Here is a 55,456-nt window from a genome sequence, read left to right on the forward strand (position 1 = left end):
TCCGCAGGTCCTGCTCGGCTCGGTCGGCCGGCAGCCGCTCGGCCGGGTCCTTGCGCAGCAGCCCCTCGATGACGGGGGCCAGCGGACCGGCCCGGTGCGGTGGCGGCAGCTCCTCGTCGACGATCGCGCGCAGGGTGCTGAGCGGGGTGTCCTGGCGGAACGGTGAGTTGCCCTCGACCGCCGCGTACAGCAGCACGCCGAGCGACCACAGGTCGGACTCCGGACCGGGCGTGCGGCCCAGCGCCCGCTCCGGCGCCAGGAACTCCGGCGAGCCGATCACCTCCCCGGTCATCGTCAGCGCCGAACTGCCCTCGACCTGCGCGATGCCGAAGTCGGTGAGCACCACCCGGTCGTCGTTCGACAGCAGCACATTGGCGGGCTTCACATCCCGGTGCAGCACCCCGGCCTCGTGCGCGGCACGCAGCGCGGCGAGCACCTCCGCACCGATGTGCGCGGCGCGCTGCGGATCCAACGGGCCCTCGGCGTCCAGGAGTTCGGCAAGCGAGATACCGCGGACCAGCTCCATGACGATCCACGGCCGGCCGTCCTGCGTCGCCACGTCGTACACCGTGACGACATTGCGGTTGGCGACCCGCGCGGCCGCCCACGCCTCGCGCTCCAGCCGGGCGTACATCCGCTCCACGTCCGCGGCCGGCAGCCCGGCGGGCGCACGCACCTCCTTGACGGCGACCTCGCGGTGCAGCACCTCGTCCCGGGCGCGCCACACGGTTCCCATGCCGCCCTCGCCGAGGGGGGACAGGAGACGGTAGCGGCCCGCGATCAGACGTTCACTGCCCGATTCTTCGGACACGGGCGTCCCCCATTCGCATCCGCGCGTTTTCTCCACTCCGTGTGCTTTCTCCACAAACGTAGCTCAGCCGAGTGCGGATGCGGCCCCCTTGAGCACCAGACCCACCCCGAGAGCCACGACGAGGAACGCCGAGCCCAGCGGCGCGGTCCTGCGGACGAGGGCCGCCATCGGGTGGGTCGTCCAGCGGGGACGCCTGTCCAGCACACGGTTCATCCCGGTGCCCAGCTTGACGACGGCGAACCCCGCCGCGGTCAGGGTGAGGGCGAGCCCGACGCCGTACGCGACGACCAGCAGCAGTCCGAACCAGGCCTGACCGAGCGCCGCCGCGCCGACGAGCACGACGACCGCGGAGGGACTGGGCACGAGGCCACCGGCGAAGCCCAGCAGGATCGTGCCGCGCAGGGTGGGGGCGACGGAGTGGGTGTGGGTGAAGCCGCCGTGGGTGTGCTCGACGGTGTGTGAGTGGGGGTGGGTGTGACTGTGGTCTTGGTCGTGATCGTGCCTGTGGGGGTGGTCGTGATCGTGCCTGTGGGGGTGGTCGTGATCGTGGTCGTGGCTGTGGGCGTGGTCGTGATCGTGGTCGTGCTCGTGTGCATGGCCGGGCGAGTGCGTGTGGGTGTGGCTTGCGACTGCCGTCGAGACCGCTTCGGTGTGGGCGGCGACCAGGACCAGGGCGCGTTCCTCGGGCTCGGCGGTCTCGTGCGGGTGCGTATGCCCGCCGGGGCCGTGCGGGTGCGGATGGTCGTGGTCGTGCGTATGCCCGTGGTCGTGGGGGTGTCCGGGGTCGCGGTTGCGCCAGGCCCGGCGTACGAGTGTGGCGCCCGCGCAGGTCACCATGACGCCGCTTGCGATGCCCAGCCAGATGATCACGGAGGGGGCCGCCGCCGAGCCGGCCGTGACCAGGAGGCCGAGGGCGACGACGCCCAGGGTGTGGGTGACCGTGACCGAGGCGGCCAGGGGCATGACGTCCTTGAGGCGGGCGCGACCGCCGCGAGCGGCTGCCGTCGCGGCCATCAGGGTCTTGCCGTGGCCCGGGGCGAGCGCGTGCATCGCGCCCAGGACGACCGCGATGAGCAGGGAGAGCGCGGCGAAGCCGAAGGTGAGGTGGTGGCGGGCGACCAGGTTGTTCAGGGCCTGCGTCCAGCGGTCCGCGCCGCGCGGCAGCACGGAGGCGGCCGGGGCGTCCTGCCGCTCCTCGACCAGGGCCGGTCCGCCGGGGCGCACGCGCAGGGAGGCGGTCGAGGTGTCGGCGGGGGAGGAGAGCAAATCCTTGGGGTAGCTGGTGAGTTCGTGGGAGACCGATGTCCTCGGTACGTCCGTCGAGGTCAGGGTCATACGGTCGCCGCGGGCGGTGATCTCCCGCCAGCCGGGCCCGGAGGTGGCGCCCTCGCTGTGGAAGCCGAGCGTCACGGTGTCGCCCTTGGGGAGCGGCGCGGTCAGCCGGCACTCCACCCGGAGCGTGTTCAGCCCGGCCTGCCCCGGCCGCAGCTGCGCCGTGCTGCTTCCCACGGTCAGGGCGGTGGCCCGCCCGTCGACGGTGACCTTGCTGCCCTCGGCCGCCGTCGCGCACCGCTCCTTCGCCCACTCGCTCATGCCGAGCCGCTTGATGTCGGGCTTGGCCTGGGTGGCCGGGATCTCGGCGAGGTCCTCGACGTGGTCGACGCGGAGCTTGCCGGGCGCGGCGACCAGGCCGTCGTAGCGGTTGACGGTGAAGTTGCCGAGGGGGTGCGCGCTCGCGCCGGTGGAAGGTACCAGCGCGAGCGCGCAGGCCGCCGTGAGGACGGCCCCGGTGGAGGCCAGCAATCGACGGGGGTTCACTTCGCCGCCTCCAGGTCTGCGAGTGCCTTACGGGCTTCACGGGCGCCCAGCGGGGAGAAACCGGGGTTGAGGTCCAACGCGGCCTTCAGGGAGTCACGGGCGCCCTTGGCATGGCCGGTGGCGCGTTCGATCACGCCGCGGTGGTAGAGGAACGAGGCGTTGCGGTAGCCGGTGGCCGTCGCCTGCCGGGCGTACGGGAGGGCCTCCGCGTCCTTGCCGTTGACATGCAGTGCCCAGGCCAGGGCGTCCGCGGTGTGCACGGTGTGGCGGCGGGCCCACTCGGCGCGGGCGGCGCGCAGGGCCGCGGCCTTGTCGCCGTGGTCGGCCGCCGCGAGGGCGGTGTCCAGGTCGGCGTTGACGCCGTTGGCGCGGGCCAGCGCGATCCAGGCATCGACCAGGGCGTACTGGTCGCGGGCCTTCGCCTCGTCGCCGGCGGCGCCGCGGTCCTCGTACATCTCGCCGAGTTCCACGAGGGGCTGGGGCAGCGGGTAGCGGGCGACGAGCTGCTCCATGTCCCTGAGCCCGGTCGCCTTGTCGCCGCTCGCGTACTCGGCGCGGGCCCGGCCCTCCAGCGCCGGCAGGTAGTTGTCGTCGGCGGCGAGGGCGCGGGCGTAGTAGCTGACGGCCGTCTTGTAGTCGCCCTGGTTCCAGGCGAGTTGGCCCAGCTGGAAGGCGACGTAGGAGATGTCGCCCTTGGTGCTCGCGGTGCCGAGGGCCTGCTCCAGGACCCGGCGGGCCGTCTTCACGTCCCCGCGCAGCTCGTGCACATACGCGTACCGGGTGAAGACGGGGATGCCCGGGCGCCGCGAGTCCGCCGTGTCGGCAGCCTTCGACGCGTCGGCGTAGCGGCCGAGTTCGACGAGTGCGTCGATACGGGAGGAGAGGGCGCTTTGGCTGTAGGGGTTGTCCTTCAGTACCTGGTCGGCGTACTGCAGAGCGTCCTTGAAGTCGTGCCGGGCCGCGGCGAGGGCGGCCCGGCCGATGATGGCCTGCTCGTTGCCGGGCTTCACCTCGAGGGAGCGCTTCAGCGCCTTGTCGGCCTGCGGGTAACGGGAGGGGTCACCCTTGGTGCGGGCCTGCTCGACATACGCCAGCCCAAGGCTCGCCCAGCTCCCGAAGTCCCTGGGCTGGGCCTTGAGATGGGCCTGCAGGGAGAGGATGCTCGCGTCGATGTCCCCGCTGTTCAGCAACGCGGGCGACAGCGCGCCGGGCGCGTCGGCGACGGCCGTGGTACCACCGTCCCGGATGGCGCCGTAGGCAATGGACCCGCCGGTCAGCGCGACGGCCAACAGGGCGGCGATTCCGGCCAGCTGCCCGATGTGCCAACGCCGTCCGGCGGCCGCGACGCGACGCACGGCGGCGACTCGTTCGTCGGTCGAAGCCGTGGGCGCGACCGGCCCAGACGAGCCTGCAGACGAGTCACGATCATCCGTGGCGCTCTCCGCGAAGCCTTCGTTGTCGTCAGTGTCCGGGGCCATGCCCTCTCCTCGTCGGTGTGTGGGCCGAAGCCCGCGGACCGGGCGGTGCCGCTCCGAAGAAGCCGCCCGGTCCGCCGGTCATGGTGCGGACTAGTACGCGCGGCTCCGCATCCGGCGCCACCACATGAGACCCGCGCCGATCAGCGCGATACCGGCAGCTCCGCCACCGGCGGAAGCCGCGATCAGCGTGGTGTTGTTCATGCCGCCGGCCGACGCGGGCTGCAGGGCGTCGCCGAGCTGGCTCTTGACGTCGCTGCCGCTGGAGACGCCCTTGGCGGTCGCACCGCGCGAACCGGAGGTCGGGTTGGCCAGGTACGGGAAGTACTTGCCGAAGCCCTTGTCGTTCTTGTCGACCGCGTCGCCCAGGTCGTTCTTGGAGCCGACCAGTTCGCCCTCCATGACCTGGAGCGCCTCGTCGATCACGTCGTCGGTGAGCCGGCGCCCGTTCGGGAAGCCCGCGTTGTCACCGTCGAGGACACCGAGCCGCTTCGGGTAGGCGGTGGGCTTGATGGAGGTGTTGAGGCGCAGTTCCTCCGCCGGCTTCACATATGGCGGCTGGTTGAGGCCCTTGACGCCCTTCAGGAACACGTCGACGAGGTCGTTGCGGGGCTCCGAGGGCGCCTTGATCTTGTAGATCGCCTCGATGAGCTTCGGCAGCTCCGGGTTGGTCACGTTCTTCAGGAACTGCGCGTCGTACGCGGGCGAGGACGCGTTGAACTTGTCCTTGTCCTTGATCGGGTTGACGACCTCGTTGACCAGCGGGTTGCCCAGGCGTGAGACCTGCTCGTAGTAGCCCTGGGCGTTCCTGCGCTGCACGGTCGACCAGATGCCGACGACCGGCTGCTTCTTCGACTCCGTGATCATGTCGGTCGGAACCTGCAGGGCGATGGAGTTGACGTTGTAGCCCTTGAGGGTGTCCCGCCCGACCTCGGAGAGGTTCCCGCCGTACAGCAGGTCGAAGACGCGCAGGTCGGCGAAGAACGGGTCGTCCGCCTGGCCGGCGAAGGTCTGCGCGCCGTTGGGAAGCTTGTAGATCGCCTGCTCGCGCAGCTTGTTGTAGTCCGGCATCGACGCCTTGCCCACGTCCGACGGCGCCACCGGAACGTCGTCGGCGAGCTTCGAGCGGTACACGGCCTTGCCGTGCCTCAGCTTGACGACCTCGATGTCGTACGTCTGCGTGATGTTCAGGTCCGGGTCGGCCAGGTTGCTGACCACGCCTGTGTTGTACAGGAACGACTTCTTGTTCTTCGTCTGCGTCTTGAACGTGTAGCGCAGCAGCAGATCGTCCTGCGCGTCACCGTTGTTGTCGATGTGGAGGTCGTACTGGGCGTCGTCGGCGAACTGGTAGAAGTTCGGGCCGCCCGCCGGCTCCTCGAAGGGGATGAAGTTGGCGATGAGCGTCGTCGTGTCCGGCTTGTCCGGGCTGACGAACGCATACAGGTCCGTGTTGTCGTACTGGGGCTGCCCCGAGATCAGCGGGGCCTCCCGGTGGCTGGAGGCGGAGGCCGCCCCCGGTTCCAGCGTGGCCACGCCGGCGGCCGCGAGCCCGCCGGCGGCCAGCGCACCAGCTATGAGGGTCGCAATGCTCCTGCGTCCCGCGCCGCTCCTGGAGTCAGTTGTCATGCCGTCCGTCCTCAGTCCCAACTTGCCTGACGAACGCTGATTCGGAGCGGTCGCCGGAGTGGATTGGTGGAATCTCAAACGTCTTTACGGCAAACCCCTGATCTTGTTTCAGCCGAACCGCGAAACTTCTTTGGTGCGGCGCCGACCCGCGTTTCGGGGGCGCTGATCCGTACCCCATCCGGAGGTGCGTTCGTTGCGAATGCCTGGTGTGACGGGACGGGGCCCATGCGGGCGGGGAAAGGGGGACCGAGTGGAGGCGGACGAGCTTCTGGTACTCGTGGCAGGCGGCGACCAGAAGGCATTCGAGGAGCTGTACGGCCTGGTGTCCGGTCCGGTGTTCGGACTGGTCCGCCGGGTGGTACGCGACCCCGCGCAGTCGGAGGAGGTGGCGCAGGAGGTGCTGCTCGAACTCTGGCGCTCCGCCGCGCGGTTCGATCCCGGCCGCGGTAGCGCCCTGTCCTGGATCCTGACCCTCGCCCACCGTCGCGCCGTCGACCGGGTGCGCAGTGCCCGCGCGGCCGTCGACCGTGAACAGCGCGAGGCGCGCCGGGCCCACCACCCCGCCTTCGACCAGGTCACCGAGGAGGTCGAGGCGGGCCTCGAACGCGAGTGGGTACGCCGCTGCCTGGACCGCCTCACCACCCTGCAGCGCCAGTCCGTCACCCTCGCCTACTACGAGGGCTACACGTACCGTGAAGTGGCCGAGCGGCTCTCGCTGCCGCTGGGCACGGTCAAGACCCGGATGCGCGACGGACTCACCCAGCTGCGCAAGTGCCTGGGAGGTGTCGCATGAGTCTTCTCGCCCGACTGCTCGGCCGCGGGGATCTGCACTCGCTCGCGGCCCCCTATGCGCTCGACGCACTGGAGCCCGCTGAGCGGGTGCGCTTCGAGCGGCACCTGAAGAACTGCGAGCGCTGCGCTGCCGAGGTGCGCGCCCTGTCCGAGGACGCCGTCCGCCTCGCCTGGTCCACGGCGGCCCCGCCGCCGGCCGCGATGCGCGACCGGGTGCTGGCCGCCGTACGCACCACTCCGCAGGAGGCGGGGCCGCTCGCCAGGGAGCACACGCCGCAGCTGCCGCCGCACGTCTGGGGCACGCAACCGCCGCCGGGACGCTCCCGTGCGCCGCGCGAGCGCCGCCCCTTCTTCGTGCCGTTCGCCACGGCGACGGCCGCCGCGGCACTCGTCGTCGCCTCGCTCTTCGGGGTCCAGGCGAACCGGACCCAGGACAAGCTGGACGCCGAGCGCGCCCAGGCACGTGAGATCGCCCACGTTCTCGCAGCTCCCGACGCGCGTGCGACGACCCGCAAGGACCCCCAGGGCCGAAGTATCGGAGCGGTCGCCTCCGTATCGGAGGGACAGGCGGTCGTCACGCTCAGCGGATACGACGCCCTGCCCAGCGGACGCGTGCACCAGCTCTGGCTCATGCGCCCCGGTGCGCAACCACGCTCCCTCGGGCTCTTCGGGGGCGGCGACACGCCCTTGGTCGCGACCGACCTCAGCAGTTCGGCCACGTCACTCGCAGTGACCGTCGAACCCGACGGTGGCTCACCACAGCCCACCAGCCAGCCCATTGTCCAACTCGCCCTGAAATCGGTCGGATTCGGAGAGTGACCATGGAGGAGTCGTCAACACCCTTATGGGGAAGGTGAATCCTGTGACCGCGATACACGAGTGCCCCGAGGGAGCGATAGGGTTACCCTGCCCGGGCCGGGTGGACTCGTACGGGTGGGGAGTGACATGGAACAGATAACAGTGCGCAGCAGGGCCAGGGTCCCTGCGATCACCTACGGGAGCAGCGCGACCAGTTCGCGTCTCGACCGCCATCTCTCGGTGCTGGGCGGCCCGGCCGTCCCTCAGCGCGAGACGGCCGAGGCGACCTCGCTGATGCGTGAGCTGACCGCGCGTGACACCCCACGTGAGCGCAGCGCCAGCGGCAACCGGATCAGCCATGTGCTGCTCTTCGCGCCGCTGCGCCGACTGCGCCGTTCGCTGTTCGGCGGGCGCTGAGCGGTACCGGCGTTCGTGCGTCCGGTGCAGTACTGCGGCAGTCGTCCGTCATCCCCACGGCATGCAGTGGTGCACCGGCTCGCAGCCCGTATCCGGGCGTGTCCTGCCATGGAGGGCGTCTTCGGTGCGTTCCACCCGCTCTGCACCGAAGACAACCGCCCATTGACCCCAGCTGTTGATTGACCCCAGCTGTCGAGATCACCGGCCCCCGTACGTGTACCTCCGCACCGCGAGCGGCAGGAACACCGCGATCAGCACGGCGCACCACACCAGTGACCCGGCGATCGGGTGCGCCACCGGCCAGGCGGCGTCCCCCGGCACCGGAGCATTGCCGAAGAGGTCCCGCAGGGCGGTCGTCACCGCGCTGATCGGATTCCACTCGGCGACCGTGCGCAGCCAGCCGGGCAGGCCGTCGGTCGGGATGTACGCGTTGGACAGCAGTGGCAGCACGAACGTCGAGGCGCCGAGCTGCCCGGCCGCATCCTCGCTCCGGGTGAGCAGTCCGAGGAAGATCCCGATCGAGGTGCACGCGAACCGGAACAGGAGCAGCAGCCCCACGGCGCCCACGGCCCGGGGCGCGGACCCCTCGACCCGCCAGCCCACCGCGAGGCCGACCAGGAGCAACGGCACCGTCCCGGTCGCCGTGACCACGAGGTCGGCCACCGCCTGTCCGAGCGGCACTGCGGCGCGGCTCACCGGCATCGTGCGGAAGCGGTCCATCACGCCGCGGTGCGAGTCGGCGGCCGCCTGGAACATGCCGGTCATCAGGCCGCCCGCGGCCGTCGAGACCAGCAGCCCCGGCATCAGGAAGGACCGGTACTCGCGGCCGGGCATCGCGAGGGCGCTGCCGAAGACGTAGCCGAAGAACAGCAGCATGTTGATCGGCATGACCTGGGTGAGGATCGCCAGCCCGGGACTGTTGCGGACCCGCCGCAGCTGCCGGCCGACCATGGCGAGGCCGTCGTACGCCAACGTGCTCATGCCGCGGGCTCCTTGATGTCGGTCGTCAGCCGGATGAAGGCCTCGTCGAGCGTCGGCTGCCGCAGGCTGGCGTCGAGCAACGGCACGCCCGCCGCGTCGAGTTCGCGCACCAGGCGGGGCAGGGTGAGCGTCCGGTCCCTGGTGACCGCACCGACGGCGTTGCGTTCACGGTCGAACGACGGCTCGGCGCCGGTGAGTTGATCGAGCACTCCGGCAGCCTTCGTCATCACGTCCGCGTCCGCGACGACGACCTCGACATAGGCCCCGACCAGCGCCTTGAACTGGGCCGGCGAGCCCGTGTGTGCCACCCGCCCGCGGTCCACCAGGGCGATGTCGTCGGCGAGTCGGTCGGCCTCCTCCAGGTACTGGGTGGTCAGCAGCACCGACGTACCGTCGGCCGTGAGCTCGCGCACGGCGGACCAGATCAGATTGCGGCTGGCCGGGTCGAGCCCCGTCGTCGGCTCGTCCAGGAACAGCACCTCGGGCCGGCGGATCAGACTCGCCGCCAGATCCAGCCGGCGGCGCATCCCGCCGGAGTACGTGGACGCCGCCCGGCCGGCGGACTCCGAGAGCCCGAACCGCTCGAGGAGCTCGTCGGCCCGCTGACCCGGCGCCCGCACCCGGTGCAGCCGCGCGAACAGCCGCAGGTTCTCGCGGCCCGTGAGGTCCCCGTCGACCGACGCGTACTGCCCGGTGACGCCGATCCTGCGCCGGACGGCCGCGGGCTCCCGGACGAGGTCGTGCCCCGCGATCCGCGCCGAGCCCGCGTCCGGCCGCAGCAGCGTCGTCAGCAGCCGCACGGCCGTCGTCTTCCCCGCCCCGTTCGGCCCGAGGACACCGCAGACCGTGCCCCGGGCCACCGCGAGATCCAGCCCGCGCACAGCGTGCACCTCGCCGAACCTCTTCTCCAGACCTTCACTAAGTACAGCGTACGTAGAAGTCATGGCTCGACCATAGCGCACTACGTACGCTGTACGTAACTAGGATGGGGGGCGAGGTGATGATCGATGGCGGGCCGAGCGGCCGTACCCGAAGTGATCTGGGCCCGTCCCGAGCGGGCAGGGCGAGGGCCGAAGCCCGCGTTCACCCGCGCGGACATCGCGGCGGCGGCGGTGAAGGTCGCCGACGAGGGCGGTCTGGACGCGGTGTCGATGCGGCACGTCGCGGCCGAGCTGGGCTGCGGGACCATGTCGCTGTACAACTACGTCCCCCGCAAGGAGGACCTGTACGAGCTGATGGTGGACGCGGTCAGCGGCGAGCACGAGGTGTGGGAGCCGTCGGGGGACTGGCGGGACGACATGCGCCGGGTCGCCCGGCAGACACGGGCGCTGATGCACCGGCATCCGTGGCTGACGCGGCTGATGTCACCGGTGTACGGGTTCAGTCCGAATGCGTTGCGGTATCTGGAGCACTGTCTGGCCTGCCTGGACCCGCTCGATGCGCGCTACGGCATGAAGATGCAGCTCGTCGGGATGCTGAACGGGTGTGTGACCTCGTATGTCGCCACGGAGTTGGCTGCCGCCGAGCGGACGCGGTCGTTGCCGTGGTCGGCGGAGGAGGAGAGCGCGGTGCGGATCGCCTATCTGGGGAGTGCCCTCGCGGGCGGGGCCTATCCGCGGATGGCTGCGGCGTTCACCGAGGACTCGGGGCCGATCGATCTTGAGGGGGCCTTTGAGCTGATGCTGGAGCGGATGTTGGACGCGTTCGAGCCGCGGGGTGGGTCTTAGCCGTCACAGCAACGCGAACTGGCCTTCCGGGCCTTCCTCGTGGTGGTCGAAGACCGAGGCCGGCCTCCGGGCCACCTCCGCGGCCGGGAGTACCCCCGCCTTGTGCAGGTCGGATGCCGTGATGGGTGCCGTCACCGTCAACTCGTCCTGTTGTGGCCGCAGTTCGGCCAACAAGGCCAATACCGTGATCAGCTCCAGCAGCTCCGACGTCCAGGTCTGCGGCCATGCCGACGGACGGATCGCAGCCAGCGTTCCCGGCTCGGCCTCCGCCGTGCGGGCCGTGAACCAGTGCTCCAGGACCCGGACGCCCAACGCCTCGAAGTCCCAGGCCTGCGGGGGGACCGGGGAGATGCGGCCCTCGTCGAGGAGCAGGGTTTCCTCCTCGCGGTGGTAGGCGATCGTGAGGGGGCGGGACGGCAGCGGGGCGCGGACGTACGGGCGGCGGCCTCCCGGGAGTTTGGGCCGGTCGCCGTTGCGGCGCATCAGCCAGAGGAGGCGGCGGCCCAACTCCACGCCGTGCGACCAGAGTTCGGCGTCCTCGGTGAGGGGGACCGTCAGGTCGGGGCGGACGGTCGCCAGGGTCCAGGCGAGGAAGTCCGGCGGGGCGGGGGAGTGGCCGAGGCGGGTGCTCAGGTGGTCCAGCAGGCCCGGGGTCAGGTTGGGTTCCGTGCCGCCCGGGCGGCGGTAGAGGGGGCGGATGCGGCCGGGGCGAAGGAGGGGGAGGCGGGAGGTGGCCAGGAGATGCGGGCCGGTGCCGTCCGCGGGCGTCTCGGCGAGGAAGACCTGGTGCTCGTCCGCCACCCGCCACAGCTCGGGGCGGGCCGTGTCGATCAGACGGTGGTCGGGGATCAGCCACTGTTCGTCGAAGGGGGCGTGCAGGACGCGTACCGGCTCGGGACAGGGGCCCGAGGCGTGGATCAGTTTCTCCGTGCCGCTCGACTGGCCCGGCAGCTGGCCGACCGCCGAGCGCAGGGTGCGTGAACGGGTCGGCTCGAACAGGGCCTCACGGTCCGGGCCCTCGGCCTTCAGCAGGGCGTCCCAGCGGGCTTTGAGGGATGCGGCGTCGGGGCCCGTCGGCCACCCCCGGCCGAGCCGCGGCGGTGCGACGGACCACGGCATGAGGTCCGCGAGCAGCGGAGCGTCGTCGTGCGTCACGCTGGGCATCGTACGGCCTTCCGCCGACAGGCACCGGGGCCGGTGACGTCATGTGGCGTCCAGCGTCACCGTGAAGGAGAAGCGGTCGCCGCGGTAGTGGATGACGGCCACGTCCAGGACGCGTCCGTCCCCGTCGTACGTCACGCCCGTGTAGTGCAGAATCGGGCTGAGCAGCGGGACTTGGAGCAGGCGGGCCGTCTCCGGGTCGGCCAGGCGGGCCTCCACGGTGTCCGTGATACGGCTGATGTCCGCCCGGACGATGTCACGCAGCACCTTGGTCATCGGCCGGCGCAGCAGATCGGCGGGGTCGAAGCAGGCGGCCAGTTCGGGACGGACGTAGTTGCGGGCGTGGTTGGTCGGCTCGCCCGTCTTCTCGTCGCTGCGCAGCCGGTGGTAGGTGGCCACCTCGCCGGTCTCCGGGAAGTACTCGGCGAGTTCGGGCGGCACGGGCGCGCCGCCGTGGTCCAGCAGCTCCGTCACCATCCCGGACTGCTGGGCCACGATGGCGTCCACCGAGCCGAGCAGCCGGACCGGGGCACCCCTCAGGGCGTCGGGCTCGATGAACGTGCCCCGGCGGCGGTGCCGCGTGATCAGCCCCTCGTCCTCCAGCTCCTTCAGCGCCTGCCGCATGGTCAGCACGCTCACCCCGTAGTGCCCCGCCAACTGCTCCTCGGTGGGCAGCCGCAGCGGATCCTGGGGCGAGCGGCCGAGTATCGAGGCGCGCAGGGACTGCGACACCTGGTACCAGAGCGGCAGCTTGCGGTTCAGGACGATCGAGTCCGGGGCGAAGGAGGTCACGGCCTATCCGTACCGGTCGTACGCGATCAGTGCAACGGGCGGAAATGCCGCTCGAGGCCCTGCCACACGTCGTCGTAGCGCTGCTGCAGGTGCTCCGCCCCCGCCGCGTGCGGGGTGAGCGTCACCGGCCAGCGGGTCTCGAACATGAACGCCAGCCCGTCGTCCACCTTCTGCGGCTTCAGCTCGGCCGCGCTCGCCCGGTCGAACGTCTCCCGGTCCGGACCGTGCGCCGACATCATGTTGTGCAGCGAGCCGCCGCCCGGCACAAAGCCCCCTGGACCAGCAGTCTTGGCGTCGTAGGCACCCTCGATCAGGCCCATGTACTCGCTCATCACGTTCCGGTGGAAGTACGGCGGCCGGAAGGTGTCCTCGCCCACCAGCCAGCGCGGCGCGAAGACGACGAAGTCCACTCCGGCCAGGCCCGGGGTGTCGGACGGGGACGTCAGCACCGTGAAGATCGACGGGTCCGGATGGTCGTAGGAGATGCTGCCGATGACGTTGAAACGGCGCAGGTCGTAGACGTAGGGGACGTGGTTGCCGTGCCAGGCGACCACGTCGAGCGGCGAGTGGTCGTAGACGGCCGTCCAGAGGCTGCCGCAGAACTTGTTCACCACCTCCACCGGACCCTCCACATCCTCGTAGGCGGCGACGGGGGCCCGGAAGTCGCGTGCGTTGGCGAGGCCGTTGGCGCCGATCGGGCCCAGGTCGGGGAGGTGGAAGGGCGCGCCGTAGTTCTCGCACACATAACCGCGGGCGGAGGCATCCAGCAGCTCCACACGGAAGCGCACCCCACGAGGAACCAGCGCCATATGTCCCGGCTCCGCATGCAAGAGCCCGAACTCCGTGCGCAGCAGCAGCCCGCCGCGCTCCGGGACGATCAGCAGCTCGCCGTCCGCGTCGCTGAAGACGCGCTCCATCGAGGAGTTGGCGTGGTACAGGTGCACGGCCATGCCGGTGCGCTGGGTGGCGTCACCGTTGCCGCCCAGGGTCCACAGGCCGGCCAGGAAGTCCGTCCCGGCCGGGGGCTCGGGCAGCGGGTTCCAGCGCAGGCGGTTCGGGTCGGGCACCGACTCGGTGAACGGGGCCGTGCGGATCGCGCCGTTGTCCGTGCGCGTGAACGCCGGGTGCGCGGCCGACGGGCGGATGCGGTAGAGCCAGGAACGGCGGTTGTGGGCCCGTGGCTCGGTGAACGCCGTACCGCTGAGCTGTTCCGCGTACAGCCCGAGCGGCGCGCGCTGTGGCGTGTTGCGGCCCTCGGGGAGGGCACCGGGCACGGCCTCGGAGCTGTGCTCGTTGCCGAAGCCGGAGAGGTAGGCCAGTCCCTCGGCCGTCTTGCGCGCGTCCCCACGCTCGAACCCGCTCGCGCGGGAGGTACCCCCATCGCTCATCATCGCTCCCTTGCGACTGCCGTCTGATTCCTATGCAACACCGTAGGATTGCGGTTTCGCGGGCGCAAGGGGGTCCTGGGGCCTCCTCATCAGGGAGGAACGAGAACCAGACTCCAGGGGGATCCGAGAGTCGCAGGGGTGTTCTAGTCTCCCGGGCATGTCGTGGACGCGGGGTCTTCCAGCCGCGCTCGCGGTCTGTGTCCTGCTGTTGACCGGATCCGTGAGCTGCGGCTCCAGTGATGCGCACGAGGAGAAGGACGGCGATGCGATCTCGCCGGTCGGCAAGCTCCTGGACAACACGGACAAGCAGGGGCGGCACTACCGTGAAGTGAGGAAGAAGGGCGCGCCCGCGGTCGGCATCGAGGTCCAGCCGGACTCCGGCAACACCTGGGACGTGCATCTGACCGTCCACAACTTCCGCTTCTCCCCGCGCGGTACGAAGGCACGTGCGACGGCCGGCCGCGGTCTCGCCTACGTCTTCGTCGACGACCGGCTCGTCACCCGGCTGAGCGGTCTCACCTGCCGCCTCCCGGCCAGATTCGTACCGCGCGGCACGCATCACGTCACCGCCCGGCTGTACGCCGACGACGGCACCGTATGGGCCGTGCAGGGCCGCCCCGTGGAGAGCACGGCCGACATCACGGCCTCGGAGGCGGCGGGCGCGCCGAGTGCCACTCCGGGGGCGACCGCACTGGGTGCATCCGGCACCTATGCGCGTGACGGGGGGCGAGGTTCACCGGAGCGCTCCGGAACGGCATCATGAAGCCTGTGCCCCACGCGACATCGCTACGCCGAGCCCCCGTGCAGCGACGCAGTGCCGAACGGCTGACCCGGATCCTCGACGCCTGCGCCGACCTCCTCGACGAGGTCGGCTACGACGACCTGAGCACGCGGGCCGTGGCCCTGCGCGCAGGAGTCCCCATCGGATCGGTCTACCGCTTCTTCGGCAACAAGCGGCAGATGGCCGACGCCCTCGCCCAGCGCAACCTGGAGCGCTTCACCGAGCAGGTCACCGAGCGGCTGAAGTCGGCCGGCGACGGAGGCTGGCGCTCGGCGATGGACGCCGTACTCGACGAGTACCTGGCCATGAAGCGCACCGCGCCCGGCTTCTCCCTCGTCGACTTCGGCAACCAGATCCCGGTCGGCGCCCGCAGCGCCGAACCCAACACCCGTGTCGCCGACCGCCTCACCGAACTGCTCTCCGGCTACCTCGACCGGGAGCCGGACGACGATCTGCGCCGTACCTTCCTGATCGCCGTGGAGACCGCCGACACCCTGGTCCACCTGGCCTTCCGGGTGGCCCCTGAGGGTGACGAGAAGATCATCGAGGAGGCGCGGGAGCTGCTGCGGGCCTATCTGGCGCGCGTGCTGGACTGAGAGCCTGTGTCATATCCCCGGCCGGGCGCGCGGCGTCTGGCACGCACGCTCGCGGCGTTGCCGAAACGCCCTAGTAGCTCCGCTACGAGGGCGCTCCGGCGCCTTGCGATCGCACGCACCAGACGCCGCGCGCTGATCCGACCGGGGATATGACACAGGCTCTGAGATCCCGCAGGGCCGCGGCGCGCGGATTTCCGACCTCACCCCCGAAGAGGCCTCCCCTCCGTCCATACCGGTCGGTATGCTCGGCGGACAGTACGAGCGTCACCGTCGCCGCCACCGGGAGGACCCGTGTCCCGCACCGCCCTGCGAATCTGCCCCCTGTGCGAGGCCACCTGCGGGCTGACCCTCACCATCGAGGGCACCCGCGTCACCGGCGCCCGCGGTGACCGCGAGGACGTGTTCAGCAAGGGGTTCATCTGTCCCAAGGGCGCCTCCTTCGGCGCCGTCGACGGGGACCCCGACCGGCTGCGCACCCCGCTCGTGCGCAAGGACGGCGAGCTGCGCGAGGCCACCTGGGAGGAGGCCTTCGACGCGGTCGCCGCCGGGGTCCGCACGGTCGTCGAGCGCTACGGCCCCAACTCCGTCGGCGTCGTCCTCGGCAACCCGAACGTGCACACCATGGCGGGCGCCCTCTACCCGCCGGTGCTGCTCGCCGGCCTCGGCACCCGCAGTGTCTTCACCGCGTCCACGGTCGACCAGATGCCCAAGCACGTCTCCAGCGGACTGCTCTACGGCGACGCCAACGCCATCCCGGTGCCGGACCTGGACCACACCGACCATCTGCTCCTGATCGGCGCCAACCCCCTGGAGTCCAACGGGAGTCTGTGCACGGCCGCCGACTTCCCCGGCAAGCTCAAGGCCCTCAAGACCCGCGGCGGCACCCTCACGGTCATCGACCCGCGCCGCACCCGCACCGCCAAGCTCGCCGACCGGCACATCGCGATCCGCCCCGGCGCCGACGCGCTGCTGCTCGCGGCGATGGCGTACGCCCTGTTCGAGGAAGGCCTCGTCGACACCGGGGAGTTGACCCCGCACCTTGAGGGCCTGGACGAACTGCGCGCGGCCATACAGGACTTCAGCCCCGAAGCCGTCGCCGGAGCCTGCGACGTGGACGCCCCCACGATCCGCACCCTCGCCCGCGAACTCGCCGCCGCCCCCACCGCCGCCGTCTACGGCCGCATCGGCAGCTGCACCGTCCCGCACGGCACCCTGGCCAGCTGGCTCGTCGACGTCCTCAATGTCCTCACCGGCAACCTCGACCGCCCCGGCGGCGCCCTCTTCCCGCAGGCGGCCACCGACCGCACCCCCCGCCCCGCCGGACCGAGCCACGGCTTCACGCTCGCCCGCTGGCACTCCCGGGTGAGCGGACACCCCGAGGCGAAGGGCGAGTTGCCGCTGTCCGCGCTCGCCGAGGAGATCGACACGGCGACCGACGAGGGCGAGCCGATCCGCGCCCTCATCACCTCCGCCGCCAACCCCGTGCTCTCGGCGCCCGACGGCGACCGCCTCGACAAGGCCCTGGACTCCCTGGACTTCATGGTCAGCATCGACCCGTACCTGAACGAGACCACGCGCCACGCGACCGTCGTCCTGCCGCCGCCCCCGCCCTCGCAGAGCCCGCACCACGACTTCGCGTTCAACACCCTCGCCGTACGCAACCAGGTCCGCTACACCCGCCCCGCCGTCCCCCTGGAGCCCGGCCGGCTGCCCGAGACCGAGATCTTCGCCCGGCTGATCCTGGCCGCCACCGGCATGCACGGCGCCGATCCGTCCGCCGTCGACGAACTGGTCATCGGGCAGACCCTGGGCAAGGCGGTCAAGGAGCCCTTCTCGCCCGTGCACGGCCGCGACCCGAAGGAACTCGCCGCGCAGCTCACCGGGGTGAGCGGTCCCGAGCGGCGGCTCGACATGATGCTGCGCCTCGGCCCCTACGGCGACGGCTTCGGCGTACGACCCGACGGGCTGAGCCTGGAGCGGCTGCTCGCGCATCCGCACGGCATCGACCTCGGTCCGCTGCGGTCGCGTCTGCCGCAGCCGCTGAAGACCAGGAGCGGCAAGGTCGAGCTGCTGCCGCAGCCGATCGCGGACGATCTGCCGCGACTGCGGGCGGCCCTGGACCGGCTCCCGGACGAACTCGTCCTCGTCGGCCGCCGGCATCTGCGCTCCAACAACAGCTGGATGCACAACGTCCCGGCCCTCACCGGCGGCACGAACCGCTGCACGCTGCACATCCACCCCGAGGACGCCGAGCGGCTCGGCGTGCGGGACGGGGCGGCCGTACGCGTCAAGGGCGCCGGGGGAGAGGTGACCGCCCCCGCCGAGGTGACGGACGCGGTGCGTCCGGGCGTGGTGAGCCTGCCGCACGGCTGGGGCCACGACCGGCCCGGCACCCGGATGAGCCATGCCGCCATCGACCCCGGGGTCAACGTCAACCAGCTCCTCGACGGCAGCCTGCTCGATCCGCTGTCGGGCAACGCGGTCCTCAACGGAGTGCCCATTGAGGTCGCCGCAGTTGCCGCCGTGTCCGAAAAGCTCAGCCCCGTGACCTGAGCAAAGCCGTGACCTGCAGTTTCGCGCTTATTGCTCACGCATCAACGTCTTGTTAACGCCGTTTGAACGGACCTAACGTTCGTCGCACCGCCTGCCCGGTGGGATGTTCAAGGGCGAACGTTAGGTATCCACTCATGCTGACCATCCTCGGCTTCGCCATGATCGCGACCTTCCTGGTCCTGATCATGCTGAAGAAGATGTCGCCGATCGCGGCGCTCGTGCTGATCCCGGCACTGTTCTGTGTCTTCGTCGGTAAGGGCGCCAAGCTGGGCGACTACGTCATCGACGGCGTCACCAGCCTCGCGCCCACCGCGGCGATGCTCATGTTCGCGATCGTCTACTTCGGTGTGATGATCGACGTCGGCCTCTTCGACCCGATCGTTCGGGGGATTCTCAAGTTCTGCAAGGCCGACCCGCTGCGGATCGTCGTCGGTACGGCCGTCCTCGCCGCGATCGTCTCGCTCGACGGTGACGGCTCGACCACCTTCATGATCACCGTCTCGGCGATGTACCCGCTGTACAGGCGCCTGAAGATGAGCCTGGTCGTGATGACCGGTGTCGCCGCCATGGCCAACGGCGTGATGAACACCCTGCCGTGGGGCGGCCCGACCGCCCGCGCCGCCACCGCGCTGAAGCTCGACGCGAGCGACATCTTCGTCCCGATGATCCCGGCGCTCGCCATGGGTCTGCTCTTCGTCTTCGCCCTCGCCTACGTGCTCGGGCGCCGTGAGCGGAAGCGGCTCGGTGTGCTGACGCTGGACGAGGTGCTGGTCGAGGAGAAGGAGACCGAGACGGTCCTGGTGGGCGCCGGATCCGGCTCCGGTTCCGGCAAGGGCACCAAGCGCACCGGCGGCTCCGGGTCCGGCTCCGGTACGGACCTCCCCGCGGACGAGGACGACGGCCTCCAGGGACTCGACCCCGACCGGCCCACCCTGCGCCCCAGGCTGTACTGGTTCAACGCGCTGCTCACGGTGGCCCTGCTCACCGCCATGATCATGGAGTGGCTGCCGATCCCGGTGCTGTTCCTGCTCGGTGCGGCCCTGGCGCTCACCGTCAACTTCCCGCACATGCCCGACCAGAAGGCCCGCCTCGGCGCCCACGCGGAGAACGTCCTCAACGTCTCCGGCATGGTCTTCGCCGCAGCCGTCTTCACCGGCGTCCTGCAGGGCACCGGAATGGTGGGCAGCATGGCCAAGTGGCTGGTGGACAACGTCCCGGACGGGATGGGCCCGCACATGGCCTTCGTCACCGGCATCCTGAGCATCCCGCTGACGTACTTCATGTCGAACGACGGCTTCTACTTCGGCATCCTCCCGGTGCTCGCCGAGGCCGGTCAGGCCCACGGCGTCTCGTCCCTGGAGATCGCCCGCGCCTCGCTCATCGGGCAGCCGCTGCACATGTCCAGCCCGCTCGTCCCGGCCGTGTACGTCCTGGTCGGCATGGCCAAGGTGGAGTTCGGCGACCACACCCGGTTCGTGGTCAAGTGGGCCGCGCTCACTTCACTCGTGGTCCTCGGGGCAGGGATCCTCTTCGGCATCATCTGACCTTCCGGCAAGGGAACTCGGCTTCCGGGCAAGGGAATCCAGCTCCCGGACAAGGGAAATCAGGAGGATCCGCCCATGGGGCCCGGTAGGAACCGCGGCTGGCTGCTCCGTCTCGTCATCGCCTTCGGCTTCGCGCAGGGGGCGGTGTCGATGGCCCGGCCCGCCGTCTCCTACCGGGCCCTCGCGCTGGGCGCCGACGAGCGGGCGGTCGGCGTCATCGCGGGCGTGTACGCCCTGTTGCCGCTCTTCGCCGCGGTACCGCTGGGCCGCCGCACCGACCACGGCCGCTGCGCACCCCTGCTGCCGGTCGGCGTGGTCCTGATAGCGGGCGGCTGCGCGCTCAGCGGACTCGCGAGCTCCCTCTGGGCGATGGCGGTCTGGAGCGGGGTGATGGGCCTCGGCCACCTCTGCTTCGTGATCGGCGCCCAGTCGCTCGTCGCCCGCCAGTCCGCCCCGCATGAACAGGACCGCAACTTCGGCCACTTCACCATCGGCGCCTCGCTCGGCCAGCTGGTCGGCCCGATCGCGGCGGGCGCACTGATCGGCGGTCCGGACAGGGCGGGCACCAGCGCGCTGGCCCTCGTGGTGGCCGGTGCGGGCGCCGCGGTCGCGTTCACCTCGCTGTGGCGCATCGAGGACCGTACGGCAGTCAAGTCCCGTACCGCACAGGCCGATCAGGTTCCCGTCGGCAGCATCCTGCGGGCCCGGGGCGTGCCGGCCGGCATGCTCATCAGTCTCTCCGTGCTGTCCGCCACCGACATCCTCACCGCCTATCTGCCGGTGGTCGGCGAACACCGGGGCATCGCGCCGTCGGTGATCGGTGTGCTGCTCAGCCTGCGCGCGGGCGCCACGATCGCCTGCCGGCTCGTCCTCACCCCGCTGCTGCGGCTGCTCGGCCGGCCGCTGCTGCTCACGGCGACCTGTCTGCTGGCGGCCGTGCTGTGCGCCGGGATCGCGCTGCCGATGCCGGTGTGGGTGCTCGGCCTGGTGCTGGCCGCCCTCGGGTTCTGTCTCGGCGTCGGGCAGCCGCTGTCCATGACGACCGTCGTCCAGGCAGCCCCGGACGGCGCCCGCTCCACGGCCCTCGCCCTGCGGCTGACCGGCAACCGCCTCGGCCAGGTCGCCGCGCCGGCCGCCGCGGGTCTGGTCGCGGGGGTCGCGGGCGTGGCGGCGCCCTTCGTGATGCTCGGGGCCCTGCTGTTGTTCTCGGCGGGCAGCGCCCTGCGCGCACCGGCCGCTCCGGGCGGCGGTCAGACGGCCGGGGCTGCTCCGGCCGGGCGCGCGGCCGGTACTCCCTTGCGCCGGTCGAGGGATATCTGACGGCGAGTCGGGTGGTGCTGCAGCGACACGCCGGGCGGATGTGAAAGAGAGTCAGATGAAAGAGCGATTTGTATGAAAATCGTCTGACTCGGAGGAACGTCCATGCCCACCTTGCTGCCCCCGTCCGCAGGCGCCCGTCTGGGAGCCGCGGCCCTCACCGTACTCACCGCGGCCGGGGCCTCCTGGTCCGCGACGTCCGCCGCTCTTGCCGCCCCCGGTGACGGTGCCGACATCAGGATCCACAGTGAGCGAGTGCCCTACGGCGTCTCCAAGGACGACCCCGTTGTCTGCCGGTTCTACCTCGACGCCGCGAATTTCGGCGACCTGACGTCCGTCTCCTACACCATCACGGCTCAGCCACCGCTGCCCACCGCGGCCACCGTGAGCGGCACGATCTCCCTGGCCGGCGGCGCCGGGCACACCGACATCCTGGGGCTGGCCGACGGCAGATACACCCTCCAGTGGACCATTCCGCCGACCACGCCGCCCACGCCGCCCGTCGCGCCCAAGGAGAAGGTCTTCTCCGTCGACTGCCACGGCAGGCACGACCGGGGGCAGGCGGGCCCGAGCCACACGATCGAGGACCACGGGCCGAAGGGCGGCGTCCACGCCGGCGGCGGCGGCCTCGTCGACACCGTGCAGGCATACACCCCGCTGAGCGCTGCCGCAGGCGTCGGACTGGTCGCCGTCGGCGGAGCCGTCTACGTCCGGACGCTGCTGCGCCGCCGCTCCCACGGTGCCGAGTAGGACCTGTCCGGCGCCCCCCTCCGGGGGAATGCGTGCCAGACCCCGCGACGCCGGCCCGGTCCGCCGGGCAGCTCCCGGGCGCAGGCGACGCAGGCCCTGGCACCGGACCCGCGCCTACCGCCTCACCAGGACGGCCATGATCGTGGCCGCCCTGGTGACGGTCTTCCGGTGCGGGGGGCATCACCACCACCCGGCCGAGTCCGTCAGGGCCGGGGGCCCGGCGCCCGCCGAGGCGCCCGCCGAACCGGCCCCCGGCCCCGCCGACGGGCGCCCCCGGGCCTCCGAGCCGCCCGCGCCCGCACAACCCGCCACACCGCCCCCGCCACTGCCCCGGTCACCGGCGGCCGCCCTGCGCGTACCGTCCCTGGGCATCGACGCGCCGGTCATCGGGGTGCGGGTGGGCGCCGACCGGCAGCTGGAGACCCCGCCGCTCGACAAGCCCAGGCTCGTCGGCTGGTACCAGGACGGGCCCGCACCGGGCGAGACCGGCACCGCCGTCGCCGTCGGCCACCGCGACACGAGGACCGGCGCCGCGGTCTTCGCCGCCCTCGCGCAGGTGCGCTCCGGGGCCCGGATCGAGGTCCGGCGCGCCGACGGCCGCATCGCCGTCTACACCGTGGACCGCGTACGGATCTTCGACAAGGACCGCTTCCCCGACAAGGAGGTGTACGGCCCGAGTTCACGCCCCGAGCTGCGGGTGCTGACCTGCGGCGGCCTGTTCACCCGCAGGACCGGCTACACCAGCAACGTCGTCGTGTTCGCCCATCTGACGGCGACCCGCTGACCCGGGACGCGCCCTCCGCACCGCCGCGTCCGCTTTCTCACTGGGCGGAACGAAGGACCTGATTCCGTCAGGTGTCTTCCCTCAAGCGCGTACGGTCCGTTAACTTCCGTGACTCACAGCCCGTGCGACCCGTACGGGCCGTTCGACCGCAGAGCCTCAGGACTCGCTCAGTACGCCCTCGGGGGCAGTGCCATGACACGCGCCATCTCTCTGCACGACGTGAGCAAGACCTATACGCGAGGCGTTCGCGTGGTGGACCGGCTGTCGCTGGACATCCGCCCCGGCGAATTCCTCGTGCTGCTCGGGCCGTCCGGCTGCGGCAAGTCCACCGTGCTCCGCATGATCGCCGGACTGGAGGAGATCACGGAGGGCCGGCTGCTGCTGGACGGCGAGCATTCCAACGAACTGCTCCCGTCCGAGCGGAACATGGCGATGGTCTTCCAGAACTTCGCCCTGTACCCGAACATGACCAGCCGCGGCAACATCGGCTTCCCGCTGCGCGTCGAGAACCCCGGCGAGGACCCGCGCCCGCGCGTCGACGCCACCGCCCGGATGCTCGGCATCGAGGACCTCCTCGACCGCTTCCCCAGCCAGCTCTCCGGCGGCGAACGCCAGCGCGTCGCCATGGGCCGCGCCATCGCCCGCCACCCCTCGGCCTTCCTGATGGACGAGCCGCTGTCCAACCTCGACGCCAAGCTCCGCAACCACCTGCGGGCCGAGATCTCCAAGCTCACCCGGGAGTTGGGCGTCACCACGGTCTACGTCACCCACGACCAGGCCGAGGCCATGTCGCTCGGCGACCGGGTCGCCGTCCTGCGCGGCGGGGTGCTCCAGCAGCTGGACACCCCGCGCATGGTGTACGCCCTGCCCCGCAACGTCTTCGTCGCCGCCTTCATCGGCACCCCGCGCATCAATCTGCTGCGCGGTCTGGTCCGCGCCCCGCTCGACGGCGCGATGACCATCAGCCTCGGCAAGCAGTATCTGCGACTGCCCGAACCGCTCTGCCTGGACCACCAGTTGCTGCGGGTGCAGCAGGGCCGGGAGGTGATCGTCGGGCTGCGCTCGGAGGCCGTACGCATCGCCAGGCACTCCTCCGCCCGGCCGGGCGAAGTGCCCCTCACCGGCCTGGTGGAGCACGTGGAGTTCCAGGGCCACGAGATCCTCGTGCACTTCAACACCGGCTCCCAGCCCGCCGTCGTGCCGGACCTGGAGGCGCCGCGACCCGGCTCGCGTCCGTCCCGGCGCCGTCGGCGGGCGGGCGGTCCGACCGTCCTGGAACGGCTGCGGGACCGGGCGGGGGCGCTCCGCGCGGGGCCCGTGGTGGTCATGGACGACCCGGAGGCCGGCCCTGCGGAGGCCGCGTCCACCGAGGCCCGCCTCCCCGGTGACCTGGTGGTCCGCACCACCCCCGACATCGAACTCCGACATGGCATGCAGGTGCCGCTGCTCGTCGACATCGCCCATCTGTTTGTGTTCGACCAGCAGGGGGAGCGGATCTGTCCGGCGCCGGCGCGGTTGCCGGATCTGGAGAACTGAGGCTCCGTAGGGGTGTGTACCCCGGGGTCTCTGGCACCGGAAAACTATCGCCGCTAGTTTGTGTTCCTGTCGGTAGGTTTTGACGCGGACGACGCACCCCGCCCCGGAGGAGCACCATGAAGGCACACGACGGCCTGTACATCGACGGCGCCTGGCGGCCCGCCGCAGGTCAGGACGTGATCGATGTCGTGAATCCCGTCGACGAGCAGGTGATCGGCCGGGTCCCCGCCGGGACGGCCGTGGACGTGGATGCCGCCGTGCGGGCCGCCCGCGCCGCCTTCCCCGGCTGGGCCGCGACGCCGCCCGCCGAGCGGGCCGCCCGGCTGGGTGCGCTGCGGGACGTCCTCGTGGCCCGCAAGGACGAGATCGCCGAGACGGTGACCGCCGAGCTCGGCTCGCCGCCGGCGTTCTCGCAGAACGTGCACGTGGCCGTGCCGATCGCGGTCGCGGGCTCGTACGCCGAGCTGGCGGCGACGTACGTCTTCGAGGAGAAGGCCGGGAACTCGACCGTCTACCTGGAGCCGGTCGGGGTGGTCGGCGCGATCACGCCCTGGAACTACCCTCTGCACCAGATCGTCGCCAAGGTCGCCCCGGCCCTCGCGGCGGGCTGCACGGTGGTCCTCAAGCCCGCCGAGGACACCCCGCTCACCGCCCAGCTGTTCGCGGAGGCGGTCCATGAGGCGGGCGTCCCCGCGGGCGTCTTCAACCTGGTCACGGGTCTTGGCCCGGTCGCCGGCCAGGCCCTCGCCGAGCACCCGGGCGTCGACCTGGTCTCCTTCACCGGCTCCACCGCCGTCGGCCGGCAGATCGGCGCGACGGCGGGCGCCGCGGTCAAGAAGGTCGCCCTGGAGCTGGGCGGCAAGTCCGCCAACGTCATCCTGCCGAGCGCCGACCTCGCCAAGGCGGTCAACGTCGGCGTCGCCAACGTCATGTCCAACTCCGGCCAGACCTGCAGCGCCTGGACGCGCATGCTCGTCCACCGGGACCAGTACGAGGAGGCCGTCGGGCTCGCGGCCACCGCCGCCGCCAAGTACGGCGACCGCATCGGCCCGGTGGTCAACGCCAAGCAGCAGACACGGGTGCGCGGTTACATCGAGAAGGGTGTGGCGGAGGGGGCGCGGCTGGTCGCCGGAGGCGCCGAACCGCCGTGCGAGCAGGGCTACTTCGTCTCCCCGACGGTCTTCGCCGACGTCACCCCCGAGATGACGATCGCCCAGGAGGAGATCTTCGGCCCGGTCCTGTCCATCCTCCGCTACGAGGACGAGGAGGACGCCTTGCGCATCGCCAACGGCACGGTCTACGGCCTCGCGGGCGCCGTCTGGGCGGGCGACGAGAGCGAGGCGGTCGCCTTCGCGCGGCGCCTGGAGACCGGTCAGGTCGACATCAACGGCGGCCGCTTCAACCCCCTTGCTCCCTTCGGCGGCTACAAGCAGTCGGGCGTCGGCCGCGAGCTCGGCACGCACGGCCTCGCCGAGTACCTCCAGACCAAGTCCCTGCAGTTCTGAGGAGCGTATCCGTGGTTCGCGCAGCAGTCCTTCCCGCCGTGGGCGCCCCGCTGGAGATCACCGGCATCGACCTCCCGGACCCCGGCCCCGGCCAGGTCCGCGTCCGTCTCGCCGCCGCCGGGGTGTGCCACTCCGACCTGTCCCTGTCCAACGGCACCATGCGGGTGCCGGTCCCCGCCGTCCTCGGCCACGAGGGTGCCGGCACGGTCGTCACCGTGGGTGAAGGCGTCGCACATGTCTCACCGGGCGACCAGGTCGTCCTCAACTGGGCGCCGTCCTGCGGAAGTTGCCACGCCTGCACGCTCGGCGAGGTGTGGCTGTGCGCCAACGCCCTGAACGGAGCGGCGGACGTGTACGCCCACCGTTCCTCCGACGGCTCCGACCTCCACCCCGGCCTGAGCGTCGCCGCGTTCGCCGCGGAGACGGTCGTCTCCGCGGGCTGTGTCCTGCCCCTCCCGGAAGGGATCCCCCTCACGGACGCGGCCCTCCTGGGCTGCGCGGTCCTCACCGGCTACGGCGCCGTCCACCACTCGGCGCGGGTCCGGGAGGGCGAGACGGTGGCGGTGTACGGCGTCGGGGGAGTGGGCCTGGCCGCGCTCCAGGCGGCCCGGATCGCGGGCGCCGCACGCATCGTCGCCGTGGACGTCTCCCCGGAGAAGGAGGAGCTGGCGCGCGGCGCGGGCGCCACGGACTACGTCATCGCCTCCGACACGACGGCCCGTGAGATCCGCGGCCTTACGGACAAACAAGGCGTGGACGTGGCGATCGAATGCGTGGGCCGTGCGTCGACGATCCGCACGGCCTGGGACTCCACCCGCCGCGGCGGCCGCACGACGGTGGTCGGCATCGGCGGCAAGGACCAGCAGGTCTCCTTCAACGCCCTGGAGATCTTCCACTGGGGCAGGACGCTGGCTGGCTGCGTGTACGGCAACTCGGACCCGGCGAATGACCTCCCCGTACTGGCTGAACACGTACGGGCGGGGCGTCTGGACCTGGGCGCACTGGTGACGGAACGGATCGGCCTGGACGGCATCCCGGCCGCCTTCGAGAACATGCTGGCGGGCAAGGGCGGCCGGGCGCTCGTGGTCTTTTAGCCGGCTGATTCCGAGGCGCCCTCGGGCTGCGGCTCCGGAGTGCTCTCCGGCGTCGCAGCCCGCACGGCCGCGGCCCGCGGCCGCGACCGCGAGACCGCCACACCCGCCAGGCACAGCACACCGCCCCCCAGCGTGAGCAGGCCCGGCACCTCGCCGAGCGCCAGCCACGACATCAGCACGACCAGTGCGGGCACCGCGTACGTGGTCGCCCCCATCCGGCTGGCGGTCGTACGAGCCAGGGCGTACGCCCAGGTGGTGAAGGCGAGCGCGGTCGGAAACACGCCCAGGTACACCATGTTGAGCGTCGACGACACCGGCGCGTGGGCCGCCTCGCTCACCAGCTGCCCGGCGAACGGCAGACACCCCACCGCCCCGACGAGACACCCGAACGTCGTCACCTGCAGCGCACTGGCCTTCGCCAGCGCGGGCTTCTGCGCGACGACTCCCCCCGCGTAGCCGACCGCCGCGAGCAGACACAGCACCACTCCGAGCACCGACGACCCGCCGCCCCCCGACATCGACAGCCCGACGGTCACCGCCCCCGCGAACGACACCGCCATCCCCGCCAGCAGCCGCGGCGGCATCGGATCCCCGAGCAGCCGCGCACCCAGCAGCGCGATGAGGATGGGCCCGATGTTCACCACCAGCGCGGCCGTACCGGCGTCGACCTGCTGCTCGCCCCAGTTCAGGACCACCATGTAGAACCCGAACCACAAGGCTCCGGATATCGCGATCCCCCGCCAGGCGCCCCGCGGCGGCAACCCTTCCCCGCGCACGACCAGCATCACCCCGAGCACCAGCGCCCCGGACAGCAACCGGCCGAGCGCCAGTGCCCCGGGCGAGTACGCGGCACCCGCACTACGGATCGCAACGAAGGCGGAGGCCCACAACACCACGGTGACCGCTGCGGCGGCGGGGGCGAGCAGGTCGGTACGACGGGAGGTCATCATGCTCCAGAGGCTAGGTAGTGGCACGAGGTGAGAGCTCGCGGATTTCGGACGTTGTGTCGCTGCGGGCGCGTTGTGGCTTGTCGCGCAGTTCCCCGCGCCCCTTTGGGGCGCTCAGCGCAACGCCGTTGTGTCCATTCCCAAATGTTCGGCCAGCGCCTGTTGACCTGTCGTCGTCACCTTCACTGCCCGTTCGGAGCCGATGCGTACGCACCAGCCGGCCTCGAAGGCGTGTCGGCACAGGGCCGCTCCGGCCACTCCCGCGAGATGAGGTCGCCGTTCGGTCCAGTCGAGGCATGCCCGGGCCAGTGGACGTCGGCCTCTGCGGTCGAGGGCGATACCCGTCGCCTCGAACCACCGAACCCCCGCGTCGGTCAGAGCAAACCCCGTGTCCTGCCGCACAAGCCCACGCAGAGTCATCGCATCCGTGACCGCGATCCCGAGCCGCCCGGCAAGGTGGTCGTAACACGTCCGCCCCCGCGCCATGGCCGACCCGGCGCTCGACTCCCGGAGCCCCCGCGGCCGTACGGCATCCACCGGGCCCACCTGCGCGGCCAGGTCCTCCACCAGCTGTGCGACCGCCGCATCGGCGAGCCGCACATACCGGTGCCGGCCCTGCCGTTCCTCCGCGAGCAGGTCGCCCGCGACGAGCTTGCCCAGATGTTCGCTCAGCGTCGACGCGGCGACTCCCGCATGCCGCGCCAGCTCACTCGCGGTCCACGCCCGCCCGTCCAGCAGCGCCAGCAGACACGTGGCCCGCGTCTCGTCGGCGATCAGCCCGGCGAGCCGGGCCAGCCGCGGTGCCTGGGGTTCCCTGGTGGTCATGCACCCCAGGATGGGACACGGATGCTTCGGCGGCCGCCGAACTGTCGCTAGACGGCCCGCTTCACCTGCTCGAACTGCTGCACAAGACCGTCCAGCAGCGCCGTGAGCCCCGTCTCGAAGGCCCGCTCGTCGATCTTCTCCTGCTGCTCGGCGAGCAGGTGCGCCTGGCCGAGGTGCGGATAGTCGGCGGGGTCGTACGCGCTCTGGTCGTCCACGAAACCCCCGGCGAAGGAGCCGAGCGCGGAGCCCATGATGAAGTACCGCATCAGGGCGCCGATGGAGGTGGCCTGCGCCGGCGGCCAGCCCGCGTCGACCATCGCGCCGTAGACGGCGTCCGCGAGGCGCAGTCCCGCGGGACGGCGCCCCGGCCCCTGGGCGAGCACCGGGACGATGTTGGGGTGGTCGCGCAGCGCGGCCCGGTAGGAGACGGCCCAGTCGTGCAGAGCGGTGCGCCACTCGCGGCCGTCCTCGAACATCGACAGGTCGACCTGCGCGCTCACCGAGTCGGCGACCGCCTCCAGGATCTCGTCCTTGGTGCGGAAGTGGTTGTAGAGCGAAGGCCCGCTCACCCCCAGTTCCGCGGCGAGCCGACGCGTGGAGACGGCCGCGAGGCCCTCCGCGTCCACCAGCGCACGCGCCGTCTCGACGATGCGGTCGGTGCTGAGCAAGGGCTTGCGCGGTCGGGCCATGGCGCACATAGTAGGGCTGCGCGACCGAAACTAGCAGTGCTAATTTAAATGTGTAGGATTGTGCAGGATCTCGCGAGTGGGGTGACCGGTCATGAATCTGGAGCTCAGTGACGAGCAGGAAGCCGTACGGCGGCTCGCCAAGGACTTCGTGGACCGCGAGATCGCCCCGAACGTCATCGCCTGGGACCGGGCCGAGGACGTCGACCGGTCGATCGTGAAGAAGCTCGGCGAGGTCGGTTTCCTCGGTCTGACCGTCGACGAGGAGTACGGCGGCTCCGGCGGCGACCACCTCGCGTACTGCCTGGTCACGGAGGAGCTCGGGCGCGGTGACTCCTCCGTGCGCGGCATCGTGTCCGTGTCGCTCGGGCTGGTCGCCAAGACGATCGCCGCCTGGGGGAGCGAGGAGCAGAAGCGGCAGTGGCTGCCCGGGCTCACCTCCGGCGAGTACGTCGGCTGCTTCGGCCTCACCGAGCCGGGCACCGGCTCCGACGCCGGCAACCTCTCCACGCGTGCGGTGCGCGACGGCGGCGACTACGTCATCAACGGCGCCAAGATGTTCATCACGAACGGCACCTGGGCCGATGTGGTGCTGCTCTTCGCCCGCTCCACCGACGCCCCCGGCCACAAGGGCGTCTCCGCCTTCCTCGTCCCCGCCGACACCCCCGGGCTCAGCCGCCGCACCATCCACGGCAAGCTCGGCCTGCGCGGCCAGGCGACCGCCGAGCTGGTCCTGGAGGACGTCCGCGTGCCCGCCTCCGCGATGCTGGGTCAGGAGGGCAAGGGCTTCTCGGTCGCCATGTCGGCCCTGGCCAAGGGGCGGATGTCGGTCGCGGCGGGCTGTGTGGGCATAGCCCAGGCCGCGCTGGACGCGGCGGTGAAGCACGCGGGCGAGCGCGAGCAGTTCGGCAGGTCCATCGCGCACCACCAGCTCGTACAGGAGCTGATCAGCGACATCGCCGTCGACGTGGACGCGGCCCGCCTGTTGACCTGGCGGGTCGCCGACCTGATCGACCGCGGACAGCCCTTCGCCGTCGAGTCCTCCAAGGCCAAGCTCTTCGCCTCGGAGGCGGCCGTCCGCGCCGCCAACAACGCCCTCCAGGTCTTCGGCGGCTACGGCTACATCGACGAGTACCCGGCGGGCAAGCTGCTGCGCGACGCCCGTGTGATGACCCTCTACGAGGGCACCAGCCAGATCCAGAAACTGCTCATCGGGCGTGCCCTGACGGGTGTTTCGGCGTTCTGAGTACCTGAGCTGAGTATCTCGGCGGATGTGGTACCGGCCACATCCGCCGACGCTTGTCCCCATGAGTGACACATCCGGCAAGCAGCAGAACACCGCCGCCTTCTACGGACAGGCCGTCGCCTCCTTCGCCATCGCCATGGCCGCGACCGCCATCGGCATCTTCCGGCTGAACGCCGACGCCTGGGTGCGGGCGTTCCTCGGGATCGCGGTCCTGTACCTGGTCACCTCCGCCTTCACCCTCGCCAAGGTGATCCGGGACCGGCAGGAGGCGACGGAGCGCGCGTACCACCCCTTCGAGAAGCTCTGAGTCCTGTGGAAGCTCTGGGCTCCCCTGGAAGCCCTGAGCGGGGACTCTAAGCGCTCGCTCACCTTCGGCGGTATGGTGGAGATCTGTCGGTGAGAGGGGCGAGCAAGCGATGAGTACGGCGGAGGAGACGGCCGGTGGCGAGACGTCCGCGTGGGGCGAGGTCACGCCCGACGCGGCCCGAAGGCTGCTGATCGCCGCGGTGGAGGCCTTCGCCGAGCGCGGATACCACGCCACGACGACCCGTGACATCGCGGGCCGCGCCGGGATGAGCCCCGCCGCGCTCTACATCCACTACAAGACCAAGGAAGAGCTGCTCCACCGGATCAGCCGGATCGGCCATGAGAAGGCCCTGGAGATCCTGCGGACGGCGGCCCGGCGCGAGGGCACCGCGACCGAGCGGCTCGCCGACGCGGTGAGCTCCTTCGTCCGCTGGCACGCGGGCGGCCGCACCACCGCCCGGGTCGTGCAGTACGAACTGGACTCGCTCGGTCCGGACGCCCGCGAGGAGATCCTCGCGCTGCGCCGGCAGTGCGACGCCGAGGTGCGCGGGATCATCGAGGACGGGATCTCGTCCGGCGAGTTCGACGTGCTGGACGTCAAGGGCACCACCCTCGCCGTGATGTCGCTCTGCATCGACGTCGCCCGCTGGTTCAACGTCGACGGACCCTGGACGCCCGAGGAGGTCGGCGCGCTCGACGCCGACCTCGTGCTGCGCATGGTGGGGGTCAAGTAGCCCGCCGGGCCGCTGCTCAGACGTAGAAGCGGGCCACCGACTCGGCCACGCAGACCGGCTTGTCCCCGCCCTCGCGCTCCACGGTGTAGGCGACGGCGAGCTGGACTCCCCCGGGGACGTCCTCGACGCTGCTGATCCTCGCGGTGGCGCGCAGGCGCGAGCCGACCGGCACGGGGGCGGGGAAACGGACCTTGTTGGTGCCGTAGTTGACGCCCATCTTCACGCCCTCGACGCTGATCAGCTGAGGGCCGAAGAGCGGCAGCAGCGACAGGGTGAGATAGCCGTGCGCGATCGTCGTCCCGAAGGGACCCGCCGCGGCCTTCTCCGGGTCGACGTGGATCCACTGGTGGTCGCCGGTGGCCTCCGCGAAGAGATCGATCCGCTTCTGGTCGATCTCCAGCCAGTCGGTGTACCCCAGCTGCTCGCCCACCGCCGCCTTCAGCTCGTCGGCGGACGTGAAGATCCTCGGCTCTGCCATGTCCCGGCCTCCCATGCCTCGCTCATGTCCTGAACACTATGTCTAAGCAACTGCTTAGCATGGTCGTCCGTGAAACCAATGTCAACGGACAGCGGCCGGGTACGGATGGGTAGGGTTCGAGGGGTGCCCCAGATTCCAGAGAAGATCCACGAGCTCACGGTCGGCCAGCTCGCCGCGCGCAGCGGCGCCGCCGTCTCCGCCCTGCACTTCTACGAGTCCAAGGGCCTGATCAGCAGCCGGCGGACCACGGGCAACCAACGCCGTTACCACCGCGACACGCTGCGCCGGGTCGCCTTCGTACGCGCCGCACAGCGCGTCGGCATCCCCCTCGCCACCATCCGCGAGGCGCTCGCCGAACTCCCCGAGGAACGCACCCCGACCCGGGAGGACTGGGCCCGGCTCTCCGAGGCCTGGCGTTCCGAACTCGACGAACGCATCAGCCAGCTCAACCGCCTCCGCGACCACCTGACCGACTGCATCGGCTGCGGCTGCCTCTCGCTGGACGGCTGCGTGCTGTCCAACCCGGACGACGCGTTCGGCGAACGGCTGACGGGGTCGCGGCTGATGGTGGAGCGCAGGGGGAAGCGCACTCAGCGCGGGTAAGCGGAACCTCCTGCCCGCACCGGCACCGGGCGCCAGTCCCCCCACCCTCACTCGTACTCCGTGCCGCCTTTCCGCGTCAGATACGCCGGGCTCACCGCCTTCGCAATGGCCCGCCCCCCGGTCACGGGGCTGTACCGCTCCACCACGGGCCGGATCACCACACCCTCCCGCAGGTGCAGCCCCCGCCCCGACACGGTCTCCCGCCCGCTGGCGATCTCCAGCACCCGCTCGATGTCGTACGCCCCCTCGTACAGCCGCGGCACCAACGGCAGCTCCCCGCCCAGCAGTTCGGCCGCGTCCAGCCACCGCACCGTCCCGTCGATCTCCGCGGAGACGTCGAACACGGCGTACCCCAGGCTCTCGCGCCGCCCGTCGGCGCCGTACGTCAGGTCCTGGACCCCCGCCCCGTACACCTCACCGAAGATCCCGACCCGGCGTGCCCCCAGCCGCTCGGCGAGCCGGGCGGCGACCTCCGCGACGCCGTGGCCGTGCACGGCCCGCCAGTACAGATTGCGCGGATCCTCCTTCAGGGCGAGGGACTTGGCGCCGAAGCCCTTGGAGGAGACCTGCACGCGGTCCTCGTCGGCGAGAAAGGTCAGCAGACAGGCCGAGCCGTGCAGTTTCTCGGTCAGGACCACAGCCTCGCCCGGTGTGAAGATGTCCGGAAACCGCTGGAGGTTCTCGATGTCCACCCAGGGCAGCAGATCGGGCGCGGACTCGACCTCGCCGTTCATCGTGGGCGGGATCGGTGGCACCCACTTGGTGATGCCGAGCCGCTGGGCGAAGTCCGTTCCGTCGAGCGCCGCCCGCGCCAGGTCGACGTCCGTGAGCGCCTTCGGCCGGCACACGATGCCCTGCGACAGTTCACCGCGCAGCCGCACCGCCCTGACCCGGTCCGAGTTGCTCCCCGCCAGCCGCCCGGTCAGCCCCAGCTCCTCGATCAGCCCGGTGGGCAGGACGGACTGCTCGGGGATGTACACGGCGGCGTCGCCGGTGCGGTAGGCGCCCTTGGCGACGACGGCTCGGTACAGGCCCACCTGGGCCAGTTCGAGCGCATCGGCGTTCGGGTGCTCGTGGACGGTCAGCACTTCGGCGGTGACGCGCAGCGTCGACATGGGGACTCCTAGGTTTCCGGGGTCGCTCGGTTCGGTTTCATCGCCTCCCAACTGTCCGGACGGGAAAGGGGTGGAGCGAGCGGATTAGCGGCTGGTAACGTCGCGATCTTCGGCCGGCACAGACGTCGCGCACGGAGTCCTGACGGGATCAACTCCCATGTTCTCAGCAGCACTTGACGCCGCCCTCGCGGACATCGACACCGTTTTCAACGGCTTCGCCGGCTTCCACGAGACGGGTTGCGGTCGCTGCCACACGCCCGAGGAGACCGCATATCTGCGCACGCCGTATGTGCACATACCGCTGGACGTGGTGCAGTACTACCTCTTCGAGGTTCCAGACCACTTTGACGACCACGCGGCCGCCATGCGCCGCCTGCTGCCGCAGGCCGCACGCGCGGCGGCCGACGGTTCCCTCGATGCGATCGGCTACGGAGCCCACGGGCTGACCCGGCTGGACTGGCGGTCCTGGCCCGCCGAGCAGGCCGCCGCGATCGAGGCGTTCCTGCACGCCTGGTGGCAGGACGCCCTCACCAGGCCCGACCCGCCCTACGGCATCGACGAGATCTTCGACACCTGCGCCACCATCGCCAGAACCGTGACCCCGTTCCTCGACGGTTGGGGCCGCAGCTCCGTCGCCGACGCACACCTCGTCCACTGCGCCGAGGGCTGGCTCTACTACCTGCTGTCCGACCTGTCCCCGTTCTCCTGGTGGCAGGACGACAGCGAGGACGCCGGCCTCGCCGATCTGCGCAGCTGGCTGGCCGGTCCCGGTGCCATCCGCCTCCGTGCCCAGGGCGAGCCCGACCTGGCGATCCGTGCCGAGCTCCTCGCCCTGCCCTACGACGAGCGCTGCGCGCACCCGTACTGGGCCAGCGCTTCGGCGACCAACTGAGCGTTGGACAGGGCCCGTTCCCCGTCCGGCAGGAACAAGGTGTCCTCCAGCCCCACCCGGGTCGCCAGCCCGAGCTCCCCCGCCAGCCGCAGTACCGGCCAGGCGCCGTCGTCCTCGCCGTGCAGCAGCACGGGGCGGCCGTGGGCCCGGCCCAGGGCGGCCAGCAGTCCGCGTGCGGTGTCCTCAGCCGTGTCCATCGCCGTGTCCGTCACCTCGGCCAGCACCCGCAACACCCGCTCCCCGAGCGGGGATGCGGTGAACCGCACTGCCCCGTCCGTCCCGGACCAGATGCCGGCCTCCACCCCCACTCCGAGGTCGATGAGAGCCGCGGCGATCTCCTCCGCGCCCTGCTCGTGCCAATTGACGGAGGCGTGGTCCGGGAGCAAGGGCAGGTCCGCCCAGCTCCGTATCCGCTTCAGCCGTGCCGCCGGATCCGGTTCCGCCCAGGCGCCCGTGGTCACGCCGACCGGGACCGACACGCGCGCCCGTATCGTCTCGAGCACCGGGCCGATCACGCGGGGCGACAACGAGTCGCGGCCGCAGGGTGTCTTGGGGTGGACGTGGATGTCCGTGGCCCCGGCCGCGACGGCTTGCGCCGCGGACTCGGCCATCGCTTCCGGAGTCAGCGGCACCATCGCACCGTCGGCGGACCCGCGGGGCCCGTTGAGACACACCTGCACCATGTCTCGATGGTGCCAGCCACCACTGACAACGAGGACAAGCCGACAAAGAGGGACATACAGGGGGTGCGGCATCCCCGGCGCACCCCCGCCGTACTAGGCCGACACCAGCAGCCTTCCGCGCCTTGCGTCCGCCAGGGCCTCGGGACTGAGCACGGGCCTTGGCACGAGAATTCCACAGTGAGTGCAGACCGGACCCGAAGAGGGTTCGTGGTCCAGGTCGTACTTCCAGATCAGGCGCTCCGCGCCGCACACCGGGCAACCGGAGCCCGGTTCGCGCTCCAGGCCGGAGATCAGCCGGCGCAGCACCTCCGCGAGCGGTTCGCGGGGGTGCACCCGCGGGTCGTCGCACCAGGCGACACCGAAACCGCCCCAGGTCAGCCGGTGCCAGTCGTCCACCGTGCCCGGCCGGCGCAGCCCGTCGTGCTTCTCCTTCTTGCGCCGCTCGGCGAACTCGACCTCATAGGCCAGCCAGACCGAACGCGCTTCCTCCAACTCCTCCAGTGCGGCCACGAGCCGCGCTGGGTCGGGGGAGCGGTCCTCGGGACCGAACCCTGCCCGGGAGCACAAATGGTCCCAGGTCGCCCTGTGCCCGTAAGGAGCAAACCTCTCAAGGCACTTGCGCAATGAGTAGCGCCGCAGTGCCAGATCGCACCGCGGGTCGCGGACCTGTCTCGCCAGACTCCGAAAACCGGCCATCGCCCTGCACCTCCGTCACACCTGCACCTGTACTTCGGTCACTTCGGCGTCGTCGTACGGACGTCGCCGAATAGACGTATCGACAAGCGATTCGGCTCCATCCGATTTCCGATGCCCTCCATAAGCCGTCCCGCCTACTCCAAAACTTGACGCATGTTCATCTTCACTCCCGGGGATACCGGCGGTAACGTCCCGGCTCACCCCCGTCGGTAGGAGCTGCCATGCCCTGGCGTACCTCTCGTAGCGCCCCAGTCAGACTGAGAACTCCCGGCAGACTCGCCGGGTTCCTGAAGACCGCATCCATATGCGTCCTGATTGCTGGTCTTTTGTCCCCGCTCACTCAGGCGACGGCAACCGCCGCGGCCTCGAACGACTACTGCGGCGGCCAGTGTTCCGACATCCTGCCGCCGGGCGAGAACGGCAACGCGACCCTCGCGCAGGTCCTCCTCAACCAGGCGTTCGGCACCCAGCCCGACCACGCGGAGGACCAGCTCGGCCCGTACGCCAACCTGGCCAAGGGGTACTCCTCGCTCACCGACTCGACGATCAACACGTTCTTCAACGACTCGTCGTTCGGGGTCTCCTCCGATCAAGTCGCCTCCACCGAGAAGCCCGCGGGCCGCAGCGACGTGACGATCGTCCGCGACAAGAAGGCGGGCATCCCGCACATCACCGGTACCACCAGATACGGAACCGAGTTCGGCGCCGGGTATGCCGCGGCTGAGGACCGGCTGTGGCTCATGGACGTCTTCCGGCACGTGGGACGCGGCCAGCTCACGACGTTCGCGGGCGGCGCGCCCTCCAACCAGGGCCTGGAGCAGGAGTTCTACCGCAACGCCCCCTACAGCGAGGCCGACCTGCAGGCCCAGATCGACAACGCCGTCGCGAGCAACGGCGCCCGCGGCCAGCAGGCCCTCGCCGACGCCAACGCCTACCTCGCCGGCATCAACGCCTACATCGACGCCTCCGACAGCGGCCGTTACTTCCCCGGTGAGTATGTCCTGACCGGCCACAAGGACTCGATCACCAACGCCGGCACCATCGACCACTTCAAGATCACCGACCTGGTGGCGCTGGGCTCCGTCATCGGCTCCCTGTTCGGCGCCGGCGGTGGCGGAGAGGTCAACAACGCGATCTCCCTGCTGGCCGCCCAGTCCAAGTACGGCGTGACCGAGGGCACCAAGGTCTGGGAGTCCTTCCGTGAGCGCAACGACCCCGAGGCCGTGCTCACCGTCCACAACGGCGAGAGCTTCCCGTATGCCTCCAAGCCGGACAGCCCCCAGGGCGAGGCCCTGCCCGACGCCGGCTCGGTGACCACGGAGCCGCTGGTCTACGACGCCACGGGCACGGGGGCGAGCCAGAGCGCCCGGGCCGCCTCCGCCACGGCGACCACGACCGCTCTCAGCTCGGCCAGGCGCGGCATGTCCAACGCCCTGGTGGTGAGCGGCAAGTACACCGCCAGCGGCCACCCGATCGCCGTCTTCGGCCCGCAGACCGGCTACTTCGCGCCCCAGCTGCTCATGCTCCAGGAGATCCAGGGCCCGGGCCTCAGCGCCCGCGGCGCCTCCTTCGCGGGCCTGAGCATGTACGTCGAGCTCGGCCGCGGCCAGGACTACTCCTGGAGCGCGACCACCTCCGGCCAGGACATCATCGACACCTACGCCGTCGAGCTGTGCCAGGACGACTACCACTACCTGTACCACGGCACCTGCACGGCCATGGACAAGGTCGAGCAGACCAACTCCTGGAAGCCGACCACGGCCGACGGCACGGCGGCGGGGTCGTACACGATGAGGGTCTGGAAGACGAAGTACGGGCCGGTGGAGTACCGGGCGACCGTCGGCGGCAAGAAGGTCGCGTACACCACCCTGCGCTCGTCCTACATGCACGAGGCCGACTCGATCATCGGCTTCCAGATGCTCAACGACCCCGACTACGTCAAGGGCCCGCAGGACTTCCAGAGCGCGGCGCAGCACATCAACTACACCTTCAACTGGTTCTACGCCGACTCCCAGCACACCGCGTACTACAACAGCGGCAACAACCCGGTGCGGGCGAGCGGCGTCGACGCCGAGTTCCCGGTGTGGGGGCAGGCGGCGTACGAGTGGAAGAACTGGGACCCGACGACCAACACCGCCGACTACACGCCGGCCTCCGCGCACCCCAACTCCATCGACCAGGACTACTACATCTCCTGGAACAACAAGCAGGCCAAGGACTACACGACCGCGCCCTGGGGCGACGGGTCCGTGCACCGCGGCAATCTGCTGGAGGACCGGGTCAAGAAGCTGGTCGCGGCCGGCGGGGTGACCCGTACCAAGCTGGTGCAGGCGATGGCGGACGCGGCACTGGAGGACCTGCGGGCCGAGGACGTGCTCCCGAAGCTGCTCAAGGTCATCAACAGCAGTACGGTGACCGACTCCACCGCCGCGGACGCCGTGAGCAAGCTGCAGGCGTGGGTGACCGCGGGCGCCAAGCGCACGGAGACGTCCGCCGGTTCGAAGAAGTACGCCGACGCCGACGCGATCCGCATCCTTGACGCCTGGTGGCCGCTGCTGGTGAAGGCCGAGTTCCAACCGGGCCTCGGCAGCGATCTGTACACCGCCTTCACCAACAACCTGCCCGTCGACGAGTCCCCGTCGGCCGCCCACGGGCCGACCGGGTCGCACGCCGGCAGCTCCTTCCAGTACGGCTGGTGGAGCTACGTCGACAAGGACATCCGGGCGGTGCTCGGTGAGTCGGTGCAGGGGCCGCTGGCGGAGAAGTACTGCGGCGGCGGCAGCCTCAGCTCGTGCCGGGACATCCTGATCAGCACCCTGAAGACGGCGGCCGGCACGTCCGCGTCGACCGTCTACCCCGGCGACTCCCTGTGCTCGGCGGGCGACCAGTGGTGCGCCGACTCGATCGTCCAGCGGACGCTCGGCGGCATCAAGCACTACAACATCAGCTGGCAGAACCGGCCCACCTTCCAGCAGGTGGTGGAGTACACCTCGCACCGGTGACGGACCAGCGGCGGCGGGTCAGCGGATGCGGCCCGCCGCCAGCACCACCTGGGCCAGCTCCCGGTGCACGATGTCGCTGTGCGCACCGGCGGGCGGCCCGCCGTTCTTCACCACGGCCGCGGCGTCGATGTTGACGCAACCCGAGGTCGGCAGGGTGCTCGTGAGGGCGTCCGCGAGCGTGTACGCGCGCGTGCCCGGCACCGCCTGCACCCCGTCGTGGCCCATCGCGCCCCACTTGGCGCCCAGCAGGTCCCCGATGCCGAAGCCCTCGGTGGTCCCCTCGACGACGCCCTGTGCGTCGTCCGCCACGCGCGAGGCCAGCGGGTAGATCGTGCCGAGCGCCGAGTCGAAGTGGGAGTAGCAGCACACCACAGGGCCGTCGACACGGTTCTGCTGGCCCTGCAGCACACCTCCCGCATGCGCGTCGTACGGCAGCCGCGCCGCGAACGCGTAGTGCGAGAACGCCCCTTGGAGCAGCGTCACCGACTTCACGGTGTGCACGCCCTCGGGCAGACCGCGCAGCGCGAACGACACCAGCCGGCCGCCGAAGCTGTGCCCCACGAGGTGCACGCGCACGGCGGGGGCGGAGGCGGCGAGCTGCCCGACCAGACGGCCGAGCCCGCGCTCGCCCACGGTGCCCGCGCGCCGCTTCATCGCGTAGTACGTCGCCTGCCGCAGCAGTTCCTTCGCCCCGTCCCAGGGGTTCGGCAACGAGAAGCCCTCCGCGCCGTCGGCGGACCGGACGTCGGCCAGTGCCTGCGCGAACTCGTCGCAGAGCGTCGCCGTGTCCGCGGTGAACAGCACCGGCTCGCTCTGCGGGACACCCTCGGCCAGGGTGTCCGCCGCGAACAGCGGCTGCGGACCGCCCGGTACGAGCTCCACCAGCAGCCGGACCAGCCGCCCGAACTCCTCCAGTTCGTTCTCGGGCCGCTGGTCCAGCATCCGTGCGATCTGGTCGATCACGGTGGCCCGCCCGGGGAACGTCTCCAGCAGCGCGTGCCGGGTGTCCTTGTCGAGCGCGGGCGCCGGGGAGGCCTCCGCCTCCATGGCCACCACGGACTTCGGGAAGTCGGGGATCGGCTCGTCGCAGAACCGCATCGACGGCCAGATCACGCCCACGTAGCCGATCTTCGCCTGTGCCGCGAGCTCCGGGATCGGCGCGAAGAACCGGCTGTAGAGGGCGGTCGCCCCCGAGCGGTCGTTGTTCCAGCCGTGTGCGAAGACGATCAGGTCACGGACTGAGCCCTTCGTGACCTCGGCGAGCAGCCGGTCCCGCTCCTGCCCGTCGACGTCCCCGTCCGCGTCGAAGGTCAGCTCCCAGTACGGAGTCACACTCATTGCCGGCTGTGCCATGACAGGCCCCCTCGTCCCCCGGAGCAGCGCGATCTGGGCGCATCGTCCTGCTACCGGCCGAGGATGGCCATACGTCCCGGCTCACTTGTAGAGGAGGTATTCCTTTCGAATCCGCCGGAACGCGGCGAGTTCCTCCTGCCAGCCCGCCACCACCTCGTCGGTGCTCGCGCCCGCGTCGATCGCCGTACGCACGTGCGGGGAGCCCGTGAGCCTGTCGATCCAGTCGTCCGAGCGCCAGGCGAAGCCGCTCCACACCTTCTTGGCGGTCACCAGCAGCGCGATCCCGGTACGGACGGGGTCGTACGCGGCCCGGTCCTGCACGTGGATCTGCACACCGCCGATGGTCTTGCCCTGGAACTTGGAGAAGGTCGGCGCGAAGTACGCCTCCCTGAAGTGGACACCGGGCAGGCCGAGTTCGTTCGCCGCGGCCGCCCACCTCCCGTCGATGCCCTCCGCGCCGAGCAGTTCGAAGGGGCGGGTGGTGCCTCGGCCCTCCGACAGGTTGGTGCCCTCGAACATGCACGTCCCCGAGTACACGAGCGCCGTGTCGGGCGTCGGCATGTTCGGGCTCGGCGGCACCCAGGGCAGTGACCAGGCGTCGTAGAACTCCGAGCGCTTCCATCCCGTCATCAGGACGGCCTGCAGGGACACGGGCGTGGTCAGGAACTCCCCGTTGAACAGCCGGGCCAGCTCGGCGACCGTCATGCCGTGCGCCTGGGAGACCGGCTGCCGTCCCACGAAGGTCGCGAACTCCTTGTGCAGGACCGGGCCCTGGGCCGCGCGGCCCGTCACCGGGTTCGGCCGGTCGAGGACGACGAAGCGTCTGCCGGCGAGCTGGGCGGCCTCCATGCAGTCGTACAGGGTCCAGATGTACGTGTAGAAGCGGGCGCCGACGTCCTGGATGTCGAAGACGACGGTGTCGACGCCGGACGCCGTGAAGACGTCGGCGAGGGCGCGGCCGCTCTTGAGGTACGTGTCGTAGACGGGGAGGCCGGTGGCGGGGTCGTCGTAGCGGCCTTCGGAGCCGCCCGCCTGCGCGGTACCGCGGAAGCCGTGTTCCGGGCCGAAGACGGCCACCAGGTTCACCCTGTCGTCGGCGTGCATGACGTCCACGATGTGGTGGACGTCCCGGGTGACGCCGGTCGGGTTGGTGACGATTCCGACTCGTTGGCCGTCGAGGAGTGCGTAGCCTTCGGCGGAGAGGCGTTCGAAGCCGGTGCGCAGTCTCTTGCGAGGCTCGGCTGCGGGGGCCTGTGGTGCTCCGGAGAGGGTTGCTGCTGCCGTTGTCGCTGCGAGTAAGGCTCGTCTGGATAGGCGCATGGGGTGCACGGTATTGCTGCCGCAGCTTGTGGGGAAGGTGCGGGTTCGTGGGGGCTTGTCGCGCCCACGCGGCGGAGCCGCAAATCGACACAGCCTCGCGCCCCTCAAGGCGTTGCAGTGGCCCCTTTCCTGTTACATACCGACCGGTTAGTCTGACCGCAGCAGAGCCGCAGTCGAAGGAGACCGATGGTGGAAGCCGTGCAGGATGCCGGAGTGGTCGTCACCGGAGCGGGAGGCGGGATCGGGGCTGCCCTTGCCCGGCGGTTCGCCGCCGAAGGGGCCCGGGTCGTGGTGAACGACCTGGATGGCGAGCGGGCCAAGGCGGTCGCCGATGAGATCGGTGGTATCGCGGTACCCGGCGATGCCTCCGGGATCGTCTCCGACGCCCGGGACGCGCTCGGCGGGTCCATCGACGTCTACTGCGCCAACGCCGGGGTCGCCTTCGAGGACGCGGGGCCGGGGGAGCCGCTCGATGAGAAGGCCTGGGCCTTGTGCTGGGACGTCAATCTGATGGCTCATGTCCGGGCCGCCCATGAGCTGCTTCCCCAGTGGCTGGAGCGGGGCAGCGGTCGTTTCGTGTCCACCGTGTCCGCCGCCGGGCTGTTGACCATGATCGGGGCGCCCTCGTACAGCGTCACCAAGCACGGTGCGTACGCCTTCGCCGAGTGGTTGTCGCTCACGTACCGGCACCGGGGGCTCAAGGTGCACGCCATCTGTCCGCAGGGGGTGCGCACCGACATGCTGGCCGCCACCGGCACCGCGGGCGACCTGGTGCTGCAGCCGACCGCGATCGAGCCGGCGGACGTCGCGGACGCCCTGTTCAAGGGGATCGAGGAGGACCGGTTCCTGATCCTGCCGCACCCCGAGGTCGCCGAGTACTACCAGGCCAGGGCCACCCACCCGGACCGCTGGCTGACGAACATGAACCACCTCCAGCAGAAGTGGGAGGCGGCACGGTGACCGACTCCCGTTACGCCGCCCGGCCCTGGGTGGCCCTGCTGAACGAGGCCCAGGGCGGCCCCATAGAGCCCGCCGACTCCCTGGTGCACGCGCTGCGCCGGTCCGTCGCCGCGGCCCCGGACCGCACCTTCCTCGCCTACTTCGACGGGCGGCTGAGCTACCGCGAGGTCGACGAGCTGAGCGACTCGGTCGCCGGGCATCTGGCCGCCCGCGGCCTGGAGCGCGGCGACCGGGTGGCGATCCTGCTGCAGAACTCCCCGCTCTTCGTGCTGGCGCTGCTGGGCGCCTGGAAGGCGGGGGCGATCGTCGTGCCCGTCAACCCGATGTACAAGTCCGGGGAGGTCGGACACGTCCTGCGGGACGGCGAGGTCACGGCGCTGATCTGCTCCGACCGGGCCTGGGAGTCGTATCTGCGGGACACGGCCGCCGACTCGCCCGTGCAGATCGTGCTGACCGCCTGCGAGCTGGACTTCCAGACGCGTGGCGACGCGCGGGTGCTGGGCTTCGAGCGGGTGCCGCAGGCCGCGGACGCCGCCGACCTGACGACCGTGGCCCGCGCCGGGTACGAGGCGCCCGAGGGCCGTCGGCTCAGGCCGTCCGACATCGCGCTGATCAGCTACACCTCGGGCACCAGCGGCACCCCCAAGGGCGCCACCAACACGCACGGCAACATCATGTACAACGCGGAGCGGCAGCGGACGGGGCTGGCCCTGCCGGACGCGCCCGTGTACTACGCGCTGGCGCCGCTGTTCCACATCACCGGGATGGTGTGCCAGCTCGGCGCCTGTCTCAACAGCGCGGGCACGCTCGTGCTGACGTACCGCTTCGAGGCGGGTGTCGTGCTGGAGGCGTTCGCCGAGCACCGGCCGCACTACACCGTCGGCCCCTCGACCGCCTTCATGGCACTGGGCGCCCACCCGGACGCCACCCGCGACCACTTCTCGTCGTTCGTGAACATCTCCAGCGGTGGTGCGCCCGTGCCGCCCGCCCTGGTGGAGAAGTTCCGGGCGGGCTTCGGGCCGTACATCCGCAACGGTTACGGCCTGACCGAGTGCACGGCGCCCTGTGCCTCCGTCCCGCCGGGCCTCGAGGCACCCGTCGACCCGGCCTCGGGCACGCTGGCCGTGGGCCTGCCGGGTCCCGACACCGTCGTACGCATCGTCGACGACCAGGGCAAGGAGGTGCCCTTCGGCGAGCAGGGCGAGATCGTCGTCCGCGGGCCGCAGGTCGTGCCCGGCTACTGGCGGCGGCCGGAGGCGACCGCCGAGACCTTCCCGGACGGTGAGCTGCGCACCGGCGACATCGGCTTCATGGACGAGCAGGGGTGGCTGTACGTCGTCGACCGCAAGAAGGACATGATCAACGCGTCCGGGTTCAAGGTGTGGCCGCGCGAGGTCGAGGACGTCCTGTACACGCATCCCGCGGTCCGTGAGGCGGCCGTCGTCGGGGTGCCCGACGGGTATCGCGGGGAGACCGTCAAGGCGTACATCAGTCTTCGTCCGGGCGCCGACACGGACCCGGGTGAACTCGCGTTGTACTGCAAGGAGAGACTGGCCGCCTACAAGTACCCGCGGCAGGTGGAGATCCTGCCCGACTTGCCGAAGACGGCGAGTGGGAAGATCCTCCGTCGGGAGCTTCGTTCCCGGCCGCACGACAGCGAATAACAGCGAACAGACGCAGGCAGAGAGCTTGGAAGGCAGGTGGCGGCACAGTGCCCAGAACGACGGACGGTGACGGTACTCCCGTCCCGCAGCGGCTGCTGGCCGCCGCCACCCGGCTCTTCGCCGAGCAGGGTTACGACCGCACCTCCGTGCAGGAGATCGTCGAGGCGGCCGGCGTCACCAAGGGAGCGCTGTACCACTACTTCGGCTCCAAGGACGACCTCCTGCACGAGGTGTACTCGCGGGTGCTGCGCCTCCAGCAGGAGCGCCTCGACGCGTTCGCGGACGCCGACGAGCCGATCGAGAAGCGCCTCAGGGGTGCCGCGGCCGATGTCGTCGTCACGACGATCGAGAACCTCGACGACGCGATGATCTTCTTCCGCTCCATGCACCACCTGAGCCCGGAGAAGAACAAGCAGGTGCGTGCCGAGCGTCGGCGCTACCACGAGCGCTTCCGTGCGCTGGTGGAGGAGGGGCAGCAGGCGGGTGTCTTCTCCAAGGCGACGCCCGCCGACCTGGTGGTGGACTACCACTTCGGCTCCGTGCACCACCTGTCGACGTGGTACCGCCCGGACGGGCCGATGAGCCCGCAGGAGGTCGCCGACCATCTGGCGGACCTGCTGCTGCGGGCGCTGCGCCCGTAGCCAGTAGCCCGTAGAACGCACATGTGTAAGGGGCGGCCGCAGTTGCGGCCGCCCCTTACCTGCGTGGTGTCACAGGTACTTCTTCAGCTCCCGCCGCGCCAGCGACCGCTGGTGCACCTCGTCCGGGCCGTCCGCGATCATCAGCGTCCGGGCTCCGGCGTACAGCTCGGCCAGCGGGAAGTCCTGGCTGACGCCGCCCGCGCCGTGCAGCTGGATCGCCCGGTCGATGATGTCGACGACCGCGCGGGGCGTGGCGATCTTGATGGCCTGGATCTCCGCGTGGGCCCCCCGGTTGCCGACCGTGTCCATCAGCCAGGCCGTCTTCAGGACGAGCAGGCGCAGCTGCTCGACGGTCACACGCGCGTCGGCGATCCAGTTGTGCACCACGCCCTGCTGGGCCAGTGCCTTGCCGAAGGCCGTGCGGGACACCGCCCGGCGGCACATCAGCTCGATCGCGCGCTCGGCCATGCCGATCAGCCGCATGCAGTGGTGGATACGTCCTGGGCCGAGGCGGGCCTGGGCGATGGCGAAGCCGCCGCCCTCCTCGCCGATCAGGTTCGACACCGGTACGCGCGCCTGGTCGAAGATCACCTCGGCGTGGCCGCCGTGGTAGTGGTCCTCGTAGCCGAAGACCTGCATCGCCCGCTTGACGGTGACGCCCGGGGTGTCGCGGGGGACCAGGACCATGGACTGCTGGCGGCGGATGTCCGCGCCGTCCGGGTTCGTCTTGCCCATCACGATGAAGATCTTGCAGTCCGGGTTCATCGCCCCGGAGATGTACCACTTGCGGCCCGTGATGACGTAGTCGTCGCCGTCCCGCTGGATGTGCGTGGTGATGTTGGTGGCGTCGGACGAGGCCACCTCCGGCTCGGTCATCGCGAACGCCGAGCGGATCTCTCCCGCCAGCAGCGGCTGAAGCCACTGCTTCTGCTGCTGCTCGTCGCCGAACTGCGCGAGCACCTCCATGTTGCCGGTGTCGGGCGCAGCGCAGTTGGTGGCCGTCGGCGCCAGCTGGGGACTGCGGCCGGTGATCTCGGCCAGCGGCGCGTACTGGAGGTTGGTCAGACCGGCGCCGTGCTCGGCGTCCGGCAGGAAGAGGTTCCACAGGCCCTGCCTGCGCGCCTCCGCCTTGAGTTCCTCCACCACGGCCGGCGTGTCCCAGGGGGACGCGAGCGCCGCGCGCTGCTCCTCCGCCACCGCCTCGGCCGGGTAGACGTACTCGTCCATGAAGGCGAGCAGCTTGGCGCGCAGTTCCTCCGTGCGCGCGTCGAACGCGAAGTCCATGGTCCGTCAGCCTTCCTGAAGAGTGGTCAGGCCGTGCTCGATGAAGACCGGCACCAGGTCACCGATGCGGTCGAAGCCGCGGCCGACCGTCTGGCCCAGCGTGTAGCGGTAGTGGATGCCCTCGAGGATCACGGCGAGCTTGAACCAGGCGAACGCCGTGTACCAGGAGATGGACGAGACGTCGCGCCCCGAGCGGGCGGCGTACCGCTCGATCAGCTCGGCGGGATCCGGGTGCCCGGGGGCCTCGGCGGTCGTGGAGACCGGGGAGTCGGGCATGCCCAGCGGCATGCTGTACATCACCAGCAGGCCCAGGTCGGTGAGCGGGTCGCCGAGCGTGGACATCTCCCAGTCGAGGATCGCCTTGATCTTGTCGTCCTCGCCGATGAGCACGTTGTCGAGCCGGTAGTCGCCGTGCACGACGGCCGGTGCCGGGGAGGTGGGCAGCCGGCGGCCCAGCGAGGCGTGCAGCTCGTCGACGCCGGCCAGGTCGCGGTTGCGGGAGGCGTCCAGCTGCTTGCCCCAGCGGCGCAGCTGCCGGTCCAGGAAGCCCTCGGGGCGGCCGAAGTCGGCGAGGCCCACCTCGGCGGGGTCCACCGCGTGCAGCTCGACGAGCGTGTCCACCAGGGACAGCACCGCGCCCCGCGTGCGGTCCGGGCCGAGCGGGACGAGCTGGTCGGCCGTGCGGTACGGCGTGCCCTCCACGAACTCCATGACGTAGAACGGCGACCCCAGCACCTCCTCGTCCTCGCACAGGAGCACGGGGCGCGGGACCGGTACGTTCGTCGGGTGCAGTGCGCTGATCACCCGGTGCTCGCGCTTCATGTCGTGCGCGGTGGCCAGGACATGGCCGAGCGGGGGCCGGCGCACGACCCACTTCGAGGTGCCGTCCGAGACCGCGTACGTGAGGTTCGACCGTCCGCCCTCGATCAGCCGGCCGGTCAGGGGGCCGTGCACCAGGCCGGGCCGCTCCTGGTCGAGCAGGCCGCGGAGCCGGTCGAGATCGAGACCTGGCGGGTGGTCGGGGCTCATCGGTGCTCCTTCAGGGGCGTCAGAAAGGTTCCCGACCATGATGCCGACCGGTCGGTATGTCGTCCAGTGTGTGCGGCGAACGTGATCTGGGCCACGATATGCCGACAGCTCCCGGCGCAGGAGCGCGGGGAGCCGTCGGTCGGCCGGTCCGGTCGGATTCAGTGGTCGTCCCAGTGGCCTTCGTGCGGGGCGTGCCGATGGCCGTCGTGCAGATAGTCGACGTGGTCGCCGTGCAGGACGCTCTCGTGTCCGCAGCCCTCGCCGTGCCGGTGCTCGTGGCCCTCGTGGGGTGCGTGTCCGTCGGGCTCGCACTCGTCCCAGTGGCCGCCGTGCGCGCGGTGCAGATGACCGTCGTGCGCGTAGTCGACGTGATCCCCGTGCGGCACCTGCGTGTGTCCGCAGCCGGGGCCGTGGGCGTGGGAGTGGGAGGCGTGTTCGAGGTGAAGGGTGGTCATGGGGGCTCACCTTCGGGGGGAGTGCTGGTGATGACGTCGGACAGGGTGCCACGCGAACGGCGCATATCGGACCATTCGGCTTGCGTGGCGTCCGCGTACACCGGAGGGTCGAGCCCATGAAGGCCATCAGCTACGCACGGTACGGCGGACCCGAGGTGCTCGAGTACGGCGAGCTGCCCGACCCCAAGATCGGCCCCGACGCGGTTCTCGTCAAGGTCCGCGCGGCCGCCGTCAATCCCGTCGACTGGAAGTGCCGCGAGGGCCACCTCGACGGAATGCTCGACGCCGTCTTCCCGGTCGTGCCCGGCTGGGACGTCTCCGGTGTCGTGGTCCAACCGGGCGTGTCCGTCACGGAGTTCACCGCTGGGGACGAGGTCGTCGGGTATGTGCGGGAGGACTTCCTCTCGCGGGGCACCTTCGCCGAGTACGTCGCCGCTCCCGTGCGCACCCTCGCCCGCAAGCCGCGCAACCTCTCCTTCGAGGAGGCGGCCGGGCTGCCTCTCGCGGGACTCACCGCCTACCAGGTGCTCGTCAAGGCGCTCCAGGTCAAGCGCGGCGAGACCGTCCTGGTGCACGCGGCGGCGGGCGGCGTCGGGTCCATCGCCGTGCAGCTCGCCCGGCATCTCGGCGCCCGCGTGATCGGCACGGCGAGCGAGCGCAACCACGACTTCGTCCGCGGGCTGGGCGGCGAGCCGGTGGAGTACGGCGACGGGCTGGGCGAGCGGGTGCGCGGGCTGGTCCCCGAGGGCGTGGACGCCGTGTTCGACACCGTCGGCGGCGAGACCCTCAAGATTTCGGCCAACCTGCTGGCCCCCGAGGGGCGGCTCGCGTCGATCGCCGACGGCAACGTCGTCGACTACGGCGGCCGCTACTGCTGGGTGCGCCCGGCCGCCGAGGACCTGCTGCGGCTGACCGAGCTGGTGGAGGAAGGGGCGGTGTCCGTGCATGTGTCCCAGGCGTTCCCGCTGGAACGCGCGGCCGACGCGCACCGGCTCAACCAGGAGGGGCGGACGCGGGGGAAGATCGTGGTGACGGTGGACTGGGAGGTGGAACCGGCCGGTTAGCGGACTACCGTGCGAAGGCCCTGGTCAGAAGACCAGTGCCGCTCCACAGGCCGCCAGGGCCACCGTGCACAGGACCGCCGCGGTGGCGTGCCGGGGAGCGAGTGCCAGGGGGCTTCCGGACGACGCCAGGGCGCTTATGCGGCGGTGGGCGACGAGCAGGAAGCCCAGCCAGAGTGCGCAGCACAGGGCGCAGGCGATGATCCCTGCCGCGGAGAGGCCGCCGTGCAGCGCGGTCTTCGTGGCGAGTACGGCGGCCACCGTGCTGGCCAGGGTGGTACGCCGCCAGGCGAGCCGGGTCCGCTCCGGCTGAAGCCCCGGGTCACGCTCCTTACCCGCGCCGGCGGTCATCCCTCCCACCCGACGAGTACGACGACGACCATCGCCACGGCCACCACGGCCACCACGATGCTCAGCAGCGCCGGGAACCGCGAGACCGGCAGATCCTCGCCGCGACGCATGGCCCGCTCGCAGCGCATCCAGTGGTTGACCGCGCGCAGCGAGCACAGCACGCCCGCGCCGAGCAGCGCGAGCGCCAGCCCCACACGCCAGGCCCATTGCAGGTCCGGCAGGAACTGGTCCACCGCGAAGCCGCCGCCGATCAGGGCGAGGGCGGTGCGCAGCCAGGCCAGGAACGTGCGTTCGTTCGCCAGCGAGAAGCGGTAGTCCGGCGTTCCGCCCTCGCGCCGGACCTGTTCCGGGGCGAACCAGAGCCGGACGTTCCGTCCAAATTCGATCACGCTTACGACCTTATCCAGCTTCCGCCGGCGCCGTCGGCCGGGGCCGCCGCCCCCGGGTCCCCGCTTCGGCCCTTAAGGGGCCTTGTCCTCTAGGGGGCCTTGTCCTCAGATGCCGGACGGGCTGACAAGAGCCGCTCGTACGCGGCGAGCCCGTCCGGCACCCACTCCCACTCGCTCAACCGGCGCTGCACCTCCGCCTCCGGCAGGAAGTCGTGCCAGGCCACCTCCTCGGCCTGCGGGCGCACCGGCAGCTCGCAGCGGACCTCGTACACCGCCGACCACCAGGTCCGGCCGGCGCCGTCGTCGTACAGGAACTTGAACAGGAAGCGAGGGCTCGGGAGGCCGCGGACGCCGAGTTCCTCCTCGGCCTCGCGCAGCGCGGCGTCGTCGTAGGACTCGCCGGCGCCGACCACTCCGCCGACCCACATGTCGTAGAGGGAGGGGAAGACCAGCTTGGTGGGGGTGCGGCGGTGGACGAAGAGGCGGCCCTCCGCGTCCCGGGCCTGGATGAAGACGCAGCGGTGGCGCAGGCCCTTCGCGTAGGCCTCGCCGCGGGGGGACTGGCCGATGACCTGGTCGTTCTCGTCGACGATGTCGAGGATTTCGTCTGCGGGGCTCGTCATGCCGCCATCCAAGCAGGACGGCGTCAGCCGCGCTGCAGGGCCTGGACCCGCTCCGGCTTCGTCGTGCCGCTCGGCATGCAGGGGTGCAGGCCCAGGAGGACGATGCCGCCGACGATCGCCGCGAGGCCCGCCGCCTCCCAGGCGAGGGCGCCCGTGTCGGTGCGCAGGCGGTCGCCCAGGAAGCCCACTCCGCACAGGATGCCGGCCAGCGGCTGGGCGGCGGTCAGGGCGGGCAGCGACATCCGCAGGGGCGCGGTCTCGAAGGCGCTCTGCACCAGGATCAGGCCGGCCACCCCGAGCGCCGCCACGCCGTACGGCTGCCAGCCGGTCACCAGCTCGGTGAGGCCGCCCTGGGTGAAGCGCTCGCCGCTGACCCGGGTGAGGGCGTCCTGGACGCCGTAGAGGAGACCCGCGGCAAGGGCGAGGAGGACGGGGGCGGCGCTCAGGCGGGAGCGCTTCGCGTACGTCGTCAGAAGGAGGGCGACGCCGATCATGGCGCCGATGATCAGCCAGTGCCGGAAGGGGTCGGTGACCGCGGTGCCGCCGCGTGGCTCGCCCGCGACGATGAAGGCGGTGACGCCGCCCGCGAGCAGGGCGAGGCCGGCCCAGCCCTGGCGGCCCAGCGGCTGTCTGGTCTGCTTGCGGGAGAGGGCCAGGGCGAACAGGAGGTTGGTGGCGAGGAGCGGTTCGACCAGGGAGATCTCGCCCTGGCTCAGGGCGATCGCCCCGAGGACCATGCCGGCCACCATCAGCGCGATGCCGCCCAGCCAGCGCGGCACCTGCATCAGGTCGAGGAGCAGGCGCGGCGACAGGAAGTCGCTGAGGGGTGCCCGCTGGGCCGCGTTCTGCTGGAGCACGAATCCGAAGCCCAGGCAGCAGGCAGCGCTCACGGCGAGAATCAGAACCAGAACGGACACGCTGCGTACCTCGAGTCAGATAGGCCGGGCCACGGGGTGCGTAGTGGGTGACTGTAGCGTCCCAGGGCCCGGCTTGCCCCTGGGAGTGCCCGGATCGGGCCGTCGACTCGGTCACGTCTCCCCGACGATCAAGGGCGGTGCCGAAGTCGTCCCGCCATGGTGTGGTGCCGGGGCGTGCGGCGCCATGGCGTGCGCCACATGCATGAACTGGTGCGGCGGAACCCACGGGCCCGGTGATCACAAGTGCGCTAGTGGTAACGGAAGTTGACGCGCGTAACAACCGTCCCTCCCTTGACGCAAAGCGTTGGCGGGGGGTTTGCTGTGCGTGACCAGCTGACGGCAAACCGATGTCAGGCCGGACCGATACCAGACGTCGAGCCGCGTCGCGTGAGGAAGATCCCGCGGTGTCCCCACCCCCGCCCCCCTTCGGCCGGGGCCGCAAGCGCGCGGCCCAGACCCTCGACGCGGCCCTCGACGACGCCGAACTCGTCACCGCCCGGGCCGCTTTGACGCAGGGGCGGTGGCAGGCCGCGCGGTCGTTGCTCGTTCAGACGGGGGACGACTGGGATCTGCGCGGGCATCGGGTCACCGTCCTTGCGCTGGAGCCGTACAGTGCCGCCTGGGCGCGGGACTGGTTGCTCGCCGAGCCCGACTCCGCCGATGCCGCCGTGCTGCTCGCGCTCGCCCTCGTCCAGCGCGCCTTACGGGGCAAGGAGAAACCGGAGCGCGCCCGCCAGGCCTGCCGGGACGCCGCCGCGCTCGTGCCCGCCGACCCCACCCCGTGGCTCGGCCTGCTCCTGCTGGAGCGCGGCCCGGGCCCGGACGCCGAGCGGCTCTTCGCCGAGGTCCGCGGACGGTACGCCGACCACCACCACGCTCACCACCTGATGGTCGCCCGCCTCGCCGAACGGCACGCCGACGCCGGCCCGGACCCGCTGCACGAGGTCTACGACTTCGCCAACCGGTCCGCCCTTGACGCCCCCGCCGACTCCCCCCTCGCGATCCTCCCGGTCGTCGCCCACGCCGAGCGCTACCGCGTACTGGCCGCCGCCGGGCACGAGCCCGCCGACCCCGCCGCCTCCGGCCACTGGAGCGGACGCCGGGCCCGGCAGGTGATGAAGGCCGCCTTCGACTGGTGGCTGGAATGGGAGCACGAGGGCCATCCGCGCCGCCTGGTCGACCTCAACTTCCTCGCCCACGCCAAGGTCTGCGAGGGCCGCGGCGCCGAGGCCGCCGCCCTGTTCCACCGCATCGGCGAGCACGCCACCCCCGCCCCCTGGTCGTACCCGGACCGCGATCCGCACTCCGCCTTCCGTGCCGCGCGCGCCACCGCGCTCGGCACGGCGTGACACTCCCGACCCCGACAGAAGGACGGTCCCTCCATGACCACGGGCAGTTCCAACGCGAGCCGAGCCGCCGCGGGCGGCATCAGTACCTATCTGGGGCAGGAGCGCGCCCTGCGCGCCGACCGTCTGGGCGCGGGCGGCCTGCTGCTCTCCGTGCTCGCCGCGACCGCCCCCCTCATGGTGGTCGCGGGTGTCATGCCCACCACATTCGCGGTGATGGGCATCGTCGGGCAGCCCCTGCTCTTCGTCGTCCTCGGTGTGGTCCTGGTCCTCTTCAGCGTCGGCTACGCCGAGATGAGCCGGCACGTCCACAACGCGGGGGCCTTCTACGCGTACATCTCCCGTGGCCTGGGCGGCACCGCAGGGGCGAGCGCGGCCCTCGTCGCCCTCGCTGCCTACAGCGCGCTCCAGGTCGGCATCTACGGCATCTTCGGCTTCGAGGTCTCCAACCTGTTCGCCACCTACGCCGACGTCCAGGTGGCGTGGTGGATACCGGCGCTGGCGGCCGTGGCCGTCGTCGGCCTGCTGGGCTGGCTGAAGATCGACGTCAACGCGCGCGTGCTGGGCGTACTGCTGGTCGTCGAGGTGATCCTCGTCATCATCTTCGACGTCGCCTCGATCGCCGACCCGGCCAAGCAGGGCCTGTCGCTGCACGCCTTCAACCCGGACACCCTCACCGGCGCCGGGGTCGGCACGGCGCTCTGCTTCTGCATCGCGGCCTTCACCGGCTTCGAGCAGGCGCCGGTGTACGCGGAGGAGACCAGCCGGCCGCACCTCCTCGTCCCGCGCGTGATGCTGCTCGCGGTCGGCTTCGTCACCGTCTTCTTCGCGATCAGCTCCTGGGCGTACACCGTGGCCGCCGGCCCCTCCGCGATCGTCGGCGCCGCGCAGAAGGAGAGCGCCGGGCTGCTGTTCTCCCTCACCGAGTCCCGGCTCGGCTCCACGTTCACCGACGTCCTGCACGTCCTGTTCGTGACCGGCATGTTCGCCGCCCTGCTCAGCTTCCACAACGTGGTCGCCCGGTACGCCTTCGCGATGGGCCGCGAGGGACTGCTGCCGCGCACCTTCGGCCGTACCACGGGCACGAGCGGCGCGCCCGGCACCGGGTCCCTGCTGCAGACCGTCGTCTCCGCGGTCGTCGTGATCGCCTTCGCGGTCGCCGACGACAAACCGACCGGCGACCCGACCGCACCCGTCCTGCACCTGTTCACCTGGCTCGGCAACATCGGCGCGCTCGGCGTGATCCTGCTGATGGCTGCCGCCTCCGTGTCGGTGATCGTCTTCTTCGCCCGGCGCGGCGCGGCGGGCGCCCAGGCCTGGCGGCTGGTCACCTCCGCCCTTGCGGCCGTCGCCCTGCTGGTGATCGCCGGCTACACGGTCAAGGACTTCGACGTCCTGGTCGGCGCCGGCCCGGGCTCGACGCTGAGCTGGGCGCTGCCCGGCATCATCGGCCTCGCCCTGGTCGCCGGCCTGGCCCAGGGCCTGCTGCTGCGCTCCCGCTCACCCGAGGCGCACGCCCGCATCGGGCTCGGCAACGAGGCGTTCCAGCTGGACAAGGCGGCGCAGGAGGCGTCGTGACGCCTCCCCGTACGGGTGGCTTTCTGAGAAGCCCGTAAGAAGTCATTACGGAACCCTGACGAGCACCCGCGATTCCTGGTCCCGCCGGGCCCGCGGGTGTTCGAATGGATACGTGAACTCCGAACAACCCGAGGAGCCGGGCACCCCGCAGCCACCGCCGGAGCGCGGCACTCCGGTCGGCCGCCGTGTTCTGCTCGGCACCATCGGCCTGGGCGCCCTCGGCGTGGTCGCCGCGCCCGCCCTGCAGCGCACCCTGGAGGGCTTCCTCGGCGCGGCCGCCGAGAGGGACCCCACCGGCCTGACCGGCCTGCTGCCCAACGGCGGCGGCTTCCGCTACTACTCGGTCACCTCCTCCGTACCGCACAAGAACGCCACGAACTACCGCCTCACCGTCGACGGCCTCGTCGACCGCCCGAAGACCTACACCCTCGACGACCTGCGCGCCCTTCCCCAGACCCGGCTGGTCAAGGACGTCCAGTGCGTCACCGGCTGGCGGGTCCCGGGCACGCCCTTCGAGGGGGTGCGGCTGTCCCGGCTGCTGGACGCCGCGGGAGTGCGCTCCACGGCCGGGGCGGTCCGCTTCACCTGCTTCGACGGCGCGTACACCGAGAGCCTCACCCTCGACCAGGCCCGCCGCTCCGACGTCCTGGTCGCGCTGCGCATGCAGGACAAGAACATCGGCCACGACCACGGCGGCCCGGTCCGCCTCTACGTGGCGCCCATGTATTTCTACAAGTCCGCCAAGTGGCTGTCCGGCATCACCGTCACCGAGGACGTGAAGCCGGGCTACTGGGAGGACCGCGGCTACGACGTCGACGCCTGGGTCGGCCACTCGAACGGGCGGGACGATGAGCCTACGAGCTGAGGCGCACACACCGCCGGTCGCCGGGGTCCGCCGGTTCGGCCCCGTGCAGCGCTGGGTGCACCGCACGACGGCCGCGCTGATGGGTGTGTGCGTCGTGACCGCGGCCTTCCTCTACATCCCGCAGTTCGCCGAACTCGTCGGCCGCCGGGAGCTGGTGGTCCGCGTCCACGAGTGCGCGGGGCTCGCCCTGCCGGTGCCCGTGCTGGTGGGCCTGTTCTCCCGCCACTTCCGCGCCGACCTGGGGCATCTGAACCGCTTCGGACCGCACGACAGGGTCTGGCTGCGGGCGGCTCTGCGCCGGGACAAGCGGCGGTCGTCGCGTCCGGCGGCGAAGTTCAACGCCGGGCAGAAGATCTACGCGGCGTGGATCGCCGGGGCCACGGTGGTGATGCTCGGTACCGGGCTGATCATGTGGTTCACCCATCTGGCGCCGCTGATGTGGCGTACCAGTGCGACGTTCGTCCATGACTGGCTGGCCCTGACGATCGGGATCGTGCTCGCCGGGCACATCGGGATGGCGATCGGGGATCCCGAGGCGCGGAGCGGGCTACGGACCGGCCGGGTGAGCCGGGAGTGGGCCGAGCGGGAGCATCCCTTGTGGCGTCCCTGAGGATGCCTCCGGCGGTGGCGAGGGGACCACGGTGGGTTTCGCCACCGTGAAGGCGTCTTTTAGCTGGGCCTCGGTGCTTCCGTAACGTACGACTACGTCCACCGTGCATTCGTCTGCGGCGCCGTTGTGGCTGGTCGCGCAGTTCCCCGCGCCCCTAAAGGCCGCTGCAGCACCGCCCAGTGACGGTACTGCGGCGGATATCATCAGCTCGTCGCCCGTCTGTGACCGCAATGCGGGCGGTCCGGCGGTCTGCTGGCCGCCGATGAACACGGTCCCGTAGTGCAGCAGTTCGACGGGGTCGAAGAAGGTGCCCCGCAGTTCGATGGTGATCGTGTCGCCCGGCTGGGCCTTGCCGTCGCCGCCCGTGTCCACGGCGGCGATCCTGTACGAGCAGGCGGGTGTGCTGCCCGAGGACGGCTTCAACTGCACGGTGGTGTGCGGGTGTTGGCGGTGGAAGTCCAGCAGGCCGCCGAGCACCGCGTAGGCGGCGCGGCCCTTGCAGGTGTCTGCCTTGCCTGCGAGGGACGCGTACTCCCTCGCCGCCGTGTCCC

At 71.1% G+C, this 55,456-nt stretch carries 54 protein-coding genes (2 of these 54 cut by a window edge); 28 read left to right on the top strand and 26 right to left on the bottom strand.

Annotated features, from left to right (window positions below; all coding sequences use genetic code 11):
* The 4 genes from ACFY1U_RS25625 to ACFY1U_RS25640 all read right to left on the bottom strand — a co-directional run.
* Positions 1-811 carry the start of a serine/threonine-protein kinase gene (locus ACFY1U_RS25625; protein WP_390696475.1) on the bottom strand. It extends 812 nt beyond the left edge of the window, so only the first 811 of its 1,623 coding nucleotides appear in the window; it begins with the start codon at positions 809-811; the stop codon falls past the left edge of the window.
* Between the two features lie 63 nt (positions 812-874).
* Positions 875-2,629, bottom strand: a complete 1,755-nt coding sequence (locus ACFY1U_RS25630; protein ID WP_390696476.1) for a sulfite exporter TauE/SafE family protein — start codon at positions 2,627-2,629, stop codon at positions 875-877.
* Positions 2,626-4,107 (bottom strand): tetratricopeptide repeat protein, encoded by a 1,482-nt coding sequence (locus tag ACFY1U_RS25635; protein ID WP_390696477.1) that lies wholly within the window; start codon positions 4,105-4,107, stop codon positions 2,626-2,628. The genes ACFY1U_RS25630 and ACFY1U_RS25635 overlap by 4 nt, the downstream gene beginning before the upstream one ends.
* Before the next feature lie 90 nt (positions 4,108-4,197).
* Positions 4,198-5,730: a DUF4331 domain-containing protein gene (locus tag ACFY1U_RS25640; RefSeq protein WP_390696478.1), complete on the bottom strand. Its 1,533-nt coding sequence runs from the start codon at positions 5,728-5,730 to the stop codon at positions 4,198-4,200.
* Positions 5,731-5,980: 250 nt separating this feature from the next.
* Here ACFY1U_RS25640 and ACFY1U_RS25645 point away from each other — a divergent pair, with 250 nt between their 5' ends.
* From ACFY1U_RS25645 to ACFY1U_RS25655, 3 genes are all read left to right on the top strand, one after another.
* On the top strand, positions 5,981-6,523 hold the full coding sequence (locus ACFY1U_RS25645) for a sigma-70 family RNA polymerase sigma factor (protein ID WP_390696479.1): 543 nt from the start codon (positions 5,981-5,983) through the stop codon (positions 6,521-6,523).
* On the top strand, positions 6,520-7,341 hold the full coding sequence (locus ACFY1U_RS25650; protein ID WP_390696480.1) for an anti-sigma factor domain-containing protein: 822 nt from the start codon (positions 6,520-6,522) through the stop codon (positions 7,339-7,341). Before ACFY1U_RS25645 ends, ACFY1U_RS25650 begins: the two co-directional genes overlap by 4 nt.
* Positions 7,342-7,467: 126 nt before the next feature.
* Complete coding sequence (locus ACFY1U_RS25655) at positions 7,468-7,737, top strand: hypothetical protein (RefSeq protein WP_390696481.1); 270 nt, start codon at positions 7,468-7,470, stop codon at positions 7,735-7,737.
* A 198-nt stretch (positions 7,738-7,935) separates the two neighbouring features.
* Here the strand turns inward: ACFY1U_RS25655 and ACFY1U_RS25660 are convergent, their stop codons facing one another.
* Positions 7,936-8,718 (bottom strand): ABC transporter permease, encoded by a 783-nt coding sequence (locus ACFY1U_RS25660; RefSeq protein WP_390696482.1) that lies wholly within the window; start codon positions 8,716-8,718, stop codon positions 7,936-7,938.
* Positions 8,715-9,662: an ATP-binding cassette domain-containing protein gene (locus ACFY1U_RS25665; RefSeq protein ID WP_390696483.1), complete on the bottom strand. Its 948-nt coding sequence runs from the start codon at positions 9,660-9,662 to the stop codon at positions 8,715-8,717. The genes ACFY1U_RS25660 and ACFY1U_RS25665 overlap by 4 nt, the downstream gene beginning before the upstream one ends.
* Before the next feature lie 63 nt (positions 9,663-9,725).
* Here ACFY1U_RS25665 and ACFY1U_RS25670 point away from each other — a divergent pair, with 63 nt between their 5' ends.
* Complete coding sequence (locus ACFY1U_RS25670) at positions 9,726-10,445, top strand: TetR/AcrR family transcriptional regulator (protein WP_390696484.1); 720 nt, start codon at positions 9,726-9,728, stop codon at positions 10,443-10,445.
* Between the two features lie 3 nt (positions 10,446-10,448).
* Here the strand turns inward: ACFY1U_RS25670 and ACFY1U_RS25675 are convergent, their stop codons facing one another.
* Genes ACFY1U_RS25675 through hmgA form a run of 3 tightly spaced genes read right to left on the bottom strand, consistent with a single transcriptional unit; the run spans position 10,449 to position 13,786 of the window.
* Positions 10,449-11,609, bottom strand: a complete 1,161-nt coding sequence (locus tag ACFY1U_RS25675; protein WP_390696485.1) for a type ISP restriction/modification enzyme — start codon at positions 11,607-11,609, stop codon at positions 10,449-10,451.
* 39 nt (positions 11,610-11,648) lie between these two features.
* Entirely contained in the window at positions 11,649-12,398 is a 750-nt protein-coding gene (locus ACFY1U_RS25680; protein ID WP_390696486.1) for a GntR family transcriptional regulator, read from the bottom strand.
* A 26-nt stretch (positions 12,399-12,424) separates the two neighbouring features.
* The gene (gene hmgA, locus ACFY1U_RS25685) at positions 12,425-13,786 is read right to left on the bottom strand and encodes a homogentisate 1,2-dioxygenase (protein WP_390696487.1); all 1,362 of its coding nucleotides are present in this window, start codon (positions 13,784-13,786) and stop codon (positions 12,425-12,427) included.
* A 157-nt stretch (positions 13,787-13,943) separates the two neighbouring features.
* Here hmgA and ACFY1U_RS25690 point away from each other — a divergent pair, with 157 nt between their 5' ends.
* The 10 genes from ACFY1U_RS25690 to ACFY1U_RS25735 all read left to right on the top strand — a co-directional run bounded on the left by ACFY1U_RS25690 (position 13,944) and on the right by ACFY1U_RS25735 (position 26,246).
* The gene (locus ACFY1U_RS25690; RefSeq protein WP_390696488.1) at positions 13,944-14,549 is read left to right on the top strand and encodes a hypothetical protein; all 606 of its coding nucleotides are present in this window, start codon (positions 13,944-13,946) and stop codon (positions 14,547-14,549) included.
* Positions 14,546-15,163, top strand: coding sequence for a TetR family transcriptional regulator (locus tag ACFY1U_RS25695; RefSeq protein WP_390696489.1), 618 nt, complete (start codon positions 14,546-14,548; stop codon positions 15,161-15,163). Before ACFY1U_RS25690 ends, ACFY1U_RS25695 begins: the two co-directional genes overlap by 4 nt.
* Positions 15,164-15,454: 291 nt before the next feature.
* Positions 15,455-17,716, top strand: coding sequence for a molybdopterin oxidoreductase family protein (locus ACFY1U_RS25700; protein ID WP_390696490.1), 2,262 nt, complete (start codon positions 15,455-15,457; stop codon positions 17,714-17,716).
* 134 nt (positions 17,717-17,850) lie between these two features.
* Positions 17,851-19,260 carry a CitMHS family transporter gene (locus ACFY1U_RS25705; protein ID WP_390696491.1) on the top strand — a complete coding sequence of 470 codons (1,410 nt, stop codon included), beginning with the start codon at positions 17,851-17,853 and terminating at the stop codon, positions 19,258-19,260.
* Positions 19,261-19,335: 75 nt separating this feature from the next.
* On the top strand, positions 19,336-20,580 hold the full coding sequence (locus ACFY1U_RS25710) for an MFS transporter (protein ID WP_390696492.1): 1,245 nt from the start codon (positions 19,336-19,338) through the stop codon (positions 20,578-20,580).
* A gap of 102 nt (positions 20,581-20,682) precedes the next feature.
* Positions 20,683-21,327, top strand: a complete 645-nt coding sequence (locus tag ACFY1U_RS25715) for a hypothetical protein (RefSeq protein ID WP_390696493.1) — start codon at positions 20,683-20,685, stop codon at positions 21,325-21,327.
* A 28-nt stretch (positions 21,328-21,355) separates the two neighbouring features.
* Positions 21,356-22,111 (top strand): class F sortase, encoded by a 756-nt coding sequence (locus ACFY1U_RS25720; RefSeq protein WP_390696494.1) that lies wholly within the window; start codon positions 21,356-21,358, stop codon positions 22,109-22,111.
* A 192-nt stretch (positions 22,112-22,303) separates the two neighbouring features.
* Complete coding sequence (locus ACFY1U_RS25725; RefSeq protein WP_390696495.1) at positions 22,304-23,647, top strand: ABC transporter ATP-binding protein; 1,344 nt, start codon at positions 22,304-22,306, stop codon at positions 23,645-23,647.
* Positions 23,648-23,763: 116 nt separating this feature from the next.
* Positions 23,764-25,152, top strand: a complete 1,389-nt coding sequence (locus tag ACFY1U_RS25730) for an aldehyde dehydrogenase family protein (protein WP_390696496.1) — start codon at positions 23,764-23,766, stop codon at positions 25,150-25,152.
* An 11-nt stretch (positions 25,153-25,163) separates the two neighbouring features.
* Positions 25,164-26,246 carry a zinc-binding dehydrogenase gene (locus tag ACFY1U_RS25735; RefSeq protein ID WP_390696497.1) on the top strand — a complete coding sequence of 361 codons (1,083 nt, stop codon included), beginning with the start codon at positions 25,164-25,166 and terminating at the stop codon, positions 26,244-26,246.
* Here ACFY1U_RS25735 and ACFY1U_RS25740 read toward each other — a convergent pair.
* The 3 genes from ACFY1U_RS25740 to ACFY1U_RS25750 all read right to left on the bottom strand — a co-directional run bounded on the left by ACFY1U_RS25740 (position 26,243) and on the right by ACFY1U_RS25750 (position 28,707).
* Entirely contained in the window at positions 26,243-27,193 is a 951-nt protein-coding gene (locus ACFY1U_RS25740) for a DMT family transporter (protein WP_390696862.1), read from the bottom strand. The two genes, ACFY1U_RS25735 and ACFY1U_RS25740, sit on opposite strands and share 4 nt — an antisense overlap.
* A gap of 114 nt (positions 27,194-27,307) precedes the next feature.
* Complete coding sequence (locus ACFY1U_RS25745; protein ID WP_390696498.1) at positions 27,308-28,018, bottom strand: ArsR/SmtB family transcription factor; 711 nt, start codon at positions 28,016-28,018, stop codon at positions 27,308-27,310.
* Positions 28,019-28,065: 47 nt separating this feature from the next.
* Entirely contained in the window at positions 28,066-28,707 is a 642-nt protein-coding gene (locus ACFY1U_RS25750; protein ID WP_390696499.1) for a TetR/AcrR family transcriptional regulator, read from the bottom strand.
* Between the two features lie 91 nt (positions 28,708-28,798).
* On the opposite strand from ACFY1U_RS25750, the gene ACFY1U_RS25755 reads away from it, so the two are divergent.
* From ACFY1U_RS25755 to ACFY1U_RS25765, 3 genes are all read left to right on the top strand, one after another.
* On the top strand, positions 28,799-29,950 hold the full coding sequence (locus ACFY1U_RS25755; protein ID WP_390696500.1) for an acyl-CoA dehydrogenase family protein: 1,152 nt from the start codon (positions 28,799-28,801) through the stop codon (positions 29,948-29,950).
* Positions 29,951-30,011: 61 nt separating this feature from the next.
* Positions 30,012-30,257, top strand: a complete 246-nt coding sequence (locus tag ACFY1U_RS25760) for a YiaA/YiaB family inner membrane protein (RefSeq protein ID WP_030946212.1) — start codon at positions 30,012-30,014, stop codon at positions 30,255-30,257.
* 109 nt (positions 30,258-30,366) lie between these two features.
* Positions 30,367-30,990, top strand: a complete 624-nt coding sequence (locus tag ACFY1U_RS25765; RefSeq protein WP_390696501.1) for a TetR family transcriptional regulator — start codon at positions 30,367-30,369, stop codon at positions 30,988-30,990.
* A gap of 16 nt (positions 30,991-31,006) precedes the next feature.
* On the opposite strand, the gene ACFY1U_RS25770 is transcribed toward ACFY1U_RS25765, so the two are convergent.
* Positions 31,007-31,468 (bottom strand): MaoC family dehydratase, encoded by a 462-nt coding sequence (locus tag ACFY1U_RS25770; protein WP_266953802.1) that lies wholly within the window; start codon positions 31,466-31,468, stop codon positions 31,007-31,009.
* Positions 31,469-31,591: 123 nt separating this feature from the next.
* Here ACFY1U_RS25770 and soxR point away from each other — a divergent pair, with 123 nt between their 5' ends.
* Positions 31,592-32,071, top strand: a complete 480-nt coding sequence (gene soxR, locus ACFY1U_RS25775; protein WP_390696502.1) for a redox-sensitive transcriptional activator SoxR — start codon at positions 31,592-31,594, stop codon at positions 32,069-32,071.
* Between the two features lie 47 nt (positions 32,072-32,118).
* Here soxR and ACFY1U_RS25780 read toward each other — a convergent pair whose 3' ends face one another.
* On the bottom strand, positions 32,119-33,186 hold the full coding sequence (locus ACFY1U_RS25780) for an RNA ligase (ATP) (RefSeq protein ID WP_390696503.1): 1,068 nt from the start codon (positions 33,184-33,186) through the stop codon (positions 32,119-32,121).
* Between the two features lie 157 nt (positions 33,187-33,343).
* Here ACFY1U_RS25780 and ACFY1U_RS25785 point away from each other — a divergent pair, with 157 nt between their 5' ends.
* Positions 33,344-34,078, top strand: coding sequence for a hypothetical protein (locus ACFY1U_RS25785; protein WP_390696504.1), 735 nt, complete (start codon positions 33,344-33,346; stop codon positions 34,076-34,078).
* Here ACFY1U_RS25785 and ACFY1U_RS25790 read toward each other — a convergent pair.
* Positions 34,024-34,761, bottom strand: coding sequence for a 3-keto-5-aminohexanoate cleavage protein (locus tag ACFY1U_RS25790; RefSeq protein ID WP_390696505.1), 738 nt, complete (start codon positions 34,759-34,761; stop codon positions 34,024-34,026). The genes ACFY1U_RS25785 and ACFY1U_RS25790 overlap by 55 nt on opposite strands.
* Positions 34,762-34,854: 93 nt before the next feature.
* Entirely contained in the window at positions 34,855-35,457 is a 603-nt protein-coding gene (locus ACFY1U_RS25795) for a hypothetical protein (RefSeq protein WP_351465855.1), read from the bottom strand.
* Positions 35,458-35,678: 221 nt separating this feature from the next.
* Here ACFY1U_RS25795 and ACFY1U_RS25800 point away from each other — a divergent pair, with 221 nt between their 5' ends.
* A complete protein-coding gene (locus tag ACFY1U_RS25800) occupies positions 35,679-38,459 on the top strand; it encodes a penicillin acylase family protein (RefSeq protein ID WP_390696506.1) in 2,781 nt (926 codons plus the stop codon).
* Positions 38,460-38,477: 18 nt separating this feature from the next.
* Here the strand turns inward: ACFY1U_RS25800 and ACFY1U_RS25805 are convergent, their stop codons facing one another.
* Both ACFY1U_RS25805 and ACFY1U_RS25810 read right to left on the bottom strand, forming a co-directional pair.
* Positions 38,478-39,812: a serine-threonine protein kinase gene (locus ACFY1U_RS25805; RefSeq protein ID WP_390696507.1), complete on the bottom strand. Its 1,335-nt coding sequence runs from the start codon at positions 39,810-39,812 to the stop codon at positions 38,478-38,480.
* Positions 39,813-39,893: 81 nt separating this feature from the next.
* Positions 39,894-41,132: an exo-beta-N-acetylmuramidase NamZ domain-containing protein gene (locus ACFY1U_RS25810; RefSeq protein ID WP_390696508.1), complete on the bottom strand. Its 1,239-nt coding sequence runs from the start codon at positions 41,130-41,132 to the stop codon at positions 39,894-39,896.
* Positions 41,133-41,318: 186 nt separating this feature from the next.
* Between ACFY1U_RS25810 and ACFY1U_RS25815 the strand changes: the two genes are divergently transcribed.
* Genes ACFY1U_RS25815 through ACFY1U_RS25825 form a run of 3 tightly spaced genes read left to right on the top strand, consistent with a single transcriptional unit; the run spans position 41,319 to position 44,397 of the window.
* Positions 41,319-42,092: an SDR family oxidoreductase gene (locus ACFY1U_RS25815; RefSeq protein ID WP_390696509.1), complete on the top strand. Its 774-nt coding sequence runs from the start codon at positions 41,319-41,321 to the stop codon at positions 42,090-42,092.
* Positions 42,089-43,756, top strand: coding sequence for a class I adenylate-forming enzyme family protein (locus ACFY1U_RS25820; RefSeq protein WP_390696510.1), 1,668 nt, complete (start codon positions 42,089-42,091; stop codon positions 43,754-43,756). The genes ACFY1U_RS25815 and ACFY1U_RS25820 overlap by 4 nt, the downstream gene beginning before the upstream one ends.
* A gap of 47 nt (positions 43,757-43,803) precedes the next feature.
* A complete protein-coding gene (locus ACFY1U_RS25825; protein WP_351465873.1) occupies positions 43,804-44,397 on the top strand; it encodes a TetR/AcrR family transcriptional regulator in 594 nt (197 codons plus the stop codon).
* A gap of 69 nt (positions 44,398-44,466) precedes the next feature.
* On the opposite strand, the gene ACFY1U_RS25830 is transcribed toward ACFY1U_RS25825, so the two are convergent.
* From ACFY1U_RS25830 to ACFY1U_RS25840, 3 genes are all read right to left on the bottom strand, one after another.
* Positions 44,467-45,681 carry an acyl-CoA dehydrogenase family protein gene (locus tag ACFY1U_RS25830; RefSeq protein ID WP_390696511.1) on the bottom strand — a complete coding sequence of 405 codons (1,215 nt, stop codon included), beginning with the start codon at positions 45,679-45,681 and terminating at the stop codon, positions 44,467-44,469.
* Positions 45,682-45,687: 6 nt separating this feature from the next.
* Complete coding sequence (locus ACFY1U_RS25835; protein ID WP_390696512.1) at positions 45,688-46,710, bottom strand: phosphotransferase family protein; 1,023 nt, start codon at positions 46,708-46,710, stop codon at positions 45,688-45,690.
* 158 nt (positions 46,711-46,868) lie between these two features.
* Positions 46,869-47,165, bottom strand: a complete 297-nt coding sequence (locus ACFY1U_RS25840) for a hypothetical protein (RefSeq protein WP_390696513.1) — start codon at positions 47,163-47,165, stop codon at positions 46,869-46,871.
* Positions 47,166-47,281: 116 nt separating this feature from the next.
* On the opposite strand from ACFY1U_RS25840, the gene ACFY1U_RS25845 reads away from it, so the two are divergent.
* Positions 47,282-48,229 (top strand): NADP-dependent oxidoreductase, encoded by a 948-nt coding sequence (locus tag ACFY1U_RS25845; RefSeq protein ID WP_390696514.1) that lies wholly within the window; start codon positions 47,282-47,284, stop codon positions 48,227-48,229.
* Between the two features lie 24 nt (positions 48,230-48,253).
* On the opposite strand, the gene ACFY1U_RS25850 is transcribed toward ACFY1U_RS25845, so the two are convergent.
* The 4 genes from ACFY1U_RS25850 to ACFY1U_RS25865 all read right to left on the bottom strand — a co-directional run bounded on the left by ACFY1U_RS25850 (position 48,254) and on the right by ACFY1U_RS25865 (position 50,506).
* Positions 48,254-48,577, bottom strand: coding sequence for a DUF202 domain-containing protein (locus tag ACFY1U_RS25850; protein WP_390696515.1), 324 nt, complete (start codon positions 48,575-48,577; stop codon positions 48,254-48,256).
* A complete protein-coding gene (locus ACFY1U_RS25855) occupies positions 48,574-48,966 on the bottom strand; it encodes a YidH family protein (protein ID WP_390696516.1) in 393 nt (130 codons plus the stop codon). The genes ACFY1U_RS25850 and ACFY1U_RS25855 overlap by 4 nt, the downstream gene beginning before the upstream one ends.
* 89 nt (positions 48,967-49,055) lie before the next feature.
* Positions 49,056-49,589: an NUDIX hydrolase gene (locus ACFY1U_RS25860; protein ID WP_390696517.1), complete on the bottom strand. Its 534-nt coding sequence runs from the start codon at positions 49,587-49,589 to the stop codon at positions 49,056-49,058.
* A gap of 23 nt (positions 49,590-49,612) precedes the next feature.
* On the bottom strand, positions 49,613-50,506 hold the full coding sequence (locus tag ACFY1U_RS25865) for a DMT family transporter (RefSeq protein WP_390696518.1): 894 nt from the start codon (positions 50,504-50,506) through the stop codon (positions 49,613-49,615).
* A 404-nt stretch (positions 50,507-50,910) separates the two neighbouring features.
* Between ACFY1U_RS25865 and ACFY1U_RS25870 the strand changes: the two genes are divergently transcribed.
* The 4 genes from ACFY1U_RS25870 (at position 50,911) to ACFY1U_RS25885 (ending at position 54,905) form a co-directional block, all read left to right on the top strand.
* A complete protein-coding gene (locus ACFY1U_RS25870) occupies positions 50,911-51,855 on the top strand; it encodes a hypothetical protein (RefSeq protein WP_390696519.1) in 945 nt (314 codons plus the stop codon).
* Positions 51,856-51,888: 33 nt separating this feature from the next.
* Entirely contained in the window at positions 51,889-53,430 is a 1,542-nt protein-coding gene (locus tag ACFY1U_RS25875) for an APC family permease (protein WP_390696520.1), read from the top strand.
* A gap of 112 nt (positions 53,431-53,542) precedes the next feature.
* The gene (locus ACFY1U_RS25880; RefSeq protein WP_390696521.1) at positions 53,543-54,295 is read left to right on the top strand and encodes a molybdopterin-dependent oxidoreductase; all 753 of its coding nucleotides are present in this window, start codon (positions 53,543-53,545) and stop codon (positions 54,293-54,295) included.
* Entirely contained in the window at positions 54,279-54,905 is a 627-nt protein-coding gene (locus ACFY1U_RS25885; protein ID WP_390696522.1) for a cytochrome b/b6 domain-containing protein, read from the top strand. Before ACFY1U_RS25880 ends, ACFY1U_RS25885 begins: the two co-directional genes overlap by 17 nt.
* Here the strand turns inward: ACFY1U_RS25885 and ACFY1U_RS25890 are convergent.
* On the bottom strand, positions 54,843-55,456 hold the 3' portion of the coding sequence (locus ACFY1U_RS25890; RefSeq protein ID WP_390696523.1) for a hypothetical protein. Its footprint extends 493 nt past the window's final position; only the last 614 of its 1,107 coding nucleotides appear in the window; the start codon falls outside the window, past its right edge — the gene reads right to left on this strand; its stop codon occupies positions 54,843-54,845. The genes ACFY1U_RS25885 and ACFY1U_RS25890 overlap by 63 nt on opposite strands.

The sequence above is a fragment of the Streptomyces sp. NPDC001351 genome, from assembly GCF_042896045.1.
Classification (GTDB): Bacteria; Actinomycetota; Actinomycetes; order Streptomycetales; family Streptomycetaceae; genus Streptomyces.

Bases quoted from the DNA above. Each gene is read 5' to 3' on its own strand.
- ACFY1U_RS25635 (WP_390696477.1), bottom strand. From the start codon at position 4,107: ATGGCCCCGGACACTGACGACAACGAAGGCTTCGCGGAGAGCGCCACG.
- ACFY1U_RS25640 (WP_390696478.1), bottom strand. From the start codon at position 5,730: ATGACAACTGACTCCAGGAGCGGCGCGGGACGCAGGAGCATTGCGACC.
- ACFY1U_RS25650 (WP_390696480.1), top strand. From the start codon at position 6,520: ATGAGTCTTCTCGCCCGACTGCTCGGCCGCGGGGATCTGCACTCGCTC.
- ACFY1U_RS25655 (WP_390696481.1), top strand. From the start codon at position 7,468: ATGGAACAGATAACAGTGCGCAGCAGGGCCAGGGTCCCTGCGATCACC.
- ACFY1U_RS25660 (WP_390696482.1), bottom strand. From the start codon at position 8,718: ATGAGCACGTTGGCGTACGACGGCCTCGCCATGGTCGGCCGGCAGCTG.
- ACFY1U_RS25665 (WP_390696483.1), bottom strand. From the start codon at position 9,662: ATGACTTCTACGTACGCTGTACTTAGTGAAGGTCTGGAGAAGAGGTTC.
- ACFY1U_RS25670 (WP_390696484.1), top strand. From the start codon at position 9,726: ATGGCGGGCCGAGCGGCCGTACCCGAAGTGATCTGGGCCCGTCCCGAG.
- ACFY1U_RS25675 (WP_390696485.1), bottom strand. From the start codon at position 11,609: ATGCCCAGCGTGACGCACGACGACGCTCCGCTGCTCGCGGACCTCATG.
- hmgA (WP_390696487.1), bottom strand. From the start codon at position 13,786: ATGAGCGATGGGGGTACCTCCCGCGCGAGCGGGTTCGAGCGTGGGGAC.
- ACFY1U_RS25690 (WP_390696488.1), top strand. From the start codon at position 13,944: ATGTCGTGGACGCGGGGTCTTCCAGCCGCGCTCGCGGTCTGTGTCCTG.
- ACFY1U_RS25695 (WP_390696489.1), top strand. From the start codon at position 14,546: ATGAAGCCTGTGCCCCACGCGACATCGCTACGCCGAGCCCCCGTGCAG.
- ACFY1U_RS25705 (WP_390696491.1), top strand. From the start codon at position 17,851: ATGCTGACCATCCTCGGCTTCGCCATGATCGCGACCTTCCTGGTCCTG.
- ACFY1U_RS25710 (WP_390696492.1), top strand. From the start codon at position 19,336: ATGGGGCCCGGTAGGAACCGCGGCTGGCTGCTCCGTCTCGTCATCGCC.
- ACFY1U_RS25715 (WP_390696493.1), top strand. From the start codon at position 20,683: ATGCCCACCTTGCTGCCCCCGTCCGCAGGCGCCCGTCTGGGAGCCGCG.
- ACFY1U_RS25720 (WP_390696494.1), top strand. From the start codon at position 21,356: ATGCGTGCCAGACCCCGCGACGCCGGCCCGGTCCGCCGGGCAGCTCCC.
- ACFY1U_RS25725 (WP_390696495.1), top strand. From the start codon at position 22,304: ATGACACGCGCCATCTCTCTGCACGACGTGAGCAAGACCTATACGCGA.
- ACFY1U_RS25730 (WP_390696496.1), top strand. From the start codon at position 23,764: ATGAAGGCACACGACGGCCTGTACATCGACGGCGCCTGGCGGCCCGCC.
- ACFY1U_RS25740 (WP_390696862.1), bottom strand. From the start codon at position 27,193: ATGACCTCCCGTCGTACCGACCTGCTCGCCCCCGCCGCCGCAGCGGTC.
- ACFY1U_RS25745 (WP_390696498.1), bottom strand. From the start codon at position 28,018: ATGACCACCAGGGAACCCCAGGCACCGCGGCTGGCCCGGCTCGCCGGG.
- ACFY1U_RS25750 (WP_390696499.1), bottom strand. From the start codon at position 28,707: ATGGCCCGACCGCGCAAGCCCTTGCTCAGCACCGACCGCATCGTCGAG.
- ACFY1U_RS25755 (WP_390696500.1), top strand. From the start codon at position 28,799: ATGAATCTGGAGCTCAGTGACGAGCAGGAAGCCGTACGGCGGCTCGCC.
- ACFY1U_RS25760 (WP_030946212.1), top strand. From the start codon at position 30,012: ATGAGTGACACATCCGGCAAGCAGCAGAACACCGCCGCCTTCTACGGA.
- ACFY1U_RS25765 (WP_390696501.1), top strand. From the start codon at position 30,367: ATGAGTACGGCGGAGGAGACGGCCGGTGGCGAGACGTCCGCGTGGGGC.
- ACFY1U_RS25770 (WP_266953802.1), bottom strand. From the start codon at position 31,468: ATGGCAGAGCCGAGGATCTTCACGTCCGCCGACGAGCTGAAGGCGGCG.
- ACFY1U_RS25780 (WP_390696503.1), bottom strand. From the start codon at position 33,186: ATGTCGACGCTGCGCGTCACCGCCGAAGTGCTGACCGTCCACGAGCAC.
- ACFY1U_RS25785 (WP_390696504.1), top strand. From the start codon at position 33,344: ATGTTCTCAGCAGCACTTGACGCCGCCCTCGCGGACATCGACACCGTT.
- ACFY1U_RS25790 (WP_390696505.1), bottom strand. From the start codon at position 34,761: ATGGTGCAGGTGTGTCTCAACGGGCCCCGCGGGTCCGCCGACGGTGCG.
- ACFY1U_RS25795 (WP_351465855.1), bottom strand. From the start codon at position 35,457: ATGGCCGGTTTTCGGAGTCTGGCGAGACAGGTCCGCGACCCGCGGTGC.
- ACFY1U_RS25800 (WP_390696506.1), top strand. From the start codon at position 35,679: ATGCCCTGGCGTACCTCTCGTAGCGCCCCAGTCAGACTGAGAACTCCC.
- ACFY1U_RS25805 (WP_390696507.1), bottom strand. From the start codon at position 39,812: ATGGCACAGCCGGCAATGAGTGTGACTCCGTACTGGGAGCTGACCTTC.
- ACFY1U_RS25810 (WP_390696508.1), bottom strand. From the start codon at position 41,132: ATGCGCCTATCCAGACGAGCCTTACTCGCAGCGACAACGGCAGCAGCA.
- ACFY1U_RS25815 (WP_390696509.1), top strand. From the start codon at position 41,319: ATGGTGGAAGCCGTGCAGGATGCCGGAGTGGTCGTCACCGGAGCGGGA.
- ACFY1U_RS25830 (WP_390696511.1), bottom strand. From the start codon at position 45,681: ATGGACTTCGCGTTCGACGCGCGCACGGAGGAACTGCGCGCCAAGCTG.
- ACFY1U_RS25835 (WP_390696512.1), bottom strand. From the start codon at position 46,710: ATGAGCCCCGACCACCCGCCAGGTCTCGATCTCGACCGGCTCCGCGGC.
- ACFY1U_RS25840 (WP_390696513.1), bottom strand. From the start codon at position 47,165: ATGACCACCCTTCACCTCGAACACGCCTCCCACTCCCACGCCCACGGC.
- ACFY1U_RS25845 (WP_390696514.1), top strand. From the start codon at position 47,282: ATGAAGGCCATCAGCTACGCACGGTACGGCGGACCCGAGGTGCTCGAG.
- ACFY1U_RS25850 (WP_390696515.1), bottom strand. From the start codon at position 48,577: ATGACCGCCGGCGCGGGTAAGGAGCGTGACCCGGGGCTTCAGCCGGAG.
- ACFY1U_RS25860 (WP_390696517.1), bottom strand. From the start codon at position 49,589: ATGACGAGCCCCGCAGACGAAATCCTCGACATCGTCGACGAGAACGAC.
- ACFY1U_RS25875 (WP_390696520.1), top strand. From the start codon at position 51,889: ATGACCACGGGCAGTTCCAACGCGAGCCGAGCCGCCGCGGGCGGCATC.
- ACFY1U_RS25885 (WP_390696522.1), top strand. From the start codon at position 54,279: ATGAGCCTACGAGCTGAGGCGCACACACCGCCGGTCGCCGGGGTCCGC.